The sequence below is a fragment of the Vagococcus luciliae genome, from assembly GCF_024637875.1.
Taxonomy (GTDB): Bacteria; Bacillota; Bacilli; order Lactobacillales; family Vagococcaceae; genus Vagococcus; species Vagococcus luciliae.
Map to the genome: position 1 here is coordinate 605687 of NZ_CP102451.1, position 57671 is coordinate 663357.

52 protein-coding genes and 1 riboswitch (2 of these 53 running past the window's edge) are annotated in these 57671 nt (G+C 33.6%); of the genes, 38 read left to right on the top strand and 14 right to left on the bottom strand.

Annotated features, from left to right (window positions below):
* The 9 genes from G314FT_RS03240 to G314FT_RS03280 form a co-directional block, all read left to right on the top strand.
* Positions 1-280: the end of a phosphohexomutase domain-containing protein gene (locus tag G314FT_RS03240; protein ID WP_257702020.1), read on the top strand. 1232 nt of this gene lie to the left of the window's left edge; only the last 280 of its 1512 coding nucleotides appear in the window; its start codon lies off the left edge, out of view; its stop codon occupies positions 278-280.
* 58 nt (positions 281-338) lie between these two features.
* Positions 339-824, top strand: coding sequence for an arginine repressor (locus tag G314FT_RS03245; RefSeq protein WP_257702021.1), 486 nt, complete (start codon positions 339-341; stop codon positions 822-824).
* A 236-nt stretch (positions 825-1060) separates the two neighbouring features.
* The gene (gene argS / locus G314FT_RS03250; RefSeq protein ID WP_257702022.1) at positions 1061-2755 is read left to right on the top strand and encodes an arginine--tRNA ligase; all 1695 of its coding nucleotides are present in this window, start codon (positions 1061-1063) and stop codon (positions 2753-2755) included.
* A gap of 100 nt (positions 2756-2855) precedes the next feature.
* Entirely contained in the window at positions 2856-3608 is a 753-nt protein-coding gene (locus G314FT_RS03255) for a DeoR/GlpR family DNA-binding transcription regulator (RefSeq protein WP_257702023.1), read from the top strand.
* Positions 3605-4525, top strand: a complete 921-nt coding sequence (gene pfkB / locus G314FT_RS03260) for a 1-phosphofructokinase (RefSeq protein ID WP_257702024.1) — start codon at positions 3605-3607, stop codon at positions 4523-4525. Before G314FT_RS03255 ends, pfkB begins: the two co-directional genes overlap by 4 nt.
* Positions 4526-4536: 11 nt before the next feature.
* Positions 4537-6483 (top strand): PTS fructose transporter subunit IIABC, encoded by a 1947-nt coding sequence (locus G314FT_RS03265; protein ID WP_257702025.1) that lies wholly within the window; start codon positions 4537-4539, stop codon positions 6481-6483.
* A gap of 139 nt (positions 6484-6622) precedes the next feature.
* Positions 6623-8905 (top strand): bifunctional glutamate--cysteine ligase GshA/glutathione synthetase GshB, encoded by a 2283-nt coding sequence (gene gshAB, locus G314FT_RS03270; protein WP_257702026.1) that lies wholly within the window; start codon positions 6623-6625, stop codon positions 8903-8905.
* A 163-nt stretch (positions 8906-9068) separates the two neighbouring features.
* Positions 9069-9911, top strand: coding sequence for an HAD family hydrolase (locus G314FT_RS03275; RefSeq protein WP_257702027.1), 843 nt, complete (start codon positions 9069-9071; stop codon positions 9909-9911).
* A gap of 88 nt (positions 9912-9999) precedes the next feature.
* On the top strand, positions 10000-11379 hold the full coding sequence (locus G314FT_RS03280; protein WP_257702028.1) for an aldehyde dehydrogenase: 1380 nt from the start codon (positions 10000-10002) through the stop codon (positions 11377-11379).
* 398 nt (positions 11380-11777) lie between these two features.
* Here the strand turns inward: G314FT_RS03280 and G314FT_RS03285 are convergent, their stop codons facing one another.
* Positions 11778-12242 carry a YueI family protein gene (locus G314FT_RS03285; RefSeq protein WP_257702029.1) on the bottom strand — a complete coding sequence of 155 codons (465 nt, stop codon included), beginning with the start codon at positions 12240-12242 and terminating at the stop codon, positions 11778-11780.
* A 143-nt stretch (positions 12243-12385) separates the two neighbouring features.
* Here G314FT_RS03285 and G314FT_RS03290 point away from each other — a divergent pair, with 143 nt between their 5' ends.
* From G314FT_RS03290 to G314FT_RS03310, 5 genes are all read left to right on the top strand, one after another.
* On the top strand, positions 12386-13333 hold the full coding sequence (locus G314FT_RS03290; protein ID WP_257702030.1) for an ABC transporter permease: 948 nt from the start codon (positions 12386-12388) through the stop codon (positions 13331-13333).
* Entirely contained in the window at positions 13330-14286 is a 957-nt protein-coding gene (locus G314FT_RS03295; protein ID WP_257702031.1) for an iron chelate uptake ABC transporter family permease subunit, read from the top strand. Before G314FT_RS03290 ends, G314FT_RS03295 begins: the two co-directional genes overlap by 4 nt.
* Positions 14283-15041: an iron ABC transporter ATP-binding protein gene (locus tag G314FT_RS03300; RefSeq protein ID WP_117973608.1), complete on the top strand. Its 759-nt coding sequence runs from the start codon at positions 14283-14285 to the stop codon at positions 15039-15041. The genes G314FT_RS03295 and G314FT_RS03300 overlap by 4 nt, the downstream gene beginning before the upstream one ends.
* Before the next feature lie 18 nt (positions 15042-15059).
* Complete coding sequence (locus tag G314FT_RS03305) at positions 15060-16019, top strand: siderophore ABC transporter substrate-binding protein (RefSeq protein WP_257702032.1); 960 nt, start codon at positions 15060-15062, stop codon at positions 16017-16019.
* A gap of 117 nt (positions 16020-16136) precedes the next feature.
* Positions 16137-17003: a MurR/RpiR family transcriptional regulator gene (locus tag G314FT_RS03310; protein ID WP_257702033.1), complete on the top strand. Its 867-nt coding sequence runs from the start codon at positions 16137-16139 to the stop codon at positions 17001-17003.
* A 25-nt stretch (positions 17004-17028) separates the two neighbouring features.
* Here G314FT_RS03310 and G314FT_RS03315 read toward each other — a convergent pair whose 3' ends face one another.
* The 7 genes from G314FT_RS03315 to G314FT_RS03345 form a co-directional block, all read right to left on the bottom strand.
* The gene (locus G314FT_RS03315) at positions 17029-17469 is read right to left on the bottom strand and encodes a GtrA family protein (protein ID WP_257702034.1); all 441 of its coding nucleotides are present in this window, start codon (positions 17467-17469) and stop codon (positions 17029-17031) included.
* Positions 17466-19247, bottom strand: a complete 1782-nt coding sequence (locus tag G314FT_RS03320; RefSeq protein WP_257702035.1) for a glycosyltransferase family protein — start codon at positions 19245-19247, stop codon at positions 17466-17468. Before G314FT_RS03320 ends, G314FT_RS03315 begins: the two co-directional genes overlap by 4 nt.
* Positions 19248-19249: 2 nt before the next feature.
* On the bottom strand, positions 19250-20203 hold the full coding sequence (locus G314FT_RS03325) for a glycosyltransferase family 2 protein (RefSeq protein WP_257702036.1): 954 nt from the start codon (positions 20201-20203) through the stop codon (positions 19250-19252).
* A 142-nt stretch (positions 20204-20345) separates the two neighbouring features.
* Complete coding sequence (locus G314FT_RS03330) at positions 20346-21026, bottom strand: ABC transporter ATP-binding protein (protein ID WP_257702037.1); 681 nt, start codon at positions 21024-21026, stop codon at positions 20346-20348.
* A gap of 5 nt (positions 21027-21031) precedes the next feature.
* The gene (locus G314FT_RS03335) at positions 21032-22099 is read right to left on the bottom strand and encodes an ABC transporter permease (protein WP_257702038.1); all 1068 of its coding nucleotides are present in this window, start codon (positions 22097-22099) and stop codon (positions 21032-21034) included.
* A 61-nt stretch (positions 22100-22160) separates the two neighbouring features.
* Positions 22161-22565, bottom strand: coding sequence for a DUF2871 domain-containing protein (locus G314FT_RS03340; RefSeq protein WP_257702039.1), 405 nt, complete (start codon positions 22563-22565; stop codon positions 22161-22163).
* 11 nt (positions 22566-22576) lie between these two features.
* A complete protein-coding gene (locus tag G314FT_RS03345; RefSeq protein ID WP_257702040.1) occupies positions 22577-23173 on the bottom strand; it encodes a TetR/AcrR family transcriptional regulator in 597 nt (198 codons plus the stop codon).
* Positions 23174-23413: 240 nt separating this feature from the next.
* On the opposite strand from G314FT_RS03345, the gene G314FT_RS03350 reads away from it, so the two are divergent.
* From G314FT_RS03350 to G314FT_RS03385, 8 genes are all read left to right on the top strand, one after another.
* Entirely contained in the window at positions 23414-24379 is a 966-nt protein-coding gene (locus tag G314FT_RS03350; RefSeq protein WP_257702041.1) for an AEC family transporter, read from the top strand.
* Between the two features lie 24 nt (positions 24380-24403).
* Positions 24404-25792: an MmgE/PrpD family protein gene (locus G314FT_RS03355; RefSeq protein WP_257702042.1), complete on the top strand. Its 1389-nt coding sequence runs from the start codon at positions 24404-24406 to the stop codon at positions 25790-25792.
* Positions 25793-25875: 83 nt separating this feature from the next.
* A complete protein-coding gene (locus G314FT_RS03360) occupies positions 25876-26493 on the top strand; it encodes a DUF1054 family protein (RefSeq protein WP_257702043.1) in 618 nt (205 codons plus the stop codon).
* Between the two features lie 129 nt (positions 26494-26622).
* A complete protein-coding gene (metG, locus tag G314FT_RS03365; protein ID WP_257702044.1) occupies positions 26623-28632 on the top strand; it encodes a methionine--tRNA ligase in 2010 nt (669 codons plus the stop codon).
* A gap of 78 nt (positions 28633-28710) precedes the next feature.
* The gene (locus tag G314FT_RS03370; RefSeq protein ID WP_257702045.1) at positions 28711-29487 is read left to right on the top strand and encodes a TatD family hydrolase; all 777 of its coding nucleotides are present in this window, start codon (positions 28711-28713) and stop codon (positions 29485-29487) included.
* A complete protein-coding gene (rnmV, locus tag G314FT_RS03375; protein ID WP_257702046.1) occupies positions 29480-30055 on the top strand; it encodes a ribonuclease M5 in 576 nt (191 codons plus the stop codon). Before G314FT_RS03370 ends, rnmV begins: the two co-directional genes overlap by 8 nt.
* Entirely contained in the window at positions 30048-30932 is an 885-nt protein-coding gene (gene rsmA / locus G314FT_RS03380) for a 16S rRNA (adenine(1518)-N(6)/adenine(1519)-N(6))-dimethyltransferase RsmA (RefSeq protein WP_257702047.1), read from the top strand. The genes rnmV and rsmA overlap by 8 nt, the downstream gene beginning before the upstream one ends.
* A gap of 82 nt (positions 30933-31014) precedes the next feature.
* A complete protein-coding gene (locus G314FT_RS03385; protein WP_257702048.1) occupies positions 31015-31578 on the top strand; it encodes a hypothetical protein in 564 nt (187 codons plus the stop codon).
* Between the two features lie 44 nt (positions 31579-31622).
* Here the strand turns inward: G314FT_RS03385 and G314FT_RS03390 are convergent, their stop codons facing one another.
* Positions 31623-32729: an ABC transporter ATP-binding protein gene (locus tag G314FT_RS03390; RefSeq protein ID WP_257702049.1), complete on the bottom strand. Its 1107-nt coding sequence runs from the start codon at positions 32727-32729 to the stop codon at positions 31623-31625.
* Between the two features lie 115 nt (positions 32730-32844).
* Between G314FT_RS03390 and G314FT_RS03395 the strand changes: the two genes are divergently transcribed.
* The 4 genes from G314FT_RS03395 to G314FT_RS03410 all read left to right on the top strand — a co-directional run bounded on the left by G314FT_RS03395 (position 32845) and on the right by G314FT_RS03410 (position 35286).
* Positions 32845-33222: a methylglyoxal synthase gene (locus G314FT_RS03395; protein WP_257702050.1), complete on the top strand. Its 378-nt coding sequence runs from the start codon at positions 32845-32847 to the stop codon at positions 33220-33222.
* A gap of 60 nt (positions 33223-33282) precedes the next feature.
* A riboswitch (THF riboswitch) is annotated at positions 33283-33387 on the top strand.
* Between the two features lie 39 nt (positions 33388-33426).
* Positions 33427-33951, top strand: coding sequence for a folate family ECF transporter S component (locus tag G314FT_RS03400; protein ID WP_257702051.1), 525 nt, complete (start codon positions 33427-33429; stop codon positions 33949-33951).
* A gap of 88 nt (positions 33952-34039) precedes the next feature.
* Entirely contained in the window at positions 34040-34720 is a 681-nt protein-coding gene (locus G314FT_RS03405; RefSeq protein ID WP_257702052.1) for a YjjG family noncanonical pyrimidine nucleotidase, read from the top strand.
* Positions 34721-34794: 74 nt separating this feature from the next.
* On the top strand, positions 34795-35286 hold the full coding sequence (locus G314FT_RS03410) for an LURP-one-related family protein (protein WP_257702053.1): 492 nt from the start codon (positions 34795-34797) through the stop codon (positions 35284-35286).
* 58 nt (positions 35287-35344) lie between these two features.
* On the opposite strand, the gene G314FT_RS03415 is transcribed toward G314FT_RS03410, so the two are convergent.
* From G314FT_RS03415 to G314FT_RS03425, 3 genes are all read right to left on the bottom strand, one after another.
* Complete coding sequence (locus G314FT_RS03415) at positions 35345-37078, bottom strand: ABC transporter ATP-binding protein (protein ID WP_257702054.1); 1734 nt, start codon at positions 37076-37078, stop codon at positions 35345-35347.
* Positions 37079-37081: 3 nt separating this feature from the next.
* A complete protein-coding gene (locus G314FT_RS03420; protein ID WP_257702055.1) occupies positions 37082-38791 on the bottom strand; it encodes an ABC transporter ATP-binding protein in 1710 nt (569 codons plus the stop codon).
* Positions 38792-38880: 89 nt separating this feature from the next.
* Positions 38881-39357: a nucleoside 2-deoxyribosyltransferase gene (locus G314FT_RS03425; RefSeq protein WP_257702056.1), complete on the bottom strand. Its 477-nt coding sequence runs from the start codon at positions 39355-39357 to the stop codon at positions 38881-38883.
* 149 nt (positions 39358-39506) lie between these two features.
* On the opposite strand from G314FT_RS03425, the gene G314FT_RS03430 reads away from it, so the two are divergent.
* Positions 39507-40595 carry a 3D domain-containing protein gene (locus G314FT_RS03430; protein WP_257702057.1) on the top strand — a complete coding sequence of 363 codons (1089 nt, stop codon included), beginning with the start codon at positions 39507-39509 and terminating at the stop codon, positions 40593-40595.
* Positions 40596-40636: 41 nt separating this feature from the next.
* On the opposite strand, the gene G314FT_RS03435 is transcribed toward G314FT_RS03430, so the two are convergent.
* Positions 40637-41953, bottom strand: coding sequence for an N-acetylmuramoyl-L-alanine amidase (locus G314FT_RS03435; protein ID WP_257702058.1), 1317 nt, complete (start codon positions 41951-41953; stop codon positions 40637-40639).
* A 370-nt stretch (positions 41954-42323) separates the two neighbouring features.
* Here G314FT_RS03435 and aspS point away from each other — a divergent pair, with 370 nt between their 5' ends.
* From aspS to ftsY, 11 genes are all read left to right on the top strand, one after another.
* Positions 42324-44090 carry an aspartate--tRNA ligase gene (aspS, locus tag G314FT_RS03440; RefSeq protein ID WP_257702059.1) on the top strand — a complete coding sequence of 589 codons (1767 nt, stop codon included), beginning with the start codon at positions 42324-42326 and terminating at the stop codon, positions 44088-44090.
* Between the two features lie 76 nt (positions 44091-44166).
* Positions 44167-45021, top strand: coding sequence for a YitT family protein (locus G314FT_RS03445; RefSeq protein ID WP_257702493.1), 855 nt, complete (start codon positions 44167-44169; stop codon positions 45019-45021).
* Positions 45022-45403: 382 nt separating this feature from the next.
* Positions 45404-46408: an ABC transporter ATP-binding protein gene (locus G314FT_RS03450; RefSeq protein ID WP_117973558.1), complete on the top strand. Its 1005-nt coding sequence runs from the start codon at positions 45404-45406 to the stop codon at positions 46406-46408.
* Positions 46405-47355: an ATP-binding cassette domain-containing protein gene (locus G314FT_RS03455; RefSeq protein ID WP_257702494.1), complete on the top strand. Its 951-nt coding sequence runs from the start codon at positions 46405-46407 to the stop codon at positions 47353-47355. Before G314FT_RS03450 ends, G314FT_RS03455 begins: the two co-directional genes overlap by 4 nt.
* 1 nt (position 47356) lies before the next feature.
* Entirely contained in the window at positions 47357-48319 is a 963-nt protein-coding gene (opp4B, locus tag G314FT_RS03460) for an oligopeptide ABC transporter permease (RefSeq protein ID WP_257702060.1), read from the top strand.
* Between the two features lie 30 nt (positions 48320-48349).
* A complete protein-coding gene (locus G314FT_RS03465) occupies positions 48350-49252 on the top strand; it encodes an ABC transporter permease (protein ID WP_257702061.1) in 903 nt (300 codons plus the stop codon).
* A 22-nt stretch (positions 49253-49274) separates the two neighbouring features.
* On the top strand, positions 49275-51062 hold the full coding sequence (locus G314FT_RS03470; protein WP_257702062.1) for an oligopeptide ABC transporter substrate-binding protein: 1788 nt from the start codon (positions 49275-49277) through the stop codon (positions 51060-51062).
* Positions 51063-51176: 114 nt separating this feature from the next.
* Positions 51177-51878 carry a ribonuclease III gene (gene rnc, locus G314FT_RS03475; RefSeq protein WP_257702063.1) on the top strand — a complete coding sequence of 234 codons (702 nt, stop codon included), beginning with the start codon at positions 51177-51179 and terminating at the stop codon, positions 51876-51878.
* Between the two features lie 18 nt (positions 51879-51896).
* Positions 51897-55469, top strand: a complete 3573-nt coding sequence (smc, locus tag G314FT_RS03480; protein ID WP_257702064.1) for a chromosome segregation protein SMC — start codon at positions 51897-51899, stop codon at positions 55467-55469.
* A gap of 14 nt (positions 55470-55483) precedes the next feature.
* The gene (locus G314FT_RS03485; protein ID WP_257702065.1) at positions 55484-56302 is read left to right on the top strand and encodes a Cof-type HAD-IIB family hydrolase; all 819 of its coding nucleotides are present in this window, start codon (positions 55484-55486) and stop codon (positions 56300-56302) included.
* Positions 56303-56313: 11 nt separating this feature from the next.
* Positions 56314-57528, top strand: coding sequence for a signal recognition particle-docking protein FtsY (ftsY, locus tag G314FT_RS03490; RefSeq protein WP_257702066.1), 1215 nt, complete (start codon positions 56314-56316; stop codon positions 57526-57528).
* Between the two features lie 46 nt (positions 57529-57574).
* On the opposite strand, the gene G314FT_RS03495 is transcribed toward ftsY, so the two are convergent.
* Positions 57575-57671: the final stretch of a DeoR/GlpR family DNA-binding transcription regulator gene (locus G314FT_RS03495; protein WP_257702067.1), read on the bottom strand. Its footprint extends 659 nt past the window's final position; the window shows 97 of its 756 coding nt (coding positions 660-756); its start codon lies beyond the right edge, outside the window; the stop codon is at positions 57575-57577.

The following is a 57671-nucleotide window of genomic DNA, read 5'->3' on the forward strand; positions in this document are numbered from 1 at the left end:
AGGAGAATTGGTTATTGCTGCGATGCATGATTTAGTGGCAGAAACGCAAGAATTTAATATTGACGTAGACAATGAAGAAGGAATTCGCGTCAATGTGAGCGGAGAATTTGGTTCAGGGTGGTTTTTATTACGTATGAGTTTACATGAACCATTATTAGTTCTTCAAGTTGAAAATGATGAAGTTGGAAAAAATCAATTAGTATTAGAAAAATTGTCTTCATTTTTCTCACAATATGATTTTTTAAACACAGATAAATTAAAAGAAAGTCTTGAGAAATAAAATTGTATTTAGTAAGATAATGAATACCGATTTATTATGAAAGATAGAGGAGAGACACGTGAATAAAAAAGAGCGCCAAGAAATTTTAAAAAAAGTTATTTCTGATAATACGATTGAAAATCAAGCCGATTTGATTCGTTATTTAGAAGACGCCAATGTTCACACGACACAATCGACTATTTCTAGAGATATGCGTGAATTAAATATTATAAAGAGTCATGGTCAAGATGGCATTTCTTGCTATAAAATCCTTGCCATAGATAGTGATGAATTGAATGATGAGATACAATTCACTGATGAAGAACGATTAAAAAAATTGGTATTAGAAGTTGGAGTATCTTTAACTCAAATTGAATTTACTAATGTATTAAATGTTCTTCCAGGTAATGGGCAATTAATTGGTGTCTTAATAGATAATGTTCGTCAAACATTTAAAGAGATAGTTGGATGCATCGCTGGAGATGATACGATTTTAATTCTGTCTCAATCAAAAGATGATGCAACAGAAGTTTATGAGTACTTTGATCAATTTATGCTAAATTAAAATTGAGTGTTTCTAATAATGAAAAATATAAATAAATCTATATTTTTAGTTAGATTTTTAAGTAAAGTATTGCTATAATATACCGAGTAGGAATGATGAACACTCGTGATAAAAGTAATACTAATTAAGTAATTGTTGAATAAATAAACTAGTTTATGACTATTTATGTCGTCTCCTATTAAGACACTAACTTAATAGGATGACGTTTTTTTATTAATATGAGGAGGATTTACTTTATGAATTTTAAAGAAATGATTGCTAATGATGTAACAGCTGCATTAGGTGAGCAATTGAACTATGAGGATGTTTTAAATTTAATCGAAAAACCAAAAGTAAGTAGCCATGGGGATTATTCTTTCCCAGTTTTTTCTTTATCTAAAATTCAAAGAAAAGCACCAAATGTCATTGCAGAAGAATTATCTAAAGAAATTGACACAAAAAATTACGAACAAATTACTCCAATGGGAGGATACATCAACTTCTTCCTTAAAAAATCAGAAGTGAGTAACGCAGTATTAAATGAAGTGGTATCTGAAAAAAATCATTATGGTGATTCAACTTTTGGTCAAGAGAAAAATGTTGTCATTGATATGTCTTCACCAAATATTGCGAAACCAATGTCAATGGGACATTTACGCTCAACAGTTATTGGCAATTCATTAGCAGAATTAGCTGCTAAAGTGGGATATACACCAGTGAAAATTAACCATGTTGGGGACTGGGGGACACAGTTTGGTAAATTAATTGTGGCTTACAAAAAATGGGGAGATGAAGCAAAAGTTAAAGAAACCCCAATCAGTGAGTTACTTTCTTTATATGTTCACTTCCATGAAGAAGCTGAAAAATACCCTGAGTTGGATGATGAAGCTCGTGCATGGTTTAAAAAATTAGAAGATGGCGATACTGAAGCTATCGAATTATGGACATGGTTCCGTGAAGAGTCATTAAAAGAATTCCAAAAAGTATATGATATGCTAGGTATTGAGTTTGATTCGTATAATGGTGAAGCATTCTATAACGATAAAATGCAACCTGTGATTGATAATTTACTTGAGAAAGAATTATTAGTTTCAGATGATGGAGCAGATATTGTTAACCTTGAAAAATATGATTTAAATCCAGCATTGATTAGAAAATCAGATGGCGCAACACTTTATATTACACGTGATTTAGCAGCAGCTATGTATCGTAAAGAAAATTATGATTTTGACGAATCAATCTATGTTGTAGGAAATGAGCAATCTATTCACTTTAAACAATTAAAAGCTGTTTTAAAAGAAATGGGTTATGAGTGGTCAGATGATATCAAACATATTCCATTTGGCTTGATTACATCAAATGGTAAAAAATTATCAACACGTAAGGGAAATGTTATTCTTTTAGAAGAAGTATTGAATGAAGCGATTAACGCGACACAAAATATTATCAATGAAAAGAATCCTACATTAGAAAACAAAGAAGAAGTGGCACATCAAGTAGGTGTAGGAGCGGTAATATTCCATGATCTTAAAAATGACCGTCTAAATAATTTTGACTTCCACTTAGACCATATCATCCAATTTGAAGGAGAAACAGGTCCTTATGTCCAATACACTCGTTCAAGATGTGAAAGTATTTTAAGAAAAGCAAACTGGAATGCTCCAACCAGTGAAGTAAATTACTCTCTATCAGATGATGAATCATGGGAAGTCGTGAAAGCTTTATATAATTTCCCAGCTAAAGTTCAAGAAGCTTATAAAAAGTATGAACCATCTGTTGTGGCTAAGTATCTAATTGATTTAGCTCAAAAATTTAATAAATATTATTCTAAAACTAAAATTTTAGAGGATAATAATGAAAAAGAAGCGAGATTGGCATTAGTGTACTCAGTTTCTGTCGTGATAAAAGAAGGATTGCGTTTACTAGGAATTCAATCACCAGATAATATGTAATCAAGAAGAGGGAAACCTCTTCTTTTTTTATGTAAAAATGACTGTTTATGATTGATTTTGACTGTTTGTGATTGTATAATACAGGTATGGAGTGAGAGTTATGTTGACTGAAGAAAGACAAGCAAAAATTTTAGATGAATTAAAATCAAAAAAAGTCATAAAAGTTCGAGAATTAATTGAAGAACTTGGAGTGTCTGAATCCACAATTCGTCGAGATTTACAAGAATTAGAAGCAGAAGGTTGGTTGGTTCGTATTCATGGTGGTGCTAAATTGACATTTCGTTTAGAACCAGAGTTAACGATGAAAGAAAAATCGTCCAAAAGCGTTCATAAGAAGCAAGAAATTGTTCAATTGGCTGCTTCTTTAGTGAAAGAAGGGGATATGATTTATGTTGATGCTGGGACAACAACGCTAGAATTATTGCCGCTTATAAAAGAAAAGAACATCACAGTCGTTACTAATTCTGTCCATCATGCTTTTATGGCTACAGATTTAGGAATTGACACTATTATGATAGGTGGTAGGGTGAGACCAAATACGAAAGCCTCAGTAAGTCAACTTGGTGGCGAACAGTTAACACGGTATTTTTTTGATAAGGCTTTCATGGGAGCGAATGGTGTTCATCCGATTTATGGACTAACTACAGCAGATCCTGAGGAAGCCATGATGAAACGAACGGCGATTCATCAAGCACAACAAGTTTATTTTTTAGTAGATGATACAAAATTTGATAAGTTGAATTTTTCTCAAATTGAATCAATCGATACTGGAATTATTTTGACAAATCAGTTAACAGAGAAACAGCGCTCGCAGTATCAAGGGGTTGCAACTATAAAGGAGGTAACAAAATGATTTATGCATTAACATTAAATCCAGCAATTGATTATGTCATCAATGTACCTGGATTTGAAGAAGGTAAGTTAAATAAGACGAAGAAAGAGTACAAATTTCCAGGAGGTAAAGGAATTAATGTCTCAAGAGTATTGGCTCAATTAGGTGTCCAATCTCAAAATCTTGGTTTTATTGGCGGTTTTACGGGGAAATTTATTGAAGAACAATTAATCAATCATGGTCTTCAAAATAATTTTGTTCATGTGTCAGGTGATACACGTATTAATATCAAACTAAAAGGTGAAGAAGAAACAGAAATTAATGGATTAGGCCCTTCTATTAAGCAAGAAGATTTAGATGACTTAAATGTCCAAATTAGTAGCTTGACACCAGAAGACTGGTTGATTTTATCGGGAAGTCTACCAATGGGGGTACCAAAAGATATCTATGTGACATTATCTAAAATGGCACATGAACAACAAGTTCCTTTTGTAGTAGATATTAGTGATGATAGTCTGTTTGATGTTTTGAAATATCGACCATCATTAATTAAACCAAATGAACATGAATTAGCAGATTTATACAATGTTGAATTTAAAACATTTGAAGAGATGTTACCTTATGGTGAAAAGTTAGTTCAACAAGGTGCTAGAAATGTGATTATTTCAATGGGAGCAAACGGTGCTGTTTTATTTAATGAAACAGGTATCTATCGTGCTAAAGGCTTAACAGGAACACTAGTTAATTCTGTTGGATCAGGTGATTCTGTTGTGGCAGGTTTTGTTAGTCAATTAAGTCAAGGCAAAGATGCTGTGACAGCTTTTAAAACAGGAATTGCTTGTGGAAGTGCAACAGCATTTAGTGCCGATTTAGCGACATCGGAAGAAATTAACCAACAATTATCACGCGTTGAGATTGATGTATTAAAAGAATACTAGGGGGAAATAAAATGAAAATTAATGACTTATTAGTTAAAGATTGCATGATCTTAGACTTAAAAGCCACTGATAAAAAAAGTGCCATTACAGAAATGGTAAACAAACTATATGACACAGGACGCATTGACAACAAAGAAGTATTTGAAGAAGGAATCTTAGCTAGAGAAGCTCAAACAACAACTGGTTTGGGTGATGGGATTGCCATGCCTCATGCTAAAAACAAAGCGGTTGTTAAACCGACTGTTTTATTTGCTAGAAGTAAAGAAGGATTAGATTATGAAGCATTAGACGGGCAACCAACTTATTTATTCTTCATGATTGCTGCTCCAGAAGGTGCAAATGATACTCATTTACAAGCGTTAGCTAGCCTGTCTCGCTTATTACTCAATCCCGGAATGATTGCTGATTTGAAAGAAGCCAATACGCCTGATGAGGTATTATCCATTATTGATAAGGCTGAGAAAAAGTTAGATGAAGATGAAAAAGAAGTCGTGGAAGAAGTTGAAGATGCACCATTTGTTGTGGCAGTTACAGCTTGTCCAACAGGTATTGCTCATACTTACATGGCTGAGGATGCATTGAAGAACAAAGCCAAAGAAATGGGTATTAACATTAAAGTTGAAACAAACGGTTCTGAAGGGGTTAAACATAAATTAACTGATGAGGAAATTGCTCGAGCAGCAGGAGTTATTGTCGCAGCTGACAAAAATGTTGAAATGGCACGTTTTGATGGTAAAAAATTAGTCAATCGTCCAGTAAGTGATGGCATTAAGAAAACAGAAGAATTACTTCGCTTAGCAACAGATGGTAGTGCGTCTGTTTATCATCATTCATCAAATGGTAATGAGTCAGAAAGCGAAGAAACAAGTTCTGGATCAGTTGGGGCTAAAATTTATAAAGACTTAATGAATGGTGTTAGTCATATGTTACCGTTTGTTATCGGTGGTGGTATTGCAATTGCCCTAGCATTCTTAATTGACCAAATGCTAGGTGTACCACAAGATCAATTAAGTCAATTAGGAACGTATCATCCAATTGCCGCTTACTTTAAAACAATTGGAGATACAGCCTTTGGGTTTATGTTACCAGTTTTAGCTGGATTTATTGCGTCAAGTATTGCTGATCGACCAGGTTTGGTTGTTGGGTTTGCTGCTGGTGCAATGTCAGCAAGTGGGGTTGCTTTTGGCCAATTAACGGATACTGTTCCTTCAGGATTCTTAGGAGCATTAGTTGGTGGTTTCCTTGCTGGTTATGTGATTGTCTTTTTGAAATTTATTCTTAAGGGATTACCAAAGGCTTTAGATGGAATTAAATCTATTTTATTCTATCCAGTATTTGGTCTGTTGATTACCGGATTCTTAATGCTATTTATTAATATTCCGATGTCAGCGATTAACAACGGTTTGAACAATTTCTTAGCTAACCTTTCAGGTGGAAATGCGGCGTTATTAGGTGCGTTACTTGCAAGTATGATGGTTATTGATATGGGTGGACCAATCAATAAAGCCGCTTACTTATTTGGTACAGGAACACTTGCAGCAACTGTTGAAAGTGGTGGTAGTGTGGTTATGGCATCCGTTATGGCGGGTGGTATGGTTCCACCGTTAGCAATCTTTATTGCAATTATGTTATTTAAAAATCAATTTACTAAAAAGGAACAAGAATCAGCTCTACCAAACTTAATTATGGGATTCTCGTTTATTACTGAAGGAGCGATTCCTTTTGCCGCATCAGATCCGTTACGTATGATTCCAAGTTTTATTGTGGGAGCGGCTGTAACTGGTGGCTTAGTTGGAGCATTAGGAATTAAATTAATGGCTCCTCATGGTGGTATCTTTGTTATTGCGTTAGTAAGTAATCCATTGATGTACCTATTATTCATTATTTTAGGAGCATTCATTAGTGCCATTGTTCTTGGAACGTTACTTAAAAGAAAACAAGCGAAAGCAAAAGCTTAATTAATCATTTAAAAGTCAGTCGTTTATGTTAAACCTAAACGACTGACTTTTTTTGGTAGGATAAACAAAAAATTATGGTTTGAAAACATGGAATGATATAATATTCACTAGAAAAGACAAAGGGAAAAGGTCAAAGACAATGAAAAGTTTACAAACACATTTAACAGATGAAAGAATCCAATCCGTTCTTTCTGGATTTAAAATAGGATTAGAAAAAGAAAGTCAACGTGTCACATCTGACGGTCAATTAGCAACAACGGACCATCCAACTTCTTTAGGTAGTCGTAGTTTTCATCCATATATTCAAACAGATTTTAGCGAGACCCAAACAGAACTGATTACAGAAGTTTTTGATACGGATAAAGGCGCTATCGAGCAGTTAGAGGCTTTGCATGACGTGATAGTGCGTTCAATGGAAAATGACGAAAGATTGTGGCCTATTAGTATGCCACCTGATTTACCTGAAGATGATCGTGATATTAAAATTGCAAAATTAGAAAATCAAGGAGATATTAACTATCGTCGTTATCTAGCAAAAGTGTATGGTAAAAGAAAACAAATGGTAAGTGGTATCCATTATAATTTTGAATTTTCTCATGATTTATTATTGAATTTATTTCAAATCCAAAATGAATATAATGATTTTACGTCATTTAGAACGGACGTTTATTTAAAAGTATCACGTCAGTATTTACGTTATCGCTGGTTAATTACGTATTTATTTGGAGCTAGTCCATTTGCCGATAAAGGGTATTTCATGGACCAAGAGCCAGAACAGCCTGTAAGAAGTATCCGAAATAGTGAATATGGTTATACCAATCGTCCGGAGATTCAGGTCTCTTATCAAACAATTAAACAATATGTTTCGGATTTGGAAAAATTGGTAGATGATGGTGAATTAATTGAAACGAAAGAATTCTATTCTTCTGTTCGTTTACGTGGTAGTGATAATGTAGAAGAATTATTGACACACGGTGTAAGCTACATTGAGGTTCGTAATATTGACTTAGATCCATTTGAACGTATAGGGATAGCTGAAAATACGTTACGATTTTTACATTTATTTTTATTAACGCTATTATTTCTAGATGAAGAATCAGATGATGCTAAACTGATGTTAGATTTAGGAACAGATTATAATAACAAGGTATCTTTAGAACATCCGCTAGAAAATACCACACTACAAAAAGAAGGCGAGTGGCTATTAGAAAGAATGATTCAATTAAATAGCCAATTAACGGCACCTTTTGATTGTACTGATTTACTAGATGAGGTAAAAAAAATGTTGGTAAATCCTAGTAAGACATTAGCAGGGCGAATGCTAGAGCTTATGCTTGAAAAAGATTGGACTAACGAAGAATTTGGACGTTATTTTGCAAATCTTTATTATGACCAAGCCTTTGCAAAACCGTATCAATTAGCAGGTTATCGAGATATGGAGTTATCAACTCAAATTTTTATGTTTGATGCGATACAAAAAGGGGTCAAAGTGGAAGTGTTGGATCGGGTAGATCAATTTTTATGTTTATCATTTGATGGTCAAGTTGAATATGTTAAAAATGCTAATATGACGAGTCGAGATTCTTATGTTGTACCACTTATGATGGAAAATAAAACAGTCACAAAAAAAGTTCTAGCTAAAGCTGGCTATCATGTACCTGGAGGAAAAGAATTTTCAACAGTGGCTGAAGCCTTAATCTCTTACCCTATTTTTAAAGACAGTCCTATTGTTGTGAAACCTAAGTCAACTAATTATGGATTGGGTATTTCTATTTTTAAAGAAGGGGCAACAAAAGAAGATTATGATGAAGCGGTTCGGATTGCCTTTAGTGAAGATGATAGTATTTTAGTGGAAGAATTTCTTCCCGGAACAGAGTATCGTTTTTTTGTACTAGATGGAAAGACAAGAGCCGTTATGTTACGAACACCGGCCAATGTATTAGGTGATGGTAGACAGACGGTCGCTGAGCTAGTAGCAGAAAAAAATAAAGATAGTTTACGTGGTACACACCACCGAGCACCTTTAGAAAAAATACAGCTAGGTGATATTGAACAATTGATGTTAAAAGAACAAGGATTAAGACCAACAAGTATCCCTAACAAGAATCAGCGTGTGTATCTTCGTGAAAATTCAAATGTTAGTACAGGTGGCGATTCCCTAGATGTGACAGAAGAGATGAATGATAGTTATAAACACATAGCTGAATCTGCAGTTGAAGCGTTAGGGGCCAAAATTTGTGGTATTGATTTAATTATTCCAGATAGCACCATTCGTGGCAATAAACAAGATGCTCAAACATATGGTATCATTGAGGCTAATTTTAACCCAGCAATGCACATGCATATCTATCCTTATGCTGGTGTAGGACAACGATTGACAATGGATGTCTTACGGCTCTTATATCCACAGTTGAATAACTAACTATCTTAAAGTAAATAATCTAGAAAAATATTCTAGACTATTTACTTTTTTTATATTGATAACGAGCATGAATTATTCTATTTTTGCAAATCAGTGATTGAATATGGCAATGAAAAGTTATAAAATAGTACAATAAATGAAAAATGAACAAGGAGAGATAAACATGAAGAAAATTGCTTTTTTTGATATAGATGGCACTCTTTGTGATAGTAGTGGTCAAGTGTTAGCTTCAAGTAAAGAAAGTATTCGAGCATTTAGAGATAAAGGAAATTTGACTTGTATTTGTACGGGACGCTCGAAACCAGAAATTCTAGATAGTATCTTAGAAGTTGGGTTTGACGGTATTATTGGTGCAGGTGGGGGCTACATTGTGATAAACGATGAAGTTGTTAAACATCAAACAATGGATGAAAAAATTGTTAACGCTATTTTAACTTATTTTAAAGAAAATGACATCGGGTATTATTTAGAAACAAATGATGGATTATTTGGTAGTGACAATTGTGTTCAGAAAATCAGAGAAGAAATGAAAACAATTTCTAAAAATACGGGTGAGCCATTTGATGATTTAGTCAATAAAATGGCTTGGTTTGAAGACGTATTGAAATCACATAAACATGATGAGGTTGACTATAAAACAGTCAATAAAATATCATTTATCAACAATACAGTCTCTTTTTCTGATATTGCTGAAAAATTTGGAGACAAATGTTACCTATATCATTCAACTGTCGAATTATTTGGTCCACAAAGTGGAGAAATTGCGGTAAAAGGTGTTGATAAGAAAAATGCTATTGAGTTTGTATTAGAAAAATTAGGTATGATAAAAGAACAAACGATCGCGTTTGGTGATGGGGACAATGATATTGTTATGTTTGAAGCAGTAGATTATGGGATAGCTATGGATAATGCTACAGATAATTTGAAAAAAATAGCTTCAGAAATCACTGATAGAGCAGACGATGATGGTATTGCTAATAGTTTAAAGAGAAATGGTTGGATATAAATAACATTAAAGAAAAAAGCTGATATCAGTTTTTTTCTTTTTTATTTGCTACACTGTAAGTAATCATCCTAAAATAAGGAGAATGAGAATGATGACTAAAACGATTCAAACAGTCTTGCAAAACCAACGTACTTTTTTTTACTCACAACAAACTAAAGAATTAAGTTTTCGATTAGAACAATTAGAAAAATTAAGATTGGCTATATTATCTTATGAAACAGAAATTATTGAAGCGTTACAACAAGATTTAGGGAAACATCCATTAGAAACTTATGCGACAGAAATAGGATTTGTTTTAAATAGTATTCGTACAACTCAAAAGTCACTAAAAAAATGGATGAAAGAGAAAAAAAAGCCAACGCCTTTATTCTTACTTCCTTCTAAAAGCCGAGTTATTAGTGAGCCTTATGGTGTTGTATTGATTATTGGGCCATTCAATTATCCGTTTCAATTACTAATTGAACCATTGGTAGGAGCGATAGCTGCGGGAAATACGGCTATTTTAAAACCATCAGAATTGGTTCCAAATTTTTCAATAGCGATAGAAAAGATGATACATCAAGTGTTTCCTTCATCTTATGTGGATATTTTTTTAGGTGAAAAAGAAACCACTATTGAGCTATTAGCCCAACCGTTTGACTACATCTTTTTTACAGGTAGTACCACAGTTGGAAAAAGTGTGATGAAAGCTGCATCAAATCATTTAACTCCTATAACGTTAGAACTTGGAGGGAAAAGTCCAACTATTGTCACAGAAAAAGCCGATGTTTCATTGGCCGCAAGACGAATTATTTATGGGAAAATGATGAACGCAGGCCAAACGTGTGTTGCCCCTGATTATGTGGTGGTGCATGATTCTGTTAAAAATCAGTTTATTCATGAATGTCAAAAAACCGTGATACAATTTTATGGCACGAATATTAAACAGAGTAATAGTTTTTCACGAATTGTTAATGAACGACATACCAAACGATTGATTCATTTAATGGAAGAATCAAAAACGGAGTTAATTAGTGGCGGGATGTATGATGCTGCTTCTTGCTATATTGAACCGACATTATATGATTCTACATGGGAATCCCCATTAATGACCGATGAAATTTTTGGGCCACTTTTACCTATTATTTCTTATCAATCATTATATGATGTAATTCATCATATAAATGACCGACCTAAACCGCTAGCACTTTATTTGTTTAGTCAAGATAAGAAGGAACAAGAAAAAATAGTATCACATACTTCATCCGGTGGTGTTAGTATAAATAACACCATTTTCCATCTTGTCTCTGGCCATTTGCCTTTTGGTGGGGTAGGAGAATCTGGTATAGGAAACTATCATGGGAAATATAGTTTTGATACTTTTTCACATAAACGAGCCATATTATCCTCACCTAAAATAGATACTCCGTTTATTTATCCACCTTACACAACTAACCATTTAAAATGGATTAAGCGTATTCTGAAATGAAAAATTCTGTAAAATTCGTTGTCTAGTAAACGGATTTTACAGGTTTTTTAAAGAAGCTTTTTTAAAAATCACGTTTGGTTTAACTTAAATATTTAAACAGTTATATTTAAATACTTTGTTACTTGTTCCATTAAGATAGTACTTCTAAAAAAAAAAGACCACACAGTCTTTGTATTGACGGTGTGGTCTTTTATCTATTTTAAAGATAATCACCGACATAGATGCTTTTAGAAAGTACTCTAAAAGTTGCATCTACGCCAAATTTAGCACACGCACAACTTCACCTATGCCAATTTTGCCACGTTTTTGTGTGAGTCGCTATTATCATGATGATCATCCTTTCGTTTTTATTATTGTTAGTAATAATAAAAAGCTTTTTTTATAAAGTAACTAATAGCTTATTTTTTTGAAAATAAAGATCTAAAAAAACCTTCAGATTTTGTTTGAGTCATTGTTTTTTTATCTTGTTTTATGTTTGTGAACTTATTTTGTAATGGTAATTCGATGTTTTCTTTATTAACAGCATAATTTAGAGAATAAACAACTACGATAGATTGTTCATCTAATAGTGTATTTTCTGTATCAACTAATTTTAATGACACATTGTTCATTTGTGTAAGATGAATGAGTTGTTTTTGAATGGTTGGTTTTAATAACGCATTAACAAGCAATGTCCCACCAGGATATTTTTGAAATTGACTAATTGCAAAACTCTCATAAGAGGTAGAGGTTAATTCAGATAAGGATAAAATAAACACAACTCTTTCTCTAAATGTACCTAAAAATTTTCTTTGTTCATCAGGTTTTAATTGAGGGCTACCATAAAGTCCTTTATCTAAATAATCTTGAATATCTTTTCCCATCGTTCTTCACTCCTTTGTTGGTCAATTACCCTCAGTATAACATACCACTTAACGTGAAATTTGTGAAAAGATATTGCAATTAAGTTAAAATTTGGATAAAATTAACTGTAAATGAAAATCATTATCAATTAGGAGAGTTTTGGATGAAAAAATTTGTACCTTTTGTTAGTTTATTATTACTAGCAACATTTTCTTTATTTATTGGTGTTCAAAGCATTCCTATTCAAGATATCTTTCAGCTAAGTGAAATGCAGTCACTAGTGTTATGGACCACGCGTGTTCCTAGAACGATTAGTTTAATCATAGCTGGAGCAACAATTAGCGTTTCAGGATTAATCATGCAACATCTAACTCAAAATAAATTCGTGTCTCCAACGACAGCTGGAACAATGGATAGTGCACGTCTAGGTATGTTAGTGGCAATGTTATTTTTTCCAAATGGCACTATTTTGACAAAGTCTATTATTGCTTTTATTTTTGCTTTTTTAGGTACAATAGTATTTATTCAATTAATACGAGTTCTACCAGGAAAAAATCAATTGATGGTACCACTTATAGGTGTTATGTTTGGAAATATTATTGGTTCAATTGTCATTTTTTTTGCTTATCAATACCAGTTGATTCAAAATATGACATCTTGGTTACAAGGTAGTTTTTCAACTATTTCAAAAGGAAATTATGAATTGATTTATGTCACTGTACCAGTTCTTTTGATTTGTTATATGTATGCTTATCAATTTACGATTGTGGGAATGGGAGAAGAGTTCTCTATTTCCGTTGGTATGAATTATAGATTTGTTCATTTAATCGGTCTATTATTAATTTCTATTGCTAGTAGTGTTATTTTGGTTACAATTGGAGGGTTACCATTTCTGGGTGTGATTATCCCAAATATTGTCTCTATGCTTCTAGGTGATCATATGAAAGAGACGTTGTGGTTGACGGCTATTACGGGGAGTATTTTTTTAGTGATGGCAGATATTTTATCTCGTGTAGTTTATCCGCCATATGAAATACCTGTTAGTTTAATTGTTGGTGCTTTAGGGAGTATCATCTTTGTCATATTACTTGTTAAGGGGGCAAAGAGATGAGCCAAAAAAGTCTTTATATAAGGGTGATTTGTTTAGTTATTATCGTATTAATTAGTATCGCTTTCTTTATGACTTATCAAACATATGGTAATTGGCAATTTGCGTTATCTATTAGAGGAAAAAAATTACTAGCTTTTATTATAGTGGGATTATTAACCAGTTTATCGACTATTAGTTTTCAAACCATTACACAAAATCATTTTCTAACACCTAGTATTTTAGGATTTGATTCATTGTATGTGTTGGTTCAAACTATTTTATTCTTTTATTTTGGTCAATCACCATCACATCCCTTATTAATGTTTGCGGTAAATGTTGGCCTAATGGTCATTTTTAGTGTTACATTGTTTGGTTTTTTATTGAAGAAAGAAACTCAAGATTTATTTTTACTACTCATGATAGGAATGGTTTTAGGAACATTTTTTAAAAGTGTTAGCACGTTTTTTCAAGTATTAATGGATCCAAATGAATACGATAAATTACAAGGAAAATTATTTGCTAGTTTTTCTAATGTTGACGTGTCTTTGTTATATATTGTCATTCCAATTGTGATTGGAATTGTTTTGTTATTTTGGTTAGTAGCACCTATTTTAGATGTCTTTCATTTAGGGACTTGTCAGGCAATCAATTTAGGGATTAATGTTCAAAAATTTCGTTGGTTTATTTTATTTTTAATTAGTTTGAGTGTGGCTTTATCAACTGCTTTAATTGGTCCTATTACTTTTTTAGGTTTTATAGTGGCTAATATGACGTATCAATGGTTACCTGTATACAAACATTACTGGTTGTTTACAGTAGCCGCTCTACTTAGCATATTAATGCTTGTGTTAGGTCAATTTTTAGTCGAACATGTCTTTCATATGAATACAACGTTGAGTGTTGTGATTGAGTTTAGTGGTGGCGTGTACTTTATATGGAAATTGCTCTCTGAAAGGGGGAAAACACGAGAATGAACATTGAAAAAGTGGTTAAAAAATATGGTGAAAAACGTGTGGTTGATACAGTGGATTATGATATTGTGCCACAAACGTTGACAGCTTTTATTGGGCCAAATGGTGCTGGGAAAAGTACACTATTAGGTATGATGAGTCGACTTCTTGATAAAGATCAAGGTGGTATTTATTTAGATGGAGAGGAGGTGAAGGCGTGGAATCAACATGAACTTGCCAAAAAGTTATCAATACTAAAACAAGCAAATGGGATTCAGTTACGTTTAACAGTTAGAGAACTGGTAGCCTTTGGTCGATTTCCACATAGTAAGGGTCGATTGACACAAATTGATGAAAAAAAAATAGATGAGTCTTTGTCTTATTTAGGATTGGATGATTTGGCAAGTGATACAATTGATACATTATCGGGTGGTCAATTGCAACGAGCTTACATTGCGATGGTGCTTGCTCAAGATACAGAGTACATTTTTTTAGATGAACCACTAAATAATTTGGATATGAATCATGCTGTTATGTTGATGAAAACTATTCGTCGGTTAGTTGATGAAGCAAATAAGACTGTGGTGATTGTGTTGCACGATATTAATTTTGCAGCGAGTTATGCGGATAATATTGTGGCGATGAAATCTGGAAAGGTATTTAAAGCAGGACCAACCGCTGAGATTATCACAAAAGAAGTATTAGATGACTTATATGATATGAACATGCGTGTGTGTGAATTAGAGGGAAAACGATTTTGTTTATATTTTAATGAATAGATAAAAGGAGATAGATGGATGACGAGATTAAAAAAATGGCGTTTAGTTAGTTTAGCCATAATAGGGTTAGTGATGTTGGGAGCATGTGGGACGTCCAAAACATCCGATAAAAAAATCAACACTTCCAGTGAAAAACAAGAAGTTGTTAAGGTGACAGATAGTAATGGAAAAGCATTAGAGTTAGCGTCACACCCTAAAAAAGTGGTTGTGTTTGATATGGGAGCATTAGATACGATTAGAGAATTTGGAAAATCAGACGTTGTTGTAGGTGCACCACTAAAAACATTACCTAGTTATTTATCAAGTTACAAAAATGTGGAATCAGCAGGTGGGATTAAAGAACCGGATATGGAAAAAATAAATGCTATGCAACCAGATTTAATTATTATTTCTGGACGTCAACAAGATATGCAAAAAGAATTAGAAAAAATTGCGCCAACATTATATCTTGCTGTAGACAGTAAAAAAGCGTGGGAATCGACAATGACGAATATTGAAACATTAGGAACAGTATTTGATAAAGAAGATGTTGCTAAAGAAAAAGTCGACGCATTAAATAAACAACGTGAAGCATTAGAAAAAACAGCAAAAGAAAGTGGTAAAAAAGGATTGATGAGTTTAGTAAATGAAGGATCATTATCAGTTTTTGGACCTGAATCGCGTTTTGGTATTGTTTATGAAGGCTTTGGTGTGTTACCAGCAGATGAGACCATAAAACCGTCTCCCCATGGACAAGAAGTATCCTATGAATATGTTTTAGAAAAAAATCCAGATATTTTGTTTGTAGTGGACCGTACGAAAGCTATCGGTGGGGATACAAGTAAAAATAATGTAGCAGAAAATGCTTTAGTAAAAGAAACGACAGCAGGCAAAGAAGGAAAAGTGATTAGTTTAACACCAGATGTTTGGTATTTAGCTGCAGGTGGGATTGAGTCAACACGAATAATGATGGAAGATGTAGAAACAGCCTATAAATAAGATAATTCGCTAGATACTTAAGTAACATTAAGTATCTAGTTTTTTGTTTGGATAGTTTTATCTATTTAATGATAGTATAATGGAAGTAAATAACTTATGTAGGTTGGAGGGATACTTATGAAAAGCAAACATATTCATCAAAGAGTCAAGAGTATCTATAATGATTTAACACAATCAGAAAAAAAAATTGCCAACTTAGTGTTAGAAAGACCAGAAGATGTCACCAAAATGACAGCTAGTGAGCTGGCTAAAGAATCTCAGACCAGTCCTGCATCTGTGATTCGATTTTGTAAATCCATTAATGTTCCAAGTTTTCCTGAGTTAAAAATTGCGTTATCTGCAGAGAGACAGTGGGATGTTCCAAAAGAATATTCAGATATTTTACCAACTGAAAAAATTGCTGATGTGAAAGCAAAATTATTAGGAAATGCTTATCAATCTATGCAAGAAACTATTCAATTAGTGAATGAAGAAACTTTAAAAGAAGCGATAGAACTGATTTCTAAAGCACCATTTGTCTATGTTTATGGGATAGGGTCATCTTATCTTGTGGCTGAAAATATCGCTCAAAAATGGAATCGTATAGGGAAGGTGTGTATTTGCATAGCAGATGTTCATTTGTTAATAGCCAGTTTAACATCTGCTGCACCGGATTCGATTTTTATTGGAATATCGCATTCTGGTGAAACCTCTGAAGTATTAGAGGTAAACCGTATTGCAAAAGAGCAGGGTATAAAAACGATTGGAATATCTCAATTTGGGATGAATACATTAAGTAAACATGTCGATATTTCTATGCAGACAGTGAAATCAAAAGAAGCAGAGCTTAGAAGTGCTGCGACGAGTTCGTTGATGTCTCAATTTATTTTAATTGATTTATTATTTCATGTTTATGTATTAGAACAATATGATGAAAATATGGATAACATCCGAGAATCAAGAAAATTAGTAGATGAATATAAAAAAAGAACATCCAAAAAGTAAAACCATCCAATTAGGTTCATGTGACCTAGTTGGATGGTTTTTTAAAGATGATAAATTTACTAAATAGATAATTTGCAATTAATACGACAACATTACTAATAATTTTTGCGATAAGTGGTTGTTGGCTGAGCCATTGGACTAATACAAATAATACGACTGTATCAATTCCAAGTGATAGAAAGCGAAATGAAAAAAAGGACATCATTTCTTTGATATTAATGAAAGACGTATTGTCTTCATGAGCAAAGACATATTTTTTGTTTGATAAATAAGCAAATAACACGGAAAAAATCCACGCAATCACGTTGGAAATAATGTAATTAACATGGAGTAAATTTTCCATTACATAGAAGATGACAATATTGATGATTGTTGTAAAGACTCCCATCACAACATACATAAATAATTCAAATAATGTGTCAGATAAACCTAATGTTTGGGTAAAAAAATGTTTTAGCTTAGTCATAAGTTCTCTCTTTTCTTTTTATCAGTAAAATATCGATAGCTATATCTTGCACAGTATAGTAGAACAAGCAATGTTGCCGTTATTTTAATAAAGATGACATAAGTCATATTAACAAATGGTTTGTAAGATAAAATGACAGTATTTTTTCCATTCTTAGGTGTGATAATCAAACTTCCTATATCTGACGTTTCATAATCTGATTTAGTTAATAATTTACCGTTTAGTTCAATGATGCTATGATCATAAATAATTAAAGGAAGTTGTTTCTTTTTAGTCACATTTTTTTTATTATCCCAAGTAAGTTTTATGGAGCCATTTTCCAGTACAGTAGTTGTGATATTTTTTTGATTGTTAAAGATTTCTTGTTCATAGACTTCATAGGGATCCATAGCATCATAAATTTCTTGACTAGTAGTCTCTTTTGAAATTGGGAGATAATCAGGTGTTCCTTTTTCAATCGTCTCAAATATTTTTGTTAAATCAGGTCCTCTAAGATTATTTCGAATCACATCAGGATCTTTTTCAATTAGATTCGGACGATTATTCCCCATTGCCACAGGATCATCTTGCCACCTTTGAGCATTTTTTACCATGATAGTGTTTGCTTCAAAGAGAATAAAGCTAACGAGAATCATCAGTGAAAGGGAAATAATCTTAAATTGTTTAATAGGAATGTGTTGTTCAATAGAGTGAATCGTCTTTAAAAAAACCGGAACTAACAAAATATAAGAGATAACTGAAAAACGAAATGGAAATTGAATGACCGATAAAAAAGGATAGGCATCTATGATACTGTCCCATGGAAATAAGGAAGTTGAAAGTAATAAAAACCCACCACCTATAGTAGTCATCAATCGATCCAGTGTATCTGTATATTTTATATGTCGTATAAAGTAAATGAGTTGAAATAAAAAAATTATCCCAAAAAAGATACCAATATTTCGGTTGCCATACATTTCAGTAATAGATATGTAGGTAGAGTTTGTGATGAATGAATTTGGGATAAAAGGTTGTAAGATGTTATTTGATAAAAAAACATCAATGTAAGCCACTAAAGTATTTAAAGATAGTAGAGTAAAAATAATGATAGATAGGAATAATTGTTTTATCCAATTTAACTTTTTATCTGACTGAATAAAACTAACTAGATAAAAAGGGATAATAGCCAATACAGCTAATACAGCACTAAGTATATGTGTGTTCACTAATAAACTCATTGATAGTCCCAAAAAAATGGGATTAATTGGTTTCTCTTTATTTTTTATCGAGCGAATAGCTTGAATAAAAATACAAGGAAGAAATGCTGCTCCCCAACCAGAGAAACCTAGTGCTCTAACGTAATACATAATAGGAGAAGATGCCATATAAATGACTGAACCAATTGTTGATAATCGTTTGTCACAGTCGAATGTTCGCATTAAAAAATACATGGTTATCCCCGCAATCACAAGACAAATAAAGGACGAGATTAATTGAAATTTTAACCATGATTGTGTAAAGAATAGTATTAGCCCATTTAAAAAGGCGATATCATACCCATATAGGGCGTTAATAATTCTCCCACTAGTATTGAAACCATATAATGACATGAAATAATTGTAGTTGCCACTTCTTATTTGTTCTGATAAATCGTAGAATCGATTGTAATGAAAGGAAATATCAGAACCAATAGGAATGAAGCGAATATTAATCTGAGGTGACAAAATAAATAGTGCAATTAGTACAATAGTGATAAAGGGAAAATATTTTTTTCCTAGATTTTTAAACTTTAGTAGCACCATCAATCCTCCTCTAAAGATGAGATTTTTTTATCTTTTATGATGTATATAGGACGCTGTTTCGTTTCTAAAAAAGTTTTCCCTAGATATTGTCCTACAACACCCAAACAAAGTAATTGTAATCCGCCTAAAGCCAAAATAATACAGACCAGTGATGGCCAACCAGAAGTTGGGTCACCAAATATAAGTGCACGAATAACGATAAAAAGCAGTGCAGAGATGGAAGCGACAAAGGATATGAATCCTAAAATAGTCGACAATTTTAGTGGAAATTCGGAAAAAGAGATAATCCCATCAATTGAATATTGTAATAAGTCCCAAAATGACCAAGATGTTTCACCATCAACGCGTTCAATATTTTCAAATTCTAAATAGTAAGTATCAAAACCTACCCAGCTAAAAATACCTTTAGAAAATCGATTGTATTCTTTTAATTCGAGTATAGCATCAACCATTTGTCGAGACATTAGGCGATAATCTCTTGCGCCATCAACAATCTCAATATCAGATATTTTATTAATAATTTTATAGAATTTTTTAGCAAAGAAAGAACGAATCTTTGGTTCTCCTTCACGAGTGACACGCCTTGTCCCAATGCAATCATAATCATTTTTTTGGAGTAATTCTACCATTTTAGGTAGAAGCTCGGGAGGATCTTGTAGGTCAACATCCATCACCGTAATGTAATCACCTCTAGCATGTTCTAGACCCGCATAAAGAGCAGCCTCTTTTCCAAAATTTCTAGAAAAAGATAAGTAATTATACTGTTCAGATTGCTTACTGATTTCTTTTAATACACTTAGTGTGTTATCTTTAGACCCATCATTAATAAACCAGTATTCAAAAGTTAGCTCTGGTAATAATGTTTCTATATCAGTCATTTGACTGATATAAGGATGAATTGTATCTTGTTCGTTGTAACAAGGAACAATAATGGATAAAACTTTTTTTGACATGATAATACTCCCTTTTTAGTAGTGACGAATCCCGTCATAATATATACATTTTAAATGAAAATAAATTGAAAAGATAGTCGTATCTATTTCAATTACATAAAAAAGAAACACCTTAACCTATTATAAGGCTAAGGTGTGTAAATTAAAAATCATGAATTTCTTTTAGAGTACCATCTTCCATTTGGAAAACACGATCACTCCATTTTATCATACGAGTATCGTGAGTTACCATCACTGTTGCTTTTTTCTTGTCATGAGCCTCTTTTACCAGTAATTTCACAACATTATACGCATGTTCTGTATCTAAACTAGCCGTTGGTTCATCGGCTAAAATTAGGCTAGGATCGTTGTATAATGAACGAGCAATTGCTACACGTTGACGTTCCCCACCAGATAAATCACTTGGATAACTGTTTCTTAAATGGTCTATATCCAAAGATTTTAGTAGATTGTCTAGCATATCTTTATTGACTTTCTCTTTTTTTACTTTAGCGACTAAAGTAAATTGATCTTCTATTGTAAGAAAAGGAATGAGGTTTGATGTTTGTAAAATAAACCCAATCTCATCAAAACGTATTTTTGCACGTTTTTTTTCTGGAAGAGAAGTGAAATCAATATCATTTATACTGATATTTCCACTTGTTGTACTTTGTAACCCACCAGCAATGGTTAAAAAGGTACTTTTACCGGAACCAGACGGTCCAATCACACTGATAAACTCTCCTTCATTTACTTGGAAATTTAAATCATTTAAGGCAGTCACTTCATTGTGACCTTTACCAAATTTTTTTGTAATATGTGACATATTTAAAATAGTTTTCATTTTATCTAACCTCCAATGGCATTAATAGGATCAACTTTATTAACAGTAACAATTGAGAATAATCCACCAATTGTTGAGACGATGACTAAAATAACACCGTAAATGGCCCACTGTGTAATGTTAATCGCAAATGGCATAGCGTCTGGTAAAACCATGCTTAATCCATAAGTTGCTAAACCCGATAGTAATACGCCAAACACTCCAACTAAGAATGATTGGGCCAAAATAGATTTTGAGATGAACCATGAGTTAATCCCTTGTACTTTCATCACACCAAAAATAGCGGTTTTTTGAAGTGTGATGACATACATGAAGATACCTATAACAGCTGAAGCAATGACGAACAGTACGTAAATCATTGAATCAAGTGTCAAACTTTGTTCTGTATATCCTGGCAAATTATCAATAAATTTTTGTGTAGATAGTTTAGTTAGTGAATCGTTTGATAAAGTTGTATCCGAGTCATTACTTAAGACAGCGTTAATAGGATAGTTGTCAGTTGTTTTAACCATGTCTTCACCAAATTTAATTTCAGTTACAGTTTTGATGTTCGAATACATAACAGGAGTTGCAATATAAGAGGTTGATGGAACAATACCAACAACTTTAACTTTTAAATCATTGCTACCTACTGTGATAGTATCATTAATTTTAAATCCTTTATCCGCTAGATTTTGAGAAATAATTACTTCGTTATCTTTTTTAAAAGACTCGCCACTTGTTACACTTGGTAAGAAGAAAGCATCGTCATTTGTACCAAATAAGCTAATGTTTACTTTGTTATCTTTTTTCCCAATTGCTCCACTGTAAAGAGATAATGGGGCTTTTTCATTTGAAGAGATATCTTTGACATCATCTAATTTTAGTTGAGAAGCCGCTAGGATGTTGTTTGCATCATCCGATAACACAATTTCTTTTGCGTTCCAGTCATCGACTGTTTGTCTAAATTCTTGAGATAACCCATCAGCAAGACCTGAGAGTAAAAAGACAACGAGTCCGATTAAAAACATAATACCAACAATTAAACTATAACGTAACTTTGAGTAACGCATTTCTTTTAAAGCTAAGAACATAAATATTCCTCCATTTCATTTCACTTAGTAACAAGTTGTCACTAGATAATTAAAAAGACAACTAGTCTTTTTTGATTGATTGCAACAGCACTTGAAAGAAAAATCCCAAGCCTACTGTTAAAATAATATGACCCAAACCAGCAATACCACTAATAGCAGCAGAACTTTCGATTCCTAAGACAGTCATTGTACCATGAGTTAATAACATTAATAGTGTAACACCTAATCCAATATTATAGGTAATATAAAACTTTTTGAAGTTTTTATGTTTAGTAAGATTAAAGTTCTTTTCTAATAATAAGACAATTAAAAAGAAAAACATTCCTAAAATTAAGGTGTGAGTATGAACAACACTTAATTGCGTCCAACCATCAAAGTCATTAAGTTTTGTCATTTCTCGGAAGTAAACACCACTAATCAATCCGATAATCATATAACTTAAACTAGCTCTAGCTAACTTTTGCATCTTAAATCCTCCTATTTAATTCCTTTAATAATCCATTTAATTTTATAGTGATAATCCATAATCAACTCTTCTGGAGTCCAATCATTAATAATAAAATCTGTTAATGAGTTCATGACTACTTCCATAATAAAGTAAAGAAAACTAATGGCTTCTTGAGTTTCATGGATTTTAAATTCATTGTTACGTAATAGGTTGATCCATTCCTTTAACATGTAAGAAGACTCATCTAAGTTTAATCGTTTCATCGTTCGTTGGTAATCAGCTCTCGTTAATAATAAGAGACCTTTCCAATAGGCACTGTCTGTTTCTAGATGAGAACAAAAAATCAAGTACTGTTCAATTCCATGGAAAAAATCATTTTTATATTGAGCAATATAATCCAAGATATCCTGATGAATAAGGACAGATTGCTGTTTAACGACATAAGCGTAAGCATCTTCTAAATCGACAAAGTATTTGTAGAAAGCTCCTCTTGACATCTCCATCTGCTCAACGATATGAGAGACTTTAACTTGGCTAATAGATTGATTATAAAAAGTATCTAGCAAAATCATGTCCATTTTTTCTTTTTTTGGTGCAGATAGATTAAGGAATGTATCTTTTGGCATATCATCTCCCCCCTTCAAAGATTAATTAATTTAACTAAGAAAAATGATAGCACAAAAAGTAACATATTGTCACTTATCTTGCTTAGAGATTTATTTATAAAAAAGAATTAATACCAAAAACGTTAGTTAACGATAGAACTGAAAAATTTTTAAAAAGTTCACATAAAAACATAAAAATAACCGATAATCGTTCTTATTCTCAAGTTATTCTATGAATAAATTGAGAAAGGAGGTTTATGAATGTCGCATATTCTACAATCTATCACAATAGTGACACCTATTATTTTTGTATTAGCATTGGGATTTTTTGCTGGAAAAAAACAAGCTTTCGGTAAATCTAGTGATTCAATTAGTGTTATTAATGAATTGGTTTTAAATTTTGCTTTACCAGCTTCGTTATTTGTAGGGACAATTAGCGTAACAAGAGCCCAACTATTAGGTGATACAGATTTATTTATTTCATTATTGATTAGCCTATTAACTGCTTATTTTATTGGTTTATTTGTTGCCAAGTATATTTTTAAACGCAACATGATTGAAGCCTCTATTGCAGGATTAGCAGTTAGTTTTTCGGCGGGTCCTTTTTATGGTCCAGCGTTATTAGATAGTATTTACGGACAAGCAGGAGGGGTGTCTGTCAGCATTATTGCATTATTGTTGAATGTTTTTATTGTGCCACTTGCAACGATAATTATTAAGCTAAATGTTTCAACATCTGATAAAAAGACGTCATTAGGAAAAATGATTAGTCAGTCTATTTTTGATGCAATTTTTAAAACCCCCTTTGTTTGGGCGCCGTTACTTGCGTTTGTTTTAGTATTTTTAGATATCCATATGCCTGATATTGTAACTAGTTCTTTAAAATTAATTGGTGAAGCCACTGCCGGAATCGCTATTTTTGTAGCAGGTATGACAATTGCTGAAAATAAATTTAAATTAACTAAAGAAGTGGTTACGATTGCGTTATTAAAAAATATTGGGTTGCCCTTATTATTTGTTGGAGTAGCTTTATTTCTACATATGACTAAGGGCAGTACAACATTTGATCAGGGGTTATTGTTATCGGCATTGCCATCAGGTCCAATGATAGTGTTGCTTGCTACTCGATACAAACAATATCAACAAGAAGCATCTTCAATTCTTGCTTTTTCAACTGTTGGAATGCTTGTGACAGTGACTGCTATTATTGCATTATTAAATGTTTAATTAAAAGAAAAGAGGAAATATATTATGACATTAACTAAAATTGAACGTATTGCCAATTATGCGACTCGTGCTAAATTCGAGGATTTATCTGATGAATCAAAAAAACAAATTCCTGTACATATTTTGGATTCTTTAGGCTGCCAGATTGCAGCTTTAGGAGCTGGTCCGGTCAATGCTTGCCATGATCAAGTAAGAGAATTTTCACCAAGTGGTATTGCACCACTTATTGCAGGAGGAACATCAAGCCCGGTTTTCGCAGCATTTTGGCATACTGCTCTTGTCCGTTACGTTGATGCAATGGATAATATTCTTGCCCCAAAAGAAACCGCGCATACGGCAGATAATTTTGGTGGAATTTTAACGGCAGCTTCCATTGCAAATTCAAGTGGAAAAGATTTAATGTTAGGAGTCGCGATTGGTTGGACAATTCAAACACTATTAGTTGAAAAAGCTAATTTTATGACAAGAGGGTTTGATCATACTGCACAACTTGCTTTTTCAGTTACGGCAGCTTCAGGTAAATTGTTAGGCTTAGATAGTGAAACAATTGCTAATGCGATTGCTATGGCAGCATCAAGTGATGCATCTTTTGCTGGTATTCGTTCTAAACCATTATCAGAATGGAAAGGTCTTGCATCAGCTCAATCAACACTAGGTGCTTTTAATGCATTGTATTTAGCTAAAAGAGGGGTAGAAGGTCCTTTAGCTATTGTAGAAGAGCCTCAAGGGATTGAACATTTACTAGGACAACCAATTGATATTGATTGGGAACATGAAAACTATGAAGGCGTTCCACAATCAACTATTAAAAAATTTGTTGCAATGATTCATACACAATCAGCTATAGAATGTATATTAGAATTATTAGCCAAAACGCCTATTAAATCTGAAAGTATCAAATTAATTGAAGCAGATGTACCACAAATTACCTATGATTTTTCTGGTGGTGGATTATATGGTAATGCGGATGCAGCCATCACAACAAAAGAACAAGCTGATCATTCCCTGCCATACTTGTTAGCTGTTGCTGTGCTAGATGGACAAGTGATGCAACCACAGTTTGAAGAATCACGTATTATAAAATCTGATGTTCAAACACTTCTTCAAAAAGTCATTGTGAAACCTGATGCTGATTTCACAAAACGTTATCCAAAAGATTTTTGTGCACGTATTACCATCACACAATTGGATGGCACTGTTACAACTCATGAGGTAAGCAATTACCCAGGTATGCCTTGTCGACCATTTACTTGGGAAGACTCAGTCGATAAATTTGATCGTTTAACAAAAGGATATATTGATCCAGTATTGGCTGAAAAATTAAAAGAAGTCGTAAAAGATATTGAAAACAGATCGACAAAAGACTTGTTTGATATCTTAACTGAAATTAAGTACCCAACAACAAATAAATAGACAGAACAAAAGTGGTCTGATAGATTTAAAGTAATCTATTTAGACCGCTTTTTTAGTGGATAATATTTGTTAGGAGTTAGTATATGTTAATGTTTAATGAAGCATGTTTTGAAGTTTTTAATATAGAAGGTTTAGACAATCGAATGATTGGAGTTCGTGAAAAAATTCAACCGGTTTTTCAATCGATTGATGAAAAAGTAGTTGAAGAGTTAGAACCTTTGTTGGGTGAAAAATTGCCTATTCATATAGCACAACACAGACGACGCACAACAAATGCACCGGATTTTACGTGGAGTGCAATGGGTGGAAATAAAAGAGGTTATAAAAAATTTCCTCATTTTCAGTTAGGGATTACACCGGAATATGTAGTTATATGGTTATCATTTATTGATAACCCACAAAATGAAGTTTTAATGGCACAAACATGTTTGGATCATCTCGAGTGGTTTGAGTCATTGCCAAATGATTTTGTTGTAAACACAGACCATACAAAAAATAACTATCATGCATTAGAAAAAGAACAAGTCATTAAAGATTTAACTAGATGGAGGGATGTTAAAAAAGGAGAATTTCAAATTGGTCGAGTGATACAAAAGAATCGATTTAATACCGAATCGACTGATGTCTTATTTGCCGAAATATTGCAAACCTATCTATCACTTATACCAATTTATCAAGCTTGTTTCCAATTGTGTAATTAATATACAGTAAGAGAACTAGACAGATTGAAATTTTAGCTTATGATGATTTTTTTTATTGAATTATGCTATAATGAACGGTGATTATATGTCGCTGAATTTTATAAAGAGTGACTTAAAGGAGGATGAACAGTGGAAGATAAAAAAACTTTTTATATCACCACTCCGATTTATTACCCAAGTGGGAAATTACATATAGGAAGCTCGTATACAACTATAGCGTGTGATGCAATGGCTCGTTATAAACGAATGAAAGGGTTTGATGTCTTTTATTTAACAGGGCTTGATGAGCATGGTCAAAAAATTGAACAAAAAGCAGAAGAATTAGGAATTGAACCACAAGAATACGTAGATAATATGGCAATGGACGTTAAGAAATTATGGAAATTATTAGACATTGACTACACAAAATTTATCCGTACAACTGATCCTTCTCATAAACAATCTGTTCAAAAGATTTTTCAACGTTTAGTTGACCAAGGAGATATTTACTTAGGTGAATATGAGGGATGGTATTCAGTATCTGATGAGGAATATTTCACTGAAAATCAATTAGCAGAAGTATTTAAAGATGAAAATGGCAAAGTCATTGGTGGCCTTGCACCAAGTGGTCATGAAGTAGAGCTTGTTAAAGAGCAAAGTTATTTCTTTAAAATGAGCAAATATGCAGACCGTTTATTAGAATATTATGAAGAACACCCAGATTTTATTGAGCCAGTTTCTCGTAAAAACGAAATGATTAATAATTTTATTAAACCAGGTTTAGAAGATTTAGCTGTGAGTCGTACATCTTTCAAATGGGGAATTCCTGTTGAAAGTGATCCAAAGCATGTAGTTTATGTGTGGATTGATGCGCTATCAAATTATATTACAGCTTTAGGTTATGGAACAGATGATGATAGTAACTTTAAAAAATATTGGCCAGCTGATGTTCATATGGTTGGTAAAGAAATCGTGCGTTTCCATACCATTTATTGGCCAATTATGTTAATGGCGCTTGATTTACCATTACCAAAACAAATTTTTGCTCATGGTTGGTTAGTGATGCAAGATGGCAAAATGTCTAAATCAAAAGGAAATGTCGTTTACCCTGAGATGTTAGTAAGACGATACGGATTAGACGCATTACGTTATTATTTAATGCGTGCGATTCCGTTTGGTTCAGATGGCGTGTTTACACCAGAAGATTTTGTTGCGCGTGTAAATTATGATTTAGCAAATGATTTAGGCAATTTACTAAATCGTACGATTGCGATGATTAATAAATATTGCGATGGTATAGTACCAAACTATGCCTCTCAAGTAACAGATTTTGATAGTGAATTGTCAACAACAGCCGCAGATGTTATTGGTAAATACAATAAAGCAATGGAAAAATTAGAATTTAACATTGCGTTGAGTGAAGTATGGCGTCTGATTTCTCGTGCAAATAAATACATTGATGAGACAGAACCATGGAACTTAGCAAAAGATGAAGAAAAGCAAACAGAATTAAACAGTGTGATGGTTCATTTGGCTGAAAGTTTACGTATTTCTGCTATTTTGCTACAACCAATTATGACACAAGCACCAAAAGAAATCTTTAGCCAATTAGGCTTAGATGCTGAAACAGTTTCTATGATTGATATTCGTTTCGGAGAGTTTCCTTCAGGGACAAAAGTTGTCAGCAAAGGAACTCCTATTTTCCCACGTCTAGATGTTGAAGAAGAAGTAGCTTACATCAAAGAACAAATGGCTCAAAGTATGAATCAACAGACAGAAGAAGAAGAATGGAAACCAGAAGACGTTGAGTTAGTATCTGTGAAAGATAAAGAAGTAAAATTTGAAACATTTGATGAAGTAGAACTTAAAGTAGCTGAAATTTTAGACTGTCAGAAAGTTAAAGGGGCAGATAAATTATTGCAATTTAGATTAGATGCGGGAGATAAAGGTCATCGTCAAATTTTATCAGGAATTGCAGAATTTTATCCAGAACCGATGGATTTAATTGGTAAAAAAGTGGTGATAGTAGCCAACTTAAAACCTCGTAAAATTCGCGGACATATCAGTCAGGGAATGATTTTATCGGCTGAAAATTCAGATGGAAAATTATATGTTGTTGAAGCACCTAAAGGAGCAGAAAACGGCAGTATCGTTGGATAGAAATTTTTAAAGAGATTGGAAAAGAGGTCTTTTTCAATCTCTTTTTATGTTAAAATCATCGTGATAGGAGTGAAGACTATGATTTTTGATACGCATACACATCTAAATGCAGAACAATTTAATGATGATTATAAAGAAGTGATTGAACGAGCAGAACAACTAGGTGTAACTGAAATGGCAGTAGTAGGATTCGATACACCAACGATTGAACGCTCATTGGAATTAAGTGAACAGTATCCATTTATCCATAGTATTATTGGGTGGCACCCAACTGAAGCTGGAAGTTATACAAAAGACATTGAAAAAGGGTTGCAAGAAAAATTAACGAATTCACGTGTTGTCGCACTGGGTGAAATTGGCCTTGACTATTATTGGATGAATGACGATCCCGACGTGCAAGAAAGAGTTTTTCGCCGTCAAATTGCGATTGCTAAAGAGATGAACTTGCCGATTAGTATTCATACAAGAGATGCGATGGAAGATACGTATAAGATTTTAAAATCAGAAGGCATTCAAGATATTGGAGGCATTATGCATAGTTTTGGTGGTGATAGCGAGTGGGCGAAACGTTTTTTAGATTTAGGGATGCATATTTCGTTTAGTGGTGTTGTCACATTTAAGAAAACATTAGAAGTTCAAGAAGCAGCAAAAATTGTCCCAATGGATAAATTATTAGTGGAAACTGATGCACCGTATTTAGCGCCTGTCCCATATCGTGGAAAACGTAATGAACCTGGGTATACACACTATGTGGTTGATAAAATTTCCGAATTAAGAAATTTACCTTATCAAACAGTGGCAAAAAAAACCACAAAAAATGCGCATAGATTGTTTAGGTTAGAAGAAAATGACTAAAGAAAAAATATCAGAAATCGTGGTTGTAGAAGGAAAAGATGATACAAAACGATTGCAGCAAGTGTTGGACGTTGACACGATAGAAACGAATGGTTCGGCGTTAAATAACGAAACGTTGGATAAAATTAAACACGCTCAACGTGTGCGTGGTGTGATTGTGTTTACTGATCCAGATTTTCCTGGTGAAAAAATTCGTAAGCAGATTATGGCTGTCGTCCCTGAGGCCAAACATGCTTTTATTACTAGAGAAAAAGGAGCACCAAAAAAGAAATATGGTAGTTTAGGTGTAGAACATGCCAGTAATGAAGCCATCATACAAGCATTAAAATCTGTTTCTACACCAACGACAGACATATTTGATTCTGAGATAACGATTGAAGATTTAATTCAATTTGGGTTAATAGCCGGAAATGGCTCTAGAGTTAGACGAGAAAAACTTGGTGAGTTACTTAATATCGGCTATACAAATGGAAAACAATTAAAAAAACGATTAAGTATGTTTCAAATAACAAAAGAAAAATTCTTAGAGGCAATGAAAGAGATAATAGAAGGTGAAACGAATGAATGAATACAAAGACATAGCAACACCTAGTCGAACGAAAGAAATACTAAAAAAACATGGGTTCTCATTTAAAAAGAGTTTAGGACAAAATTTTTTAACAGAACCTAATATCTTAAGAAAAATTGCCGAAGCAGGAGACTTGTCAAAAGAAGATGGTGTGATTGAAATTGGTCCAGGTATTGGTGCTTTAACAGAACATTTGGCAAGAAATGCCGGAAAAGTTCTCGCTTTTGAAATTGACCAACGTTTAATCCCAGTTTTAGAAGATACGCTGTCACCTTATGATAATATTACGGTCGTAAATGAAGACATTTTAAAAGCTGATGTTGTGGCAGAAGCCAAAAAAGTATTTGATAAAGAGCAACCCATCAAAGTCGTTGCTAATTTGCCTTACTATATCACCACGCCAATCATGATGCATCTATTAATGTCACCATTAGATATTACCACGATGGTTGTGATGATGCAAAAAGAAGTAGCAGATAGAATGACGGCAAAACCTTCAACGAAGGCTTATGGTTCGTTATCAATTGCTGTCCAATTTTATATGGAAGCAAAACTCGCATTTATTGTGCCAAAAACAGCTTTTGTGCCACAACCCAATGTGGATTCAGCGATTATTAAGTTAGAAAAAAGAGAAACGCCGATTGTTGAGGTTATAGATGAAACATTTTTCTTTGAACTAACTCGTGCATCTTTTACGCAACGGCGTAAAACCTTATGGAATAACTTAACTAGCCATTTTGGAAAAGATGATGTTACGAAACAGTGGTTGGAAAAATCACTAGAAGAAAGTGATATTGATCCTAAACGCCGTGGTGAAACATTAAGTATTTCAGAATTTGGAAAATTATCAAACATGTTAATTACGAATAAAAAATAAAACAATGTTATCTATTGTTCATTGACAAAAGTTTGTGCATTGTTTATCATATAAGTAAATGATAAACGGAGTGAAAATGAAAATGAAAAAAAATTCGGTATTAAATATGACTTATGCTGCCTTTTTGATTGCGCTAGGGATTGTTATTCCTATGGTTATGCCAGTTAGAATCGTGATAGGACCGGCATCTTATACGTTAGCTAGTCACGTGCCTGTGATGTTGGCAATGTTCGTTTCTCCATTAGTTGCTGTACTTGTTGCATTAGGAACAGCATTTGGATTCTTTATGACAGCGCCATTTATTATTGGGATGAGGGCATTATCTCATGTGATTTTTGCTTTCTTTGGTGCATTATATTTACAAAAAAGACCAAGTATTGTTTATTCACCTAAAAAGATGATTATGTTTAATATTGTATTAGGATTAGTCCATGCATTATTTGAAACGTTAATCGTGACATTCTTTTTTATGACAGATGGATTAGGTGAGGCAAGTTATACAATGGGATTTTTCCAATCAGTCATTGTGTTAGTTGGTGTTGGTGGGTTTGTTCATAGTTTAATAGATTTTTCGATTGCTTATATGATTGCTCAAAAAATAGGAACACGTTTTTCTTTTCCAGTTTATCTAGCAGCTAAAAAATAATAGAAGACCAAATTTTCGTTTAACAGAAAATTTGGTCTTTGTTATTATCTAATCACTTGTTCAGTTTGTGTATCAAAAAAGTGAGCTTTGTTTAAATTGAACGCTAGTTCGATAACTTCACCAGGTCGATAAGTTGATCTGGCATCAACTTTTGAGATGAACTCTGTTTCGCCAGTTTTAGTGTAGAGCATCGTTTCAGCACCAAGTAACTCTGATACAACAACTTCAGATTTTACAATACTATTAGGTGATGCTTCTTTTGCTAAAATTTCACTATGAATATCTTCTGGGCGAATACCAAAAATTAATGGTTTGTTAACGTATCCTTGTTCACGTAAAATTTTGAATTTTCCTTCAGGCAACTGAACGTTTAAATCATGACCATCAGTGATATGACCATCTTCTGTTAATTCAACGTTAAATAAGTTCATAGCAGGAGAGCCGATGAATCCAGCGACAAACACATTGTTTGGTGTGTCATATACTTCTTTTGGTGTCCCAATTTGTTGGATAAAACCATCTTTCATAATAACAATGCGATCAGCCATAGTCATCGCTTCAGTTTGGTCATGGGTAACGTAAATAGTGGTTGTTTCCAAACGACGATGAAGTTTCGCGATTTCTGCACGCATTGCCACACGAAGTTTTGCATCTAAGTTTGATAATGGCTCATCCATCAAGAATACTTTCGCATCACGCACAATCGCACGACCTAATGCCACACGTTGTCGTTGTCCGCCTGATAAAGCAGCGGGTTTTCGTTGTAAGTAATCTGTTAAACCAAGAATTTCACCAGCGTTTTCTACACGTTTTCTGATTTCTTCTTTGTCATATTTACGAAGTTTTAAACCAAATGCCATATTATCGTAGACAGTCATATGAGGGTATAACGCATAGTTTTGGAAAACCATTGCGATATCACGGTCTTTTGGTGCAACGTCATTGACTAATTTGTCACCAATCCAAAGTTCACCTTCTGAAATATCTTCAAGACCAGCTACCATACGTAAAGTAGTTGATTTACCACAACCAGAAGGACCAACAAACACGATAAATTCACGGTCTTCAATATGTAAATTAAAATCTGTAACAGAATAATTAGGATTGCCATCATATTTTTTATAAATGTGTTTTAAAGCAATTTCTACCATCGTGTATTTCCTTCTTTCATTTGTTTTATTAAATACAGTATAATGAATTTAGTGATACGCTTACAATGTAAACATGCCTATATTTTTGGGCAATATGACGAAAGGGAGAAAAAAGATGAAAATAGCACTGATAGCACACGATAAAAAGAAAAAAGAAATGGTTGAACTAACCAAAAAATTTGAGCAAGTATTAAGTAGACATGAATTATTTGCCACAGGAACTACAGGACTTAGAATTCAAGAAGCAACGAATTTAAATATTCACCGATTTAAATCAGGGCCTTTAGGAGGAGACCAACAGATAGGAGCACGTGTTTCAGAAGGCGAGATGGATATGATTATTTTTCTAAGAGATCCATTAACAGCCCAACCACATGAACCAGATGTCACAGCGCTGATTCGTCTAAGTGATGTCTATGAAATCCCTCTAGCAACAAATAAAAGTACAGCGATGTTACTTTTCAAAGAATTAGAGAATTTGGCGAAAATTTGACCACAATAGTCTTTATTGTAATTTTTTTCCATTATGATATTATACGATTGTAAAACAAATAACAGAGTAGGAAATATAGCGTCAAGTGCCACTAGGATGGGATGTTGCTTAGTGGACGAAAAGCACAAGTGGAGTGCTTGCGGCCTTATTTCTGCATTCGCTGCATAATGGATGTAGCAACTCTAAATAAAAGGAGATGCTAGGATGAGCAAAAATGATTTTACACCAAAATCAATTGCATTGATGGGAGTATTAATGGGGTTGCAAATCGTGTTAACACGATTTGTTTCAATTCAAACACCGTTTGTTCGTATTAGTTTTACGTTTATTGCGGTTGTGTTGATGTGTATGATGTTCTCGCCACTTGTGGCAGGAATAGGAAATGCCTTAGCTGATTTTATCGGAATTACATTATTTCCAGTAACAGCAGGATTTTTCCCAGGATTTACATTGTCAGCTTTTTTATCAGCCTTTTTATATGGATTATTCTATTATAAAAAAGAAATGACACTAAAACGAATTATTACAGTCAACGTGATTGTGACGGTTGTGGTGAATTTAGGATTGAATACATTTTGGTTGTACTTAATGTATGGACCAGGGATTGTTGCCAATATTCCAAGTCGTATTGTGAGTTCACTTATTTTATTAGTGATTCATGTTGTAGGGACTTATTGGTTAGCAAATGTAAAAGTCATACAAAAGCAATTGGTTAAATTTGCTTCATAAAAAAATCATACAAAAAGCAGAGTGTATATGGACACACTGCTTTTTTTTATGTTATAAAGTATCATAGATAGAAAAAAGGAGGGTATACATGAAAAAATACCAATATATTATATTTGATATAGATAATACGTTGCTCGATTTTAGTCGCTCTGAATACTACGCACTACAAAAAGTATTTGCTACTTATGGTGTTGTTTTTAATGAAAACACATTTAATCAATATAAAGAAATCAATCATGACTTGTGGGAGCAGTTAGAAGATGGTAAAATCAGTAAAGAAGTTGTTTTAAAGGAGCGTTTTAAACGATTCTTTTTAGCAAATAATATTGTTGTTGATGGTGTATTAGTTGATAAACAGTATCGAGGTTTTCTTGAAGAGAGAAATGATGTCATGAATGAGGCCATGAGTTTATTAACTCAACTAAAATCGCAAGGTTATACCATTTTTGCTGGAACAAATGGTGTTGGTCAGACACAACGTAAACGTCTAGCTAGTGCAAATATGACAGATTTATTTGATGGATTATATATTTCCGAGGAAGTTGGATTTGAAAAACCTGATGTTCGTTTTTTTGATTATATTTTTAATGATGCTAGAATAACAGATTTATCAAAAGCTGTGATGATTGGTGATAGTTTATCATCAGATATTGAAGGGGCAAATCGTGTCGGAATTGATTCTATATGGTTTAGTAATGGAGCTGAGACGTCGGATAAAACCTACACAAAAAAAGTAGATAACTTATCAGAAATTTTGGAACTTGTTTGATTCAAAAAAGGGTAACAGTTAGGTATGGGGAATCGTTTGATTGGTATAATAAAAGATTAAAGAGGTGTGCGTTTATGCGTCAACTATTTATGTTAAAAGAAGATTATACTAATGAAAACAAAAGAGAAATCATCACAAGAGATGGGGATAAAATTTATACAATCGAGTGTTTTGATGATAATGGATTAGCTTGTTATAGTGTATATAATAACAAACAAGAAGAAATTGTTCGTGTTGAAAAACATATTGGATCAACTATTCCATGTTTAGATGTTGTAGTTGATGAGCGTATTGTATTTACTGTAGAACAATCCGAGTCAATCTCAAAAATGTCATTTCAAATAACAAGTGATGATTTAGAAGTATACGATGATTGGTGGTCAATGGACTTTGACATCATGTCAGGTTATCGTAAAGTATCAAAAGTTCGTAATCGTTGGACAGGATTAGGCGATGCTTATGAAATCACCGTTTTTGAAAAATCAAGCGAACCAGAAACAATAGGCTTAATGTTGGCACTTGATTCAGTAAAAAAAATTGAAGCAAACATGAAATCTGTGAAATAAATACACATACTCTAGTTTAAGCTCAGAAAGTAGCTAATATCTAGAGTATGTGTTTTTTTTAATGATTAAATTGAGAATGGTACAAACTAGAATAGGCACCATCTTTTTTATTTAATAGCTCATTGTGTGTTCCTGTTTCAATGATTTTTCCTTTATCCATGACAAGGATGATATCTGCTTTTTTTATCGTTGATAATCTATGAGCAATGATAAAACTTGTTTTACCTTGCATCATTTTGTTGAAGGCTGTTTGGATATGTTGTTCAGTCAGTGTATCAATTGAGCTTGTTGCTTCATCTAAGATAAGCATAGGAGGCTGACTAATCATGGTTCTGGCAATAGTAAATAGTTGTTTTTGTCCTTCAGATAGTAAGACGCCAGACTGACCTAGAAGTGTTTGAAATCCATTTGGTAATTGTTCGATAAAGTAATAGATATTTGCTTCTTTACAAGCATGGATGACCTGTTCTTTCGTTGCATTAGGATTACCAAAAATAAGATTCTCCCAAATTGTTCCTTGGAAAAGCCACGTTTCCTGAAGAACCATTCCAAAAGATTGTCGTAATTCATGATTAGACAGACTAGTAATGGGAATGGAATCTATTGTGATTTCCCCTTTATCAAGTGGATAGAAGTTCATTAAGAGATTAACTAATGTGGATTTTCCAGCACCGGTTTTTCCTACAATCGCGACGGTTTGTCCAGGTTTGACTTCTAAATTAAAATCTTCAATTAAAGGATTTTCTGCCTGATAAGAAAAATAAACATGAGAAAAGGTGACATATCCTTTAGGAGAAAAAGTATCAGTTAATGGTCGAGTATTTGTTTTTTCTTCGGTTTCATTAAGTAGATTGTTAATCCGTTTGGTACTAGATACAGCTGTTTGTAGCTGAGTGGCAATACTAGATAGTTCAATCAAGGGTTTAGAGAACTGTCCAGAATAAATGATAAAACTGGACAAAACACCAAATGATAGTGAAAGTGGAAATTGTAAGATAAGGACGCCACTCACAAAACCAATCAACAAATAACCAATATGATCGATAAAACGAGATAAAGGATTGGTTAAGGAAGAGATAAATTGCGCTTTTTGTCCAGTGTATTGAAGAGATTCATTCATTTGTTGAAACTGTTGAATCACTGTTTTTTCATATTCATAAGATTTGATTGTTTTTAATTGATTGAATTGTTCATTAATATAACCAGACATCTCTCCTAGTGTTTGTTGCTGTGTATTGAAATAATGTTGCCCTTTTTTTACAATCACGACATTGACACCAAACATTCCTAACGTAATCAGTAAAACAATGCCAGTCAGCATGACATTTAAAGAAAGCATAATTCCTAGTGCGACAATAATAATTGTTATACTTGGAAATAATTGATTAAATAAAGCAAGCAATGCTTCAGAAATATAATCTAAATCCGTACTAAATCGATTCATCGTATCACCATGAGAGTGTGTATCGAAGTAATTTATAGGGAGTTTATTTAATTTATGATAGGCTTCCTTTCTCACTTGTTTCATTGAAGTGTATGCAATGTATTGACTAATACGTTGTAAAAAGTAAAAACTAAGAGCAGATACACACGTAAGAAGTACAATCATTATGATGTTTCTTGTTAAGTCCATTTTATTTGTTTGACTCATGCTATCAATCGCTTTTCCGATGTACATGGTAACAAAAACACTTGATAGTCCATAAAAGATACTTAATAGAGCGTTCAGCAAAATGGCTTTTTTAAAAGGGTGTAAGTAAGGAGAGAATTTGGTTATCATTTGTTTAAACATTTGTTATTCCTCCTCCTTTGATTGAGATGCGACAATTTGTTGATAGAAAGGTGATTCATCCATAAGTTCTGCATGAGTTCCTTGAGCGACAAGGGTTCCTTGATTTAAAACTAAAAGGTGATCTGATTCTTTAACAGATGAAATACGTTGAGAAATAATAATGATATTTTTAATAAAATCTAAAGAGGCAAGTGTTTGTCGAATAGTCAAATCTGTTTTATAGTCAAGGGCACTTAATGAATCATCCAATATTAAAATAGCAGGACGACTGATTAAAGCACGAGCAATAACTAATCGTTGACGTTGTCCGCCTGAAAAATTTGTACCATTTTCAGCAGTGGGCATGTTCAAATCCTCCACAAACTCTAAGCAGTCAGCCCATTTTAAAGCAGTCCAACACTCTTCTTCAGTAGCATCAGGATATCCCATTGTTAAGTTGCTTTTAATTGTTCCAGAAAAAATGACACTTTTTTGAGAAACATATCGAATAGATTGTCTAATATCACCAGTGGTTAAATCAAGGATATTTTGGTTATCTAATAAAATATGACCTGTTGATGGTAAGTAGAATTTTTGAATTAACTCGACTAAGGTTGTTTTTCCACTTCCAGTTGGACCAACAATCCCTAATTGTTGTCCTTTTTTTAAGTCAAAATGAATATTTTGTAACACATTTTGTGTCGTATCAGGATAGTGAAATGAAACAAGTTGAAAAGATAACGTGTTTTTTGACTCAAAGGATAATGTTTTGTTTAAAGCACTTGTTTGTATTTGTGGCGTTGTGTTTAGCAACTCTTCGACCCGTTTTTTGGCGGAAAAAGCTCGAACAAAAATAGTCACTAAATTCGCGACAACAATCAAGGCAGCTAATAATTGTAGCATGTAGTTAATTAAGGCAACAATATCTCCTGTTTGAAGTTGCCCGACAGATACGTTAATATCTCCAACCCATAAGATTAACGCAATAATCATATTTGTCATAAATAGGGTTAGAGGAGACATAAGAGCGGATAATTTCGTCATATCTAAATAACGATTAGCAAGTTTTTCACTGACATGATGAGATTTTTCTTCCATTAATGATTCATTGCCAAAAGCACGAATAACTTTAACACCTGTTAATTGTTCATTTGTGACAGTATTTAATTCATCAATGGATGATAACACTTGTTGGTATTTTGGCACTGTTTTACTCATCAAAATGTATAGAATAAATGAAAAAATAGGGACTGTTAGTAAAAAAATAAATCCCATTGATGTATTGATGGTAAAGGCCATTACGATAGAGCCGATACTAAGAAATGGTGCACGAATAACTAGACGGATGAGCATGGCTAACGCTAATTGTAATTGATTGACGTCATTAATGGTTCTAGTTAAAAACGTGTCAGGGCCAAATTCATCGATTTCGGTATGAGAAAACTGCGTGACTTTTTTTACAACGGCCAGACGTAATTCCGTTCCAAAACCTTGAGAAGCGATAGAAGCGTAATACTGGCAAATTAAAACACAGGCTAATCCTAATACAGACAAACCTAACATATATAGGGTTGCAGAGTAGATAACTGACATATTTTTTTCTCGAATACCAGAATCAATTAAGTAAGCCATAAATAAAGGTAGCGTTAATTCAAACATCGCTTCCATTAGTTTAAATGCTGGGCCTAAAATAAGTTGCTTTTTATATTTTTTTGCATAAGAAAATACTGACAATGAGGTCACATCCTTTCTTTTAATAGGGTAACATGATTTTAGCGAACAACCTATACCAAAACGATGGATAAGGTGTTCGCTAAAGGTTGTTAGATGTAGGATTGAATTTTTTCTAAGAGATATTCCTCAGAGTTAACTACTTGTCCGTTTAATTTAATTAGTCCAACAGTATAAAGATTGACATACGGAAATTGAGATTCTGCCACGTCTTGTAATGCGGTTATTTTTTGTGGGTTATCAGCACCTTGCTGTCTACTATCAGTGAACAATCCGAGAATAGGAATACCAGCTTGATAAGCGACACCAATCTCAGAAGCGACACCAACATCAATACTGGCACCATCAAGTACGGCAATCATTAGTTGACTGTTTAGCAATGCTTTTGTATCAAAAGTGGCAATCATTTTAGAGTCTGCATAACTTTCTTTATCATTAATTTCCATTTGTTCTTGAGGTAAATACACAGAAACGTCAGGATAAGTTTTTCTAATTTGTTTGACTAAAGACGCATTGTAATGTTTCTCCATATTAGAAAATAAAGGACTTGCAAAATAGATGTTTGTCATAAAATTACTCCTCACTATTACATTTGTATAATAGAATACCTTAATTTGTAATAATTTGTAAAGAGATTGTCATATTAAGTGTGTAGCATTCTTGTATAATTAGTAAGAATAAAAAGGAAACGTTATTAAATGAAAGGTGTTGGCAATTGTTGAATTATAAAACAGCCATAACTGGTTTATTGTGCTTAGTGATGTTAACAAGCATGCCAGTGTCGTTACTTGCGGCAACAAGTGAAAATGAAGTCAAAAAACAAAGCGTTGAGATTAGCCAAAAAATCGATAGTGCGCTTGATAATGTGAATAAAAATTATAAAGCTTTAGAAGAATTAAAATCAGAGGTAGTTAATACTGAAACTAAAATATTATCTACACAACAGCAAATTGAAAAAACAAAACGTAGTATGGATAAACGCAAAGAATTGATCGCTTCTCGTATGAAGACAATCCAAACAAATCAACAAAGTACTACAATGGTTGATACGTTATTAAACGCTAATAGTGTGTCAGATTTTATTAATCGTGCTTATGCAATGTCAGTTTTACAAACAGCTGAAAAATCTAAAATTGATACATTAGAAACAGATACGGAAAAGTTGGAAAAATTAAGAAAAGAATTAGTGATGGACCAACAAATATTATCTGAAAAGCAATCTAAAGTAGAAACAGATAAAGTAGCATTAGAATCACAAGTAAACGATTTGAAAAAAGAACTGGCTGATAATGAAGCAACATTGAAAAAGTTATCGGAAGAACGTGTCATAAAAGAAGCTCAAGCAGCTAAAGAAAAAGAATTGGCTAAAAAAGCACAAGAGGCTAAAAAAACAACCAAAGTAAATACTAATAATTCTTCTTCAATGAATGAGACAGCTACAGCAGAAAATAATAATAAGGCAGAAGTAACTAATTCTACCAACGCAACACCTGTATCCACAGACAAACCAGCGTCAAGTGGTAATGGACGGGTTTTAACTATGCAATCAACAGCTTATTCATATAGTGAAGCTGGGTTAACACCCTACACAGCAACCGGAATTGATTTAAGACAAAACTCTCGTGTTATTGCAGTTGATTCAAGTGTAATTCCATTAAACTCGTTAGTAGAAGTGTCAGGATATGGATTTGCTGTTGCTGGAGACACAGGTGGAGCCATTAAAGGTAATATTATTGATGTTCATTTTAGTACAGTAGCAGAATGTTTACAGTGGGGAAGACGAACAGTCACAGTAACCGTTCAATAAAAAAAGTATCAACCAACGAGTCATTTGTTGGTTGATACTTTTTAGTTTTCAGCACCTTTACTGCTTTTTTCTTCTATGTAATGCATTAGGCCATCATACACAGCTTCACCGATTTTTTGATGGTATTTTTTATTCGTAATATAAGAAGCATCAAAATCGTTATTGATATATCCTAATTCAAGTAAAACAGCGGGTTTCGAATTTTCTCTTAGAACTTGGTAGTCTTGTTTTCCAAAACCTCTGTTATCTAATGGTAAAATATTGGCAATACTATCATTTATTGCTTGGGCTAACATTTTACTGCCATCTTTTCTGTAAAAAGTTGTGGTTCCAGAAGCAGTATTTGGTTGTGCACTAGAATCATAGTGGAAACTAATAAACGCATTTGCTTGACTCGAAGAACTAATTTTTCCAATATCTGTTAGTGAAACAAATTTATCTGTATCATGAGTCATTAAAACATTAAATCCATGAGACTGTAATTCTTTTCTAACAGCTAGTGCTGTCTTTAATGTAACATCTTTTTCAAATGTTGTACCATCTGTTGTTTGAGCACCTGGGTCATCCCCACCATGACCGGGATCTAACATAATGGTAAATTCTGGCATTGGAATACCTGGCTTTTCCTCTTTGCCAGATATTTTTCTAGAAGTAACTTGCCAGGAGTTGAGAAAACCAGTTTTTCCATCTTTTGTTTTTACTTTCATCCAACCGTTTTCGGTTTCAGAGACATAGGTAAGAGAATCGCCATATTTTAATAAGTTACCTTTTTTACTGGAAGTTGAATTATTATTCATTAAAAATGCAGTGGTAGTTGCAATATGGAGAGATTGATTGTCTTTATATTTATTGGGACGATTTTTTTGAATGGTTAAGCAATCATTTGGTACCCAGCCATAATCACCACCACTATAAATCCTTACCCATCCATTTAGCTCAAGGGTTGCATTGACGTACTCATTCTTTTTTAGTGTTTTAATTGTTTGACTATTTTCTGAGTTTTCTTTTTTTAGTTCGATGTTTCGTTTAGATATTAAAGCACTAAGGTTAGTGTATGGTCCACTCGTTCCATCAAATAGTAACCAATCTGGTACCCAGCCAACAGTTTTATCAGATGTCTGTATTTTATACCAGTTGTTTTTTTGATCAGAAATGGTCACTTTGTCTTCTTTATGTACTTGTGTAATGACAGTGGAAAAAGCATCAGGCTTCTCTCTAACGTTTAAAGCGGTTGTTCCCACGGTTGCAATTTGGCTGTTCCCCCGCATGTAATAGAAGCCGATAAAAACAAGGGTAATGACTAAAGTATTAATGATGAACATTTTTATCGTGCGATTTATTGATTTTGTGTTTTTCACATGGTTTACCTCATTGGTTTATTAATAAAGAATATTATAGCAAAAAAATGGAAAGATGAGTAGTGAGTTCTCCTATTGTATCTTGACTTTTTGTACAAATTTTAGTATTTTAAAGTAGAGTATCGATGAAAGAGACGTGCCTTTTTTCCCGACAGAGAGAATGAGTCTGGTGAAATCATTCATAAAAAGGACTGACACTCTGGAGATGGGTAGTAAGATACCCCGCTAACGAGCGTTATATCGTTTAGAGAAAAAAGTTCTTGAACTTTTTAAAAAATAGGTGGTACCACGTGTAAGTAATTATTCGTCCTTGTTATGATATAACAGGGGCTTTTTTTTATGAATGATTGATTTTAAGGAGAGAGATAATATGCAAGAAAGAACAACGTATTGTGGATTAGTATCGGAAAAAGATTTGGGTAAAGAAGTTGTAGTAAAAGGTTGGGTACAAAAACGTCGTGACTTAGGTGGATTAATTTTTATTGATTTAAGAGACAGAGAAGGAATTGTCCAAGTGGTTTTTAATCCAGAAGTATCACAAGAAGCATTAGACATTGCTGATTCATGTCGAAGTGAATATGTGATTGGTGTTAGAGGTAAGGTAGTAGAGAGAACAGGCTCATCTATTAATCCTCGAATGAAGACTGGTAAAGTTGAAATTATCGCCGAAGATATCATTGTATACAATGAAGCGAAGACACCACCATTTGTGATTGAAGATGATCAAACCATTAGTGATGATGTGCGTATGAAATACCGTTATATAGATATTAGACGTCCATCAATGTTAAATAATTTAAAATTAAGACATCATGTTACACGAGTTATTCGTGAATTTTTAAATGACAATGGCTTTTTAGATGTGGAAACACCTTATTTAAATAAATCAACACCTGAAGGAGCAAGAGATTATTTAGTTCCTTCACGTGTTCATCCAGGGCACTTTTATGCTCTACCGCAGTCTCCACAAACTACGAAACAATTATTAATGGGAGCAGGAATTGACCGTTATTATCAAATTGTTCGTTGTTTTAGAGATGAAGATTTACGTGGTGATCGCCAACCAGAATTCACACAAGTGGATATTGAAACAAGTTTCTTAACCGAAGAAGACATTCAAGCGTATACTGAAAATATGTTATCAAAAGTGATGAAAGACGTTATGGGAATTGATATTCCATTACCATTTCCACGTATGAATTATGATGATGCGATGGCTCGATTTGGTAGTGATAAACCTGATACACGTTTTGCTATGGAATTAATTGACATGAAAGATACTGTCAAAGACATTGAATTTAAAGTGTTCCAAAATGCATTGAACGCAGGTGGTGCTGTCAAAGCACTAAATGCTAAACAAGCTGCAAGTAAGTATTCACGTAAAGACTTAGATAAACTAGGAGAATGGTTATCCCAATTTGGTGCTAAAGGTTTAGCATGGGTCAAAGTAGAAGAAGATGGTCTAAAAGGACCAATCGCGAAGTTTTTAGTAGACTCAAGTGAAAAAATTATTGATGCGACAGAGGCAAAAGTAGGAGATTTGTTATTATTCTGCGCCGATACTGAATCAGTTGTCGCAGCATCACTAGGTGCTTTAAGAAATCGTTTAGGAAAAGAGTTAGACTTAATAGATCCAGATAAATTTAATTTCTTATGGGTTGTTGATTGGCCATTATTTGAATACTCAGAAGAAGAAGATCGCTTTGTTGCGGCACACCATCCATTTACAATGCCAAAAGAAAGTGATATTGAGTTATTAGAAACATCACCTGAGAAGGTTTATGCGAAAGCATATGATGTGGTACTGAACGGTTATGAGCTTGGTGGAGGTTCTTTAAGAATCTACCAACGTGATTTACAAGAGAAAATGTTTAAAGCGTTAGGCTTTACGAAAGAATCCGCTGAATCGCAATTTGGATTCCTACTAGATGCCCTTGACTATGGGTTCCCACCACATGGGGGAATTGCTTTAGGGTTAGATCGTTTAGTTATGTTGCTTGCTAAAAAAGATAATATTCGTGAGGTAATCGCTTTTCCTAAAAACAGTAAAGCAGCTGATTTGATGACATCTGCACCAAGTATGGCTTCAACAGAACAACTAGCTGAGTTATCATTAAACGTTGAAATAGATGAGTAAAATTATGCCACTTAATTAGTCAATAAATCGAGGAGAGGCGCAATCAGTGGAAAGATTAAAAACGTGTAAAGAATATATGAGCGACAATGGGTATATGGAAAAAGTTTCTATGGCTGTTGTTAATGGTATTTTACAAGCAATTGCACTAAATTTATTTTGGAGACCTGGGCATATTTATGCCAGTGGTATTACAGGTTTAGGGCAGATTATTGTCACGTTAGCCGAAAAGGTATCAGGTATTGAATTACCTATGGGTGTTGTATTGTATTGCTTAAATATTCCGCTGTTTATATTAGCGTGGATAATGTTGAGTAGAAAATTTACTATTTTTACGATGATTTCTGTATTTATGACAGCTTTTTTTGTACAGGTTATTCCCATCACAGTGTTATCGACCGATCCTATTATTTGTGCCATTTTTGGTGGGGGAATATGTGGCTTGGGAGTGGGGTTAGCGCTTCGTAGTGGCTTATCTTCGGGAGGATTAGATATTGTCAGTATGACAATTAGAAAACTAACTGGTCGAAATGTTGGATCATTAAATATCGTTTTTAATGCCTGTATTATTTTAACATCAGGTTATTTGTTTGGGTGGCCATATTCATTTTACAGTGCTTTTTCTATTTTCGTGAATGGTAAAGTGGTAGATATGGTATTTACTAAGCAAAAAAAAATGCAAGTTATGATTATCACAAGTAAGCCACAAGCTGTCGTAGATGAATTACAATCTAGGATACGTCGAGGTATTACTATTTTAAATGATGCAGAAGGAGCGTTTTCTCATCATGAACAAAAAGTATTACTAACTGTATTGACGCGTGATCAAATCCCTATGCTACAACATGCAATGCAGGAGGCAGATCCAAAAGCCTTTGTCAGTATATCAGAGAATGTAACTATTATGGGGAATTTCTATGAAACGATTGATTAGTTAAGAACTAAAATAAATTCTTTCCTTTTAGGTCATTAGAAAATGAGAGAGTAGTTATATTAATACTTAAATCCCCTATTTTTACAAAAAAAGATTAGAAGGTTGATACTAAAGACGTTTTTGTATTAAAACGTTTGTGAAATTCAAAAAGATATCTTTAAATTATTAGATTAGTAGTATATAATGAGTTTAATGTCATTTAATTTTAATTTTAAATTAATTTAATTGCTATTAAAACTATTGCTTAATCATTTGTTTTCTAATATAATTATAAGATATCTTAATAGTTTTCATCTGTTAAGCATATAGATATTATTAAAAATGAAGAGTTATATGTATAAATAAAATCAGTACGGGAATAATATAAGAAAGGAGAATTCTATTGTTTGTTGACAACAAATTATTAGACGTGAGAAATTTACATACGGGATTTCGAATCAAAGACAATTTTTATGATGCAGTAGATGACGTGTCAATTACATTAGACAAAAATGAAATTTTAGCAATTGTTGGAGAATCTGGTTGTGGGAAAAGTACATTAGCTATGACCATAATGGGATTACAAGATCCAAAAAATACTAGAATTACTGGGGATATCGTCTACAACGATTTAAATCTTGTAGGTCTATCCGAAACGCTTTATAACAAGATTAGAGGAAATGATATCGGGATGATTTTCCAAGATCCATTGTCAGCGTTAAATCCATTGATGCGTATAGGAGATCAAATTGCAGAAGCGTTGTTTTATCATACAGATTTAGATGAAAAACAACGGACTGAACGTGCGATTGAGTTATTAAACCAAGTAGGGATTGTCAATCCTGAACGTGTGGCAAAACAATATCCGCATGAATTGTCCGGTGGAATGAGACAACGTGTTATCATCGCTATCGCTATTTCTTGTAAACCACCAATTATTATTGCCGATGAGCCTACTACTGCGCTTGATGTAACAATTCAAGCACAAATTTTAGACTTATTAGGAGATTTACAAGAGGAAACAGAAGCCGGCATTATTTTGATTACTCACGATTTAGGCGTAGTAGCTGAGACAGCAGATAGAGTCGCTGTTATGTACGGTGGTCAAATTGTAGAAGAAGCACCTGTTGATGTTTTATTCTCTAATCCACAACATCCTTATACACGCTCGTTACTGAACTCAATTCCACAAGAAGACGCACATGACTCTGAATTACATGTTATCGAGGGAGTGGTTCCTTCATTAAAAAATATGCCACGTACAGGTTGTCGATTCGCTGCTCGTATTCCTTGGATACCAGAAGATGAGCACGAGGAACAACCAACGTTGCATGAAGTTGAACCAGGTCATTTCGTTCGATGCACATGTTACAAACATTTCCACTTTAGAGAAGAAGGTGACGCATAATGGGACTAATAGAAATAAAAGATTTAAAAGTGCATTACCCAATTCGTGGAGGCTTTTTAAATAAAGTTGTTGATTATGTTTATGCTGTTGATGGTGTTGACTTTGAAATTGAAGCAGGAAAAACATACGGTTTAGTTGGAGAGTCTGGTTCAGGTAAATCAACAATTGGTAAAACAATTGTGGGTCTTGAAAAAGCAACAGCCGGAGAAATTTTATTTGAAAACACAAATGTTATTTCAAAAAGAGCAAGAAAATCAATTGGCTACAATAAAGATGTGCAAATGATTTTCCAAGATTCAATGTCAAGTTTGAATCCGAAAAAACGTGTGTTAGACATTATTGCCGAACCAATTCGAAACTTTGAGAACCTATCAGTTCAAGAAGAAAAGAAACGTGTTCAAAACTTGTTAGATATTGTCGGTATGCCAACAGATGCCCTATACAAGTATCCACATGAGTTCTCTGGTGGTCAAAGACAACGTTTAGGTGTGGCACGTGCTGTTGCAACAAATCCTAAATTAATCATTGCTGATGAGCCAGTATCAGCTCTTGACTTATCAGTTCAAGCACAGGTACTTAACTTCATGAAACGTATTCAGGAAGAATATAATTTGAGTTATTTATTTATCTCTCACGATTTAGGTGTGGTAAAACACATGTGTGACAATATTGCGATTATGAATCATGGTCGTTTTGTTGAAATCGGAACGCGTGAAGATATTTATAATAATCCACAACATATTTATACAAAACGCTTACTGTCTGCCATTCCTAAGATTGATGTAGAAAATCGTGAAAAGCATAAACAAGAGCGTCGAAAAGTGGAACAAGATTTCCAAGACTTATACAGCCAGTACTATGATGAAAATGGTCGTGTGTATGACTTGAAAACTATCAGCCCAACTCATCAGGCAGCAGTTAAAACAACTGAAGGAGGGGGACAATAGTATGTGGAAAACGATATTAAGACGTGTATTACTAATGATTCCACAAATATTTGTGTTGAGTCTGTTTATTTTTATCATCGCTAAAGCAATGCCCGGTGACCCATTTACTGGATTAATTAATCCTAATATGGACCCTGCGACCATCGATCGAATGCGTGAAGCTGCGGGATTGAACAATCCTTGGTACGTACAGTACTTTGATTGGATAACGAATGCTTTTAAAGGTGATTTTGGGCAAAGTTTCTTATATAAACTACCTGTAAGTGATATTATTGGTGCTCGTGTTGGGAATACCATTTACTTGTCATTATTAACAGTTATTATTACATATGCAATTGCCTTACCTTTGGGATTATTCTCAGGTCGTTATCAAAACTCTTGGTTTGATAAAGCAGTTGTCGTTTATAACTTTGTCAGCTTTGCTGTTCCAATCTTTATTTTTGCGTTACTTATGTTGTTTGTTTTTGGTTACCGTTTAGAATGGTTTCCAACAACAGGATCAGTAGCAACAGGATTAGAAAAAGGAAGTATGGCTTATATGATGAGTCGCTTGTATCACATGATTTTACCAGCGATTACACAAGCGTTACTTGCGACAGCTGTAACGATTCAATACTTACGTAATGAAGTCATTGATGCAAAACAGCTAGATTTTGTTCGTACAGCAAGAGCAAAAGGTGTACCGACTAATAAAGTCTTTACACATCATATTTTTAGAAATGCCTCTTTACCAATAGCAGCCCAATTAAGTTATGAAATTACTGCCTTAATTAGTGGGTCAGTTGTTATTGAACAAACCTTTGCTTATCCAGGTATTGGTAAATTGTTTATTGATGCAATCAATGGACGTGACTACTCAGTGATTACAGCCATAGTATTAATACTAGGTATTGTCACAATTATCGGGAATCTAATTTCAGATATTGTCATGAGTATCGTCGATCCTCGTATTCGTATTCAGTAACAAACCAATAGTTAAGAAAGGAGACTCGCTATGAGTAAAGAAAAAAAAGAAGCAACTGTAGAAGCTGTTAGTGTTCCACCAACAGGTTTTAAAATGATTGCTCGAGAATTTAAAAAAGATAAATTAGCATTATTTTCATTAGCGTTATTAGTTATTATCTTTGCAGTTATTTTTATCGGAGCACTTGTTTTAGATAAAGATGCTGTAATGAAAGTAAGTATCTTAGATAAATACGCTGCTCCGGGTGATGGCTACCTATTAGGTGCTGACGAAGGTGGGCGTGATGTTTTTGGACAATTGATCATTGGTGCTCGTAACTCTGTTGTTATTGGGTTTTCAATTACTATTTTGACATCAATTATTGGTGTGGGATTAGGGATTATTGCAGGGTACTATGGTGGTATGGTAGATAGTATCATTATGCGAATTGTTGATTTTATCATGATTTTACCAATTATGATGATTATCATTGTGTTTGTTACAATTGTTCCAAGCTATAATGTATTTTCTTTTATTATGATTATGAGTTCATTCTATTGGGTCGCAAAAGCGCGTCTCTTTAGAGGAAAGACATTATCTGAAGTACGTCGTGATTACATCAGTGCATCAAAAACACTTGGGACAAGTGATTTCAAGATAATGTTTGGTGAATTGATGCCAAACTTAAGCTCATTAATTATTACAAATTTGACAATGAACTTTGCAGGCAACATCGGGATTGAAACAACGTTGTCATACTTAGGATTTGGATTACCACAATCAACACCTAGTTTAGGAACATTGATTGGGTATGCGTCAAATGGTGTCGTTTTATCAGATATGACTTGGGTATGGGCGCCAGCGTCTGTATTAATTCTTGTCATGATGTTATGTATCAACTACGTTGGTCAAGCATTGAAGCGTTCAGCGGATGCACGTCAACGTTTAGGATAAAAAATCTAAGGGGGATGAAGGAATGAAGTACAAAAAATTATTTAGCGTCGTAGCACTTGGTGCTGCAGTAACAGTCGGGTTATCAGCTTGTGGTGGAGGAAAATCTGACAAAAAATCAAATGGTGGGAAAACAGAAAAAACAGAAGATGTATCAAAATTCCCAGTGAAAACTTCTAATGAAGAAAAAGCCAAAGAAGGTGGAACGTTAGAAGCAGCAGTTGTTATGGATACACAGTTTAAAGGAATGTTCTCTGAAACTTTCTCTGAAGACAACTATGATGTTCAATTTATGCAACCATCTCATGAATCATTATTTACAAGTAATGGTAACTTTGAAACAACTGATGACGGTGTAGCGAAAAAAGATATCGATGTTGATGGTAAGAAAATTACAATCACAATTATTAAAGATGCAAAATGGTCAGATGGTAAACCGTTAGTAGCAGATGATATTATCCAACCATACTTAATCATCGGTAACAAAGATTATTCTGGTGTACGTTATGGTGAAGATTTCCAAAACATCGTAGGTATGGATGATTATCATGATGGAAAGGCTGATTCTATCTCAGGAATTAAAAAAGTAGATGACAAAACTGTCGAAATTTCTTATAAAGAAATGAATCCAGGTATGAAACAAACAAGTGAAACTGTTTGGACTAATGCAATGCCTGCTCATATCTTTAAAGATATTCCAGTAAAAGGGATGGAATCAAGTGATGCCGTACGTAAAAATATTGTAACGTTTGGACCATACAAAATGGAAAAAATTAACACAGGGGAATCTGTAGAATATACTCCAAATGAGTACTACTACGGAGAAAAACCAAAATTAAGTAAAATTATAATGCGAGTCGCACCATCAAGTTCAATTGTAGAATCATTGAAAGCTAAAAAATATGACATGGTATTCAGTATGCCAACTGATAACTATCCAAATTATAAAGATATAGAAGGATATGAAATCTTAGGTCGTCAAGATTTAGCTTATACTTATATTGGATTCAAATTAGGTAAATGGGATGATGCAAAAGGGGAAGCTGTATACAATCCAGATTCTAAAATGGCAAATAAATCATTACGTCAAGCAATGGGATATGCAATTGATAACGAAGCTGTAGCAAATAAATTCTACAATGGCTTACGTCAACCTGCTAATGCTATTGTTCCACCAATCTTTGATGAGTTTAGTGATAAGAGCTTAGTTGGATTCTCAAAACAAGATAAAGACAAAGCAAACAAATTATTAGACGAAGCTGGATACAAGAAAAAAGATGGCGAAGAATTCCGTCGTGATCCAAATGGTGAAAAACTAGAAATTAACTTTGCTTCTATGTCAGGTGGCGAAACTGCTCAACCATTAGCTGAATACTACATGGATTGCTGGAAAGAAATTGGTTTAGATGTTAAATTATCAACTGGTCGTTTAATTGAATTCCAATCATTCTACGATAAATTGAAAAACGATTCACCAGATGTTGATGTGTACCAAGCAGCTTGGGGATTAAGTTCAGATCCATCTCAATCAGGATTATACGGACCTAAAGCAGCGTTTAACTACACTCGTTTTGTTAGTGATGAAAACACTAAATTATTAAATGAAATTGATTCTGAAAAATCATTTGATGGTAAATACCGTACAGAGAAATTTAAAGAATGGCAAGCATATGTTGCGGATGAAGCATTTGTTATCCCAACATTATTCAGAGATGCAGTATTACCAGTTAGTGATAAAGTAACTGACTTTGATTGGGCTTATGATACAACAAGTAATCCATGGTCTCACATTGGTGTAACTGATAAAAAATAACGTTTAATGACTATCAATTTGGCTTTTTGACCAAATTGATAGTTTTTGTTTTCTTTCAAACAAAAAAAACGTATAATAAGGGTATCTATGGTTAAAAAGGGAGAGGCACATTCAATGGAACAAACGTTAACACAACTATTAAAAGCAAACTATAACATTATTTTTAAGGATATCACGTTATTGGAACAAGCGTTTACCCATTCATCCTATGTGAATGAGCATCGACACTTTGATTTACAAGATAATGAGCGATTAGAATTTTTAGGAGATGCTGTATTAGAATTAGAAGTATCAGACTATTTATACCGTCATTTTCAAGATTTACCAGAAGGAAAACTAACAAAATTACGTTCAACTATTGTTAGAGAAGACAGTCTAGCAATGTTTGCTAAAGAATGTGGGTTTGATAAGTTTGTCAAACTAGGTAAAGGTGAAGAAAATTCAAATGGTAGAAGCCGTTCATCCTTGTTATGTGATTTATTTGAGGCTTTTTTAGGTGCTCTTTATTTGGATCAAGGAGCAAAAAAAGCAAAAGAATTTATCTATCAAGTAGTGGTAGCAAAAATAGAAACTGGTGCTTTTTCACATGAGATGGATCATAAGACAGCCTTACAGGAAGTTTTACAAAAAAATGGTGATATTTTAATTGAATATCATTTAATTGATGAAGAAGGACCAGCACATGCAAGAGTTTTTCATGTTGAAGTGTGTGGTGGAGGAACACCTTTAGGTAAGGGGTCTGGAAAATCCAAAAAAGTGGCAGAACAAAATGCAGCAGAAGCAGCATTAGCTAATATTTTGGCAGAAGAATCCTAGGAAGGGGACTTATTTTTTGTGTATTTGAAACGAATAGAAATTGCAGGATTTAAATCCTTTGCAGAACGAACGATAATAGAATTTAATGAAGGCTTGACGGCCGTAGTTGGTCCTAATGGAAGTGGAAAAAGTAATATCACAGAAGCCATTCGATGGGTTTTAGGGGAGCAGTCAGCAAAAAATTTACGTGGGGGGAAAATGCCGGACGTTATTTTTGCTGGCTCTTCTTCACGTTCCCCATTAAATATTGCAGAGGTAACGCTTGTGTTAGATAATGAAGACCATTTCTTACCAATTGAATACTCTGAAGTGAGTGTCACAAGAAGATTAACACGAGATGGTGAGAGTGATTTCTTTATTAATAAGCAACGTTGTAGATTAAAAGATGTGATTAGTTTGTTTATGGATTCAGGTCTAGGTAGAGACTCTTTTTCGATTATTTCTCAAGGAAAAGTAGAAGAAATATTTAATAGCAAGCCAGAAGAACGTCGTGCTATATTTGAAGAAGCAGCGGGTGTATTAAAATATAAAAATCGAAAAAAACAAGCTGAAAAACATCTTGGTGAAACAGATGATAATTTAAGTCGAGTACAAGATATTATTTATGAGCTAGAGATACAATTAGCTCCGTTAAAGAAACAAAGTGATAATGCAAAACAATATCTAGCTTTAAAGGATACTCTATCTGAGCAAGATATCAGTATGACAACCCATCTTATTGAAGAAACGAAAGAAAAATGGGAAAAAAATAAAGAACAATTACGTCAAAAAAAACAAGCTCTAGAGGCTAGAGAATTAGAAAAAATCACATTGGAAGAAACACTAGAACAACTAAAATCAGAACAAGAAACACTTGAACAAATGTTAGACAATCATCAACAGAGACTACTAGATTACAGTACGCAATACGAACAGTTAGAAACACAAAAAAGAGTATTGGAGGAAAAACAAAAATTTTCTGTCCAAACGAAAGAATCACAACAAAAAACATTGAGAGATTTAGATACACAAAAAGAATTATTACGACGTGAGATTGATACGTTAAAACAAGATGAACAAGAACTAATGAAAGAAAAGCAAACAATACAAAAAGATATTTATCGTATGAGAGAGGTATTAGTTCAATATAGCAAATCAGCAAAAGAACAGATAGATGATATGCGTAGTGATTATTTAGAATATATGCAACAACAAAGTCATGTGAATAATGAGTTAAAACATTTAGAGAAACAGTATAGTCAGGAAACCAATAAAAATTCGCGTGAAATCAATCATTATGAACAGCTTGTCTCGGTGATTAAAGAAAAACAAGAAACACTTGAAAATTTAGAGAAAGAGTATGACATAAAAAAAGAGAATGTCGTGACTTACTTGGAAGATTATCAGCAAAAAAGACAAGTCAAAGAACAGTTAAATACGCAACTTCAAAAATTAAATACACAATTAATGGATGCATTACGCATTTTACAGCAAGCTCAAGCAAAACAAAAAAGCTTGAAAGAGCTACAAGATAACTATGCTGGATTTTATCAAGGTGTTAGAGCAGTATTAAAAGATAAACAGCAATTTCCTGGAGTAGTGGGTGCTGTTGCAGAATTAATTGATATTCCAGAAGCATACCAATTAGCATTGGAAACAGCACTTGGGACAAGTGTTCAGCACATTGTAACAACTGATGATCAAAGTGCTAGAGAGGCTATTTCTTATCTAAAAAAACAACGATTGGGACGTGCGACATTTTTACCATTAACAACCGTCAAAGCTCGTTTTATTCGTCAAGATGTATTAGATAAAGTGTCTCATATGTCTGGCTTTATTGGTGTAGCAAGTGAGTTGGTATCTTATGATGAGACAGTTGCAACTATTATGAGAAACTTACTTGGATTAACGATTGTGGCTGATTCATTGAATTCTGCGACACACATTGCGAAACAAATTAATTTTCAATATCGTGTGGTATCTTTAGATGGTGATGTGATGAATCCTGGTGGCTCGATGACTGGTGGGATGAGTAAAAAAGGTCAGTCTATGCACTGGTTTTCACAATCAAAAGAATTACAAGAAATAGAGAAACAATTGTCTCAAATGACGACTTTGTATCAGCAAAAAGAAGTAGAGGTATCTCATATAAAAGAGGAACTAATTGTAGTAGATGATTCTCTTGAAAAGTTACGTCAATTAGGTGAAGAAGCGAGATTAACAGAGCAAAAGTTAAGCACTCAAGTGTCTCTTTTAACGCAAGATGTGAGTCAATTAGAAAAAGAGAAAAAAGTGATAGAGTATGCGCAAAGTGAATTGAACCAATTTTTAACGTTATATCAACAAGATAAAGAAAATTACGAGCTTGAACAAAAAGAGTTAGCAAAAAAAATAGCCGAGCTTGATAAAAAAATGGCTGATGTGGATCAATTAGAGGCTACTAATTTAGAGAAAAAAGAAGAGTTGACGCAATCACTTGCTAAAAAAGAAGCTGAGTTAGCAGTGGTGAAAGAAAAACTCAGTCAGTTAAACGAAAAGCAAAAAGAGCGTATGGAACGCTTAGATGTTGCGGATAAGAAAATGAGTGACATGCTACAAGAAACGCAGTCTAATGAGCAAGATAGTAGTCATTTTCATGAAGAAGAAGCCAGAATTATAAAAGAGATGGGAAGTGTTTCTAATAAGCGTGAGGAGGTTTTAACTCGAATTACGGAAGCCAAAACACAGCGAGAACACTATACAACAAGTATTAAAGAACAAGAAAAAATTGTTGAGAAAAACCGACAAGATATTCAAGTCTTGATTAGTCAACAAACAGAATTAGACATTATTCAAGGAACATGTGATAATCAGTTAGATAGTTTATTAACTTATTTACAAGAAGAATATAGTTTAACGTTTGAAGCAGCAAAAGAGCGTTCTTTCATCATTGAAGACGTAGCAAGCGTGAGTCAGAACATTAGAGAGTTAAAAATAAAAGTAGCTGACTTAGGTCCTGTTAATATTTCGGCTATTGCTCAACATGATGATATATTGGAGCGTTATGACTTTTTAACGAGCCAACGTGATGATTTGAATTTAGCAAAAGATGAATTGAAAGAAACAATGGATGAGATGGATATGTTAGTCATGAAGCAATTTCATGAAGTATTCTGTGATATTCGTGAAGAATTCCGTCAAGTATTTCCTAAGATGTTTGGTGGAGGACATGCTGATTTAATCTTGAGTGATGAAACAGATTTACTGCATACAGGGATAGACATTGTGGCTCAACCACCAGGTAAAAAATTACAGCAATTGAGTTTACTTTCAGGAGGAGAAAGAGCTTTAACAGCTATTGCTCTGCTATTTTCTATCATTCAAGCAAGACCTATCCCATTTTGTATTTTAGACGAGGTAGAGGCAGCATTAGATGAAGCAAACGTGACGCGTTTTGGAAATTATTTACGTCATTTTGGCGATGCAACACAATTTATTGTGATTACTCACCGTAAAGGAACGATGGAATCTGCTAAAGTATTATACGGGGTCACAATGCAAGAATCTGGTGTATCGAAGATTGTTTCAGTACACTTAGAAGAGATGGAAAAATTAGAAACCACATTAAAATAGATAGGAGACACAACATGATTAAGTTGATTGCGATTGATTTAGATGGCACATTATTAACTGATGATAAAAAAATCTCTGATAAAAATAAAACTGTGTTAACTCAAGCTAAAGAACAAGGAGTAAAGGTTGTCATTTGTACCGGTCGTCCGTTATTTGCAATTGAGCCTTACTTAGATAGACTTGAGTTGAGAGATGAAGGGGATTATAGTATCACCTTTAATGGTAGTTCCGTGCAAAAAAATGATACTGGCGAGACGCTATTAGCTCATTCTTTATCTTTTGACGAAGTTCGTCGAGTTGCTAACGTGATGACGTCATTAAATTTACCGTTAGATATTATTTCAGTGGATACGGTTATTCATTTAGAGACTGCTAAAGAACCTTACACTTCTATTTATGAAAGTATGAATCCACTACTTAAGGTGGAGCATGTGACACTTGATACATTGGATCAAAATCGTTTGTTTAACAAAATGGTTGTAGCCGTTGAAACAAGTTATTTGGATGAAAAATTAGCCCAATTACCAAAAGAGTTATTAGAAGAGTTTAATATCATGAAATCACGTGACAATTTATTAGAAATTATCCATAAAGAAGCGAGTAAAGCTGCTGGCATTGATGAATTGGCAAATTATTTAGGGATTAAACAATCAGAAGTGATGGCAATTGGTGATGAAGAAAATGATTTTTCAATGATTGAGTATGCTGGGTTAGGTGTTGTGATGGAAAACGGCAGTCAAAGTGTGAAAGACATTGCTAAATTTGTTACGAAAAGTAACCAAGAAGATGGCGTGGCGCATGCCGTTGAAAAATTTGTGTTAATTAATGAGTAGGAGGCAGTTACATGGGATTTTTTGATAAGATTAAAAAGGCAGTTCTTGGTGAGAAAAAAGTTGATGAAACACCAAAAGAAGAGATTGTCGAGGAGTTAGAACAAAGCATTGAAGAAATAGATAAAGAAGATGGTCTTGAAACCAAAGAAACTGTGGTTGTAGAAGAATCAAAGGAAGATGTAACGGTTGAAGAGATCATTGATTCAAAACAAGAAGAACCAAAACTAGAACAACCAAAAGAAGAAATAGTCAAAGAAGTGGTGGTTGAAGAAAAACCACAAGATACCGTTCAAAAATATGACAAAGGATTAGAAAAATCAAGGCGATCTTTTGGTCAATACATGAATGAATTATTTGCTAATTTTAGAATGGTTGATGATGAATTTTTTGAAGATTTAGAAGAAGCATTGATTTCTGCCGATGTTGGGTTTGAAACGGCAATGCGTATTTCCGATGAATTGCAAGAAGAAGTGAAATTAAAAAATGTTAAAAAGAAAAAAGATGTCCAAGCAACGATTATCGAAAAATTAGTTGAGATTTATGAAGAAGAGGGTATTGAAGAAAATAATGAGTTAAATATCCAAACTGACAGCCCAACAATTATGCTGTTTGTTGGTGTAAATGGTGTTGGTAAAACAACAAGCATCGGTAAATTAGCCAAACGTTACAAAGATCAAGGCAAGAAAGTTTTGTTAGCTGCAGCTGATACTTTTAGGGCAGGAGCGATTGATCAATTAGTTGTTTGGGGAGAACGTGCTGGTGTTGATGTGGTTAGACATAATGCCGGTGGAGATCCAGCTGCAGTCGTGTATGATGCTGTTGAGAAAATGAAAAATGAGCATTATGATATTTTATTAGTGGATACGGCCGGTCGTTTGCAAAACAAAGTAAACTTGATGAAAGAATTAGAAAAAATGAAGCGTATCATTGAACGTGAATACCCTTCAGCTCCTCATGAAGTGTTACTAGTTGTTGATGCAACGACTGGACAAAATGCGTTGATTCAAGCAAAAGAATTTAAAAATACGACTGATGTGACAGGTATTGTGTTGACAAAACTTGATGGGACAGCTAAAGGCGGGATTGTCTTAGCTATTAGAAATGAATTACATTTACCAGTAAAATTAGTTGGATTAGGAGAGAAAATCACTGATTTAGAAGCCTTTAATCCAAATCAATTTGTTTATGGATTGTTTAAAGATTTAATGGAAGATTATGATGGGTAAATAAAAAGCGATAAAGCCTCCAATAGGTTTTATCGCTTTTTATTATTTATATTGAATGTAAAACGTCAATATTATGCTCTGCAAAATAAGAAGAGTATGGATCAGTAAATTTCTTATTTGTAATTAATAGATCGACATCACTC

What these genes read in the sequence shown, in the direction of transcription:
- rnmV (WP_257702046.1), top strand. Translation starts at nt 29,480, where the DNA reads ATGACTAAAGAAAAAATATCAGAAATCGTGGTTGTAGAAGGAAAAGAT.
- G314FT_RS03370 (WP_257702045.1), top strand. Translation starts at nt 28,711, where the DNA reads ATGATTTTTGATACGCATACACATCTAAATGCAGAACAATTTAATGAT.
- G314FT_RS03310 (WP_257702033.1), top strand. Translation starts at nt 16,137, where the DNA reads ATGAAAAGCAAACATATTCATCAAAGAGTCAAGAGTATCTATAATGAT.
- G314FT_RS03345 (WP_257702040.1), bottom strand. Translation starts at nt 23,173, where the DNA reads ATGCCAAAAGATACATTCCTTAATCTATCTGCACCAAAAAAAGAAAAA.
- rnc (WP_257702063.1), top strand. Translation starts at nt 51,177, where the DNA reads ATGGAACAAACGTTAACACAACTATTAAAAGCAAACTATAACATTATT.
- G314FT_RS03265 (WP_257702025.1), top strand. Translation starts at nt 4,537, where the DNA reads ATGAAAATTAATGACTTATTAGTTAAAGATTGCATGATCTTAGACTTA.
- G314FT_RS03415 (WP_257702054.1), bottom strand. Translation starts at nt 37,078, where the DNA reads ATGTTTAAACAAATGATAACCAAATTCTCTCCTTACTTACACCCTTTT.
- ftsY (WP_257702066.1), top strand. Translation starts at nt 56,314, where the DNA reads ATGGGATTTTTTGATAAGATTAAAAAGGCAGTTCTTGGTGAGAAAAAA.
- G314FT_RS03295 (WP_257702031.1), top strand. Translation starts at nt 13,330, where the DNA reads ATGAGCCAAAAAAGTCTTTATATAAGGGTGATTTGTTTAGTTATTATC.
- G314FT_RS03255 (WP_257702023.1), top strand. Translation starts at nt 2,856, where the DNA reads ATGTTGACTGAAGAAAGACAAGCAAAAATTTTAGATGAATTAAAATCA.
- G314FT_RS03360 (WP_257702043.1), top strand. Translation starts at nt 25,876, where the DNA reads ATGTTAATGTTTAATGAAGCATGTTTTGAAGTTTTTAATATAGAAGGT.
- G314FT_RS03350 (WP_257702041.1), top strand. Translation starts at nt 23,414, where the DNA reads ATGTCGCATATTCTACAATCTATCACAATAGTGACACCTATTATTTTT.
- G314FT_RS03285 (WP_257702029.1), bottom strand. Translation starts at nt 12,242, where the DNA reads ATGGGAAAAGATATTCAAGATTATTTAGATAAAGGACTTTATGGTAGC.
- pfkB (WP_257702024.1), top strand. Translation starts at nt 3,605, where the DNA reads ATGATTTATGCATTAACATTAAATCCAGCAATTGATTATGTCATCAAT.
- G314FT_RS03280 (WP_257702028.1), top strand. Translation starts at nt 10,000, where the DNA reads ATGATGACTAAAACGATTCAAACAGTCTTGCAAAACCAACGTACTTTT.
- G314FT_RS03410 (WP_257702053.1), top strand. Translation starts at nt 34,795, where the DNA reads ATGCGTCAACTATTTATGTTAAAAGAAGATTATACTAATGAAAACAAA.
- G314FT_RS03315 (WP_257702034.1), bottom strand. Translation starts at nt 17,469, where the DNA reads ATGACTAAGCTAAAACATTTTTTTACCCAAACATTAGGTTTATCTGAC.
- G314FT_RS03325 (WP_257702036.1), bottom strand. Translation starts at nt 20,203, where the DNA reads ATGTCAAAAAAAGTTTTATCCATTATTGTTCCTTGTTACAACGAACAA.
- G314FT_RS03400 (WP_257702051.1), top strand. Translation starts at nt 33,427, where the DNA reads ATGAGCAAAAATGATTTTACACCAAAATCAATTGCATTGATGGGAGTA.
- aspS (WP_257702059.1), top strand. Translation starts at nt 42,324, where the DNA reads ATGCAAGAAAGAACAACGTATTGTGGATTAGTATCGGAAAAAGATTTG.
- argS (WP_257702022.1), top strand. Translation starts at nt 1,061, where the DNA reads ATGAATTTTAAAGAAATGATTGCTAATGATGTAACAGCTGCATTAGGT.
- G314FT_RS03470 (WP_257702062.1), top strand. Translation starts at nt 49,275, where the DNA reads ATGAAGTACAAAAAATTATTTAGCGTCGTAGCACTTGGTGCTGCAGTA.
- G314FT_RS03300 (WP_117973608.1), top strand. Translation starts at nt 14,283, where the DNA reads ATGAACATTGAAAAAGTGGTTAAAAAATATGGTGAAAAACGTGTGGTT.
- G314FT_RS03340 (WP_257702039.1), bottom strand. Translation starts at nt 22,565, where the DNA reads ATGCAAAAGTTAGCTAGAGCTAGTTTAAGTTATATGATTATCGGATTG.
- gshAB (WP_257702026.1), top strand. Translation starts at nt 6,623, where the DNA reads ATGAAAAGTTTACAAACACATTTAACAGATGAAAGAATCCAATCCGTT.
- G314FT_RS03425 (WP_257702056.1), bottom strand. Translation starts at nt 39,357, where the DNA reads ATGACAAACATCTATTTTGCAAGTCCTTTATTTTCTAATATGGAGAAA.
- G314FT_RS03275 (WP_257702027.1), top strand. Translation starts at nt 9,069, where the DNA reads ATGAAGAAAATTGCTTTTTTTGATATAGATGGCACTCTTTGTGATAGT.
- G314FT_RS03485 (WP_257702065.1), top strand. Translation starts at nt 55,484, where the DNA reads ATGATTAAGTTGATTGCGATTGATTTAGATGGCACATTATTAACTGAT.
- G314FT_RS03385 (WP_257702048.1), top strand. Translation starts at nt 31,015, where the DNA reads ATGAAAAAAAATTCGGTATTAAATATGACTTATGCTGCCTTTTTGATT.
- G314FT_RS03355 (WP_257702042.1), top strand. Translation starts at nt 24,404, where the DNA reads ATGACATTAACTAAAATTGAACGTATTGCCAATTATGCGACTCGTGCT.
- G314FT_RS03390 (WP_257702049.1), bottom strand. Translation starts at nt 32,729, where the DNA reads ATGGTAGAAATTGCTTTAAAACACATTTATAAAAAATATGATGGCAAT.
- G314FT_RS03465 (WP_257702061.1), top strand. Translation starts at nt 48,350, where the DNA reads ATGAGTAAAGAAAAAAAAGAAGCAACTGTAGAAGCTGTTAGTGTTCCA.
- G314FT_RS03445 (WP_257702493.1), top strand. Translation starts at nt 44,167, where the DNA reads ATGAGCGACAATGGGTATATGGAAAAAGTTTCTATGGCTGTTGTTAAT.
- rsmA (WP_257702047.1), top strand. Translation starts at nt 30,048, where the DNA reads ATGAATGAATACAAAGACATAGCAACACCTAGTCGAACGAAAGAAATA.
- G314FT_RS03290 (WP_257702030.1), top strand. Translation starts at nt 12,386, where the DNA reads ATGAAAAAATTTGTACCTTTTGTTAGTTTATTATTACTAGCAACATTT.
- G314FT_RS03335 (WP_257702038.1), bottom strand. Translation starts at nt 22,099, where the DNA reads ATGTTCTTAGCTTTAAAAGAAATGCGTTACTCAAAGTTACGTTATAGT.
- opp4B (WP_257702060.1), top strand. Translation starts at nt 47,357, where the DNA reads ATGTGGAAAACGATATTAAGACGTGTATTACTAATGATTCCACAAATA.
- G314FT_RS03330 (WP_257702037.1), bottom strand. Translation starts at nt 21,026, where the DNA reads ATGAAAACTATTTTAAATATGTCACATATTACAAAAAAATTTGGTAAA.
- G314FT_RS03305 (WP_257702032.1), top strand. Translation starts at nt 15,060, where the DNA reads ATGACGAGATTAAAAAAATGGCGTTTAGTTAGTTTAGCCATAATAGGG.
- G314FT_RS03405 (WP_257702052.1), top strand. Translation starts at nt 34,040, where the DNA reads ATGAAAAAATACCAATATATTATATTTGATATAGATAATACGTTGCTC.
- G314FT_RS03395 (WP_257702050.1), top strand. Translation starts at nt 32,845, where the DNA reads ATGAAAATAGCACTGATAGCACACGATAAAAAGAAAAAAGAAATGGTT.